This window comes from Streptomyces panaciradicis (assembly GCF_023516615.1).
Classification (GTDB): Bacteria; Actinomycetota; Actinomycetes; order Streptomycetales; family Streptomycetaceae; genus Streptomyces; species Streptomyces panaciradicis.
In genome coordinates this window covers 114,066-164,944 of sequence record NZ_JAMGBF010000020.1, presented here as the reverse complement: position 1 = coordinate 164,944, position 50,879 = coordinate 114,066, and the positions used below count along the sequence as shown (strand labels likewise).

Annotated in this window: 47 protein-coding genes and 8 tRNA genes (1 of these 55 only partly in view); 38 read left to right on the top strand and 17 right to left on the bottom strand. The window is 71.2% G+C overall.

What is annotated here, in order from left to right; all coding sequences use genetic code 11:
- Positions 1 to 133: 133 nt before the first annotated feature.
- Positions 134 to 1,552: a serine/threonine-protein kinase gene (locus M8J74_RS09540; RefSeq protein ID WP_249835958.1), complete on the bottom strand. Its 1,419-nt coding sequence runs from the start codon at positions 1,550 to 1,552 to the stop codon at positions 134 to 136.
- A 196-nt stretch (positions 1,553 to 1,748) separates the two neighbouring features.
- Here M8J74_RS09540 and M8J74_RS09535 point away from each other — a divergent pair, with 196 nt between their 5' ends.
- The 4 genes from M8J74_RS09535 (at position 1,749) to M8J74_RS09520 (ending at position 4,095) form a co-directional block, all read left to right on the top strand.
- Positions 1,749 to 2,024, top strand: coding sequence for a DUF8836 family protein (locus M8J74_RS09535; RefSeq protein ID WP_058926447.1), 276 nt, complete (start codon positions 1,749 to 1,751; stop codon positions 2,022 to 2,024).
- Positions 2,025 to 2,221: 197 nt separating this feature from the next.
- Complete coding sequence (locus tag M8J74_RS09530; RefSeq protein WP_249835952.1) at positions 2,222 to 2,419, top strand: hypothetical protein; 198 nt, start codon at positions 2,222 to 2,224, stop codon at positions 2,417 to 2,419.
- A gap of 324 nt (positions 2,420 to 2,743) precedes the next feature.
- A complete protein-coding gene (locus M8J74_RS09525; protein ID WP_249835951.1) occupies positions 2,744 to 3,715 on the top strand; it encodes a phosphotransferase family protein in 972 nt (323 codons plus the stop codon).
- An 80-nt stretch (positions 3,716 to 3,795) separates the two neighbouring features.
- Positions 3,796 to 4,095, top strand: a complete 300-nt coding sequence (locus M8J74_RS09520; protein WP_079078205.1) for a TFIIB-type zinc ribbon-containing protein — start codon at positions 3,796 to 3,798, stop codon at positions 4,093 to 4,095.
- Between the two features lie 54 nt (positions 4,096 to 4,149).
- Here the strand turns inward: M8J74_RS09520 and M8J74_RS09515 are convergent.
- The 6 genes from M8J74_RS09515 to M8J74_RS09490 form a co-directional block, all read right to left on the bottom strand.
- A tRNA-Val gene (locus M8J74_RS09515) sits at positions 4,150 to 4,221 on the bottom strand.
- 31 nt (positions 4,222 to 4,252) lie between these two features.
- Positions 4,253 to 4,324, bottom strand: a tRNA-Val gene (locus tag M8J74_RS09510).
- Positions 4,325 to 4,353: 29 nt separating this feature from the next.
- Positions 4,354 to 4,422, bottom strand: a tRNA-Val gene (locus tag M8J74_RS09505).
- Positions 4,423 to 4,454: 32 nt separating this feature from the next.
- Positions 4,455 to 4,526, bottom strand: a tRNA-Val gene (locus M8J74_RS09500).
- Position 4,527: 1 nt separating this feature from the next.
- A tRNA-Cys gene (locus tag M8J74_RS09495) sits at positions 4,528 to 4,601 on the bottom strand.
- Positions 4,602 to 4,640: 39 nt separating this feature from the next.
- Positions 4,641 to 4,713 (bottom strand) — tRNA-Gly (locus M8J74_RS09490).
- A 177-nt stretch (positions 4,714 to 4,890) separates the two neighbouring features.
- On the opposite strand from M8J74_RS09490, the gene M8J74_RS09485 reads away from it, so the two are divergent.
- The 3 genes from M8J74_RS09485 to M8J74_RS09475 are packed head-to-tail and all read left to right on the top strand — an operon-like array spanning position 4,891 to position 7,642.
- Positions 4,891 to 5,946, top strand: a complete 1,056-nt coding sequence (locus M8J74_RS09485; RefSeq protein WP_249835950.1) for a chorismate-binding protein — start codon at positions 4,891 to 4,893, stop codon at positions 5,944 to 5,946.
- Complete coding sequence (locus M8J74_RS09480) at positions 5,943 to 6,764, top strand: aminotransferase class IV (RefSeq protein ID WP_249835949.1); 822 nt, start codon at positions 5,943 to 5,945, stop codon at positions 6,762 to 6,764. The genes M8J74_RS09485 and M8J74_RS09480 overlap by 4 nt, the downstream gene beginning before the upstream one ends.
- Before the next feature lie 53 nt (positions 6,765 to 6,817).
- The gene (locus M8J74_RS09475; protein ID WP_249835948.1) at positions 6,818 to 7,642 is read left to right on the top strand and encodes a GNAT family N-acetyltransferase; all 825 of its coding nucleotides are present in this window, start codon (positions 6,818 to 6,820) and stop codon (positions 7,640 to 7,642) included.
- A 22-nt stretch (positions 7,643 to 7,664) separates the two neighbouring features.
- On the opposite strand, the gene M8J74_RS09470 is transcribed toward M8J74_RS09475, so the two are convergent.
- Positions 7,665 to 8,174: a DsbA family protein gene (locus M8J74_RS09470; protein WP_249835947.1), complete on the bottom strand. Its 510-nt coding sequence runs from the start codon at positions 8,172 to 8,174 to the stop codon at positions 7,665 to 7,667.
- Between the two features lie 238 nt (positions 8,175 to 8,412).
- Between M8J74_RS09470 and M8J74_RS09465 the strand changes: the two genes are divergently transcribed.
- A complete protein-coding gene (locus tag M8J74_RS09465; protein ID WP_249835946.1) occupies positions 8,413 to 8,871 on the top strand; it encodes a hypothetical protein in 459 nt (152 codons plus the stop codon).
- Positions 8,872 to 9,025: 154 nt separating this feature from the next.
- On the top strand, positions 9,026 to 9,178 hold the full coding sequence (locus M8J74_RS09460; protein ID WP_203237754.1) for a hypothetical protein: 153 nt from the start codon (positions 9,026 to 9,028) through the stop codon (positions 9,176 to 9,178).
- A 71-nt stretch (positions 9,179 to 9,249) separates the two neighbouring features.
- Here the strand turns inward: M8J74_RS09460 and M8J74_RS09455 are convergent, their stop codons facing one another.
- Together M8J74_RS09455 and M8J74_RS09450 are read right to left on the bottom strand one after the other, a co-directional pair.
- Positions 9,250 to 9,810, bottom strand: coding sequence for a CGNR zinc finger domain-containing protein (locus tag M8J74_RS09455; protein ID WP_142150554.1), 561 nt, complete (start codon positions 9,808 to 9,810; stop codon positions 9,250 to 9,252).
- A gap of 282 nt (positions 9,811 to 10,092) precedes the next feature.
- A complete protein-coding gene (locus M8J74_RS09450; RefSeq protein WP_004002642.1) occupies positions 10,093 to 10,506 on the bottom strand; it encodes an SsgA family sporulation/cell division regulator in 414 nt (137 codons plus the stop codon).
- A gap of 201 nt (positions 10,507 to 10,707) precedes the next feature.
- Between M8J74_RS09450 and M8J74_RS09445 the strand changes: the two genes are divergently transcribed.
- The 7 genes from M8J74_RS09445 (at position 10,708) to M8J74_RS09415 (ending at position 18,631) form a co-directional block, all read left to right on the top strand.
- Positions 10,708 to 11,187, top strand: a complete 480-nt coding sequence (locus M8J74_RS09445; protein ID WP_249835945.1) for a TIGR02611 family protein — start codon at positions 10,708 to 10,710, stop codon at positions 11,185 to 11,187.
- 57 nt (positions 11,188 to 11,244) lie between these two features.
- Positions 11,245 to 11,316 (top strand) — tRNA-Val (locus tag M8J74_RS09440).
- A 683-nt stretch (positions 11,317 to 11,999) separates the two neighbouring features.
- Positions 12,000 to 13,289 carry an ABC transporter substrate-binding protein gene (locus M8J74_RS09435; RefSeq protein WP_249835944.1) on the top strand — a complete coding sequence of 430 codons (1,290 nt, stop codon included), beginning with the start codon at positions 12,000 to 12,002 and terminating at the stop codon, positions 13,287 to 13,289.
- A 32-nt stretch (positions 13,290 to 13,321) separates the two neighbouring features.
- The gene (locus M8J74_RS09430) at positions 13,322 to 14,278 is read left to right on the top strand and encodes a carbohydrate ABC transporter permease (RefSeq protein ID WP_249835943.1); all 957 of its coding nucleotides are present in this window, start codon (positions 13,322 to 13,324) and stop codon (positions 14,276 to 14,278) included.
- Positions 14,275 to 15,162, top strand: a complete 888-nt coding sequence (locus M8J74_RS09425) for a carbohydrate ABC transporter permease (RefSeq protein ID WP_249835942.1) — start codon at positions 14,275 to 14,277, stop codon at positions 15,160 to 15,162. The genes M8J74_RS09430 and M8J74_RS09425 overlap by 4 nt, the downstream gene beginning before the upstream one ends.
- Positions 15,163 to 15,172: 10 nt before the next feature.
- Positions 15,173 to 15,763 carry a hypothetical protein gene (locus M8J74_RS09420; protein WP_249835941.1) on the top strand — a complete coding sequence of 197 codons (591 nt, stop codon included), beginning with the start codon at positions 15,173 to 15,175 and terminating at the stop codon, positions 15,761 to 15,763.
- 132 nt (positions 15,764 to 15,895) lie between these two features.
- Positions 15,896 to 18,631 (top strand): exo-rhamnogalacturonan lyase family protein, encoded by a 2,736-nt coding sequence (locus tag M8J74_RS09415; RefSeq protein ID WP_249835940.1) that lies wholly within the window; start codon positions 15,896 to 15,898, stop codon positions 18,629 to 18,631.
- 82 nt (positions 18,632 to 18,713) lie between these two features.
- Here the strand turns inward: M8J74_RS09415 and M8J74_RS09410 are convergent, their stop codons facing one another.
- Positions 18,714 to 21,116, bottom strand: a complete 2,403-nt coding sequence (locus tag M8J74_RS09410) for an SCO7613 C-terminal domain-containing membrane protein (protein ID WP_249835939.1) — start codon at positions 21,114 to 21,116, stop codon at positions 18,714 to 18,716.
- Between the two features lie 102 nt (positions 21,117 to 21,218).
- Here M8J74_RS09410 and M8J74_RS09405 point away from each other — a divergent pair, with 102 nt between their 5' ends.
- Entirely contained in the window at positions 21,219 to 21,665 is a 447-nt protein-coding gene (locus M8J74_RS09405) for an SRPBCC family protein (protein ID WP_249835938.1), read from the top strand.
- 39 nt (positions 21,666 to 21,704) lie between these two features.
- Positions 21,705 to 21,776, top strand: a tRNA-Val gene (locus M8J74_RS09400).
- A gap of 38 nt (positions 21,777 to 21,814) precedes the next feature.
- Here M8J74_RS09400 and M8J74_RS09395 read toward each other — a convergent pair.
- Entirely contained in the window at positions 21,815 to 22,540 is a 726-nt protein-coding gene (locus M8J74_RS09395; RefSeq protein WP_058926465.1) for a 3'-5' exonuclease, read from the bottom strand.
- Positions 22,541 to 22,709: 169 nt separating this feature from the next.
- On the opposite strand from M8J74_RS09395, the gene M8J74_RS09390 reads away from it, so the two are divergent.
- From M8J74_RS09390 to thrS, 3 genes are all read left to right on the top strand, one after another.
- Positions 22,710 to 23,276 (top strand): DUF4365 domain-containing protein, encoded by a 567-nt coding sequence (locus M8J74_RS09390; RefSeq protein ID WP_058926466.1) that lies wholly within the window; start codon positions 22,710 to 22,712, stop codon positions 23,274 to 23,276.
- The gene (locus M8J74_RS09385; protein ID WP_249835937.1) at positions 23,273 to 24,508 is read left to right on the top strand and encodes a hypothetical protein; all 1,236 of its coding nucleotides are present in this window, start codon (positions 23,273 to 23,275) and stop codon (positions 24,506 to 24,508) included. Before M8J74_RS09390 ends, M8J74_RS09385 begins: the two co-directional genes overlap by 4 nt.
- Before the next feature lie 110 nt (positions 24,509 to 24,618).
- Positions 24,619 to 26,598 (top strand): threonine--tRNA ligase, encoded by a 1,980-nt coding sequence (gene thrS / locus M8J74_RS09380; RefSeq protein ID WP_249835936.1) that lies wholly within the window; start codon positions 24,619 to 24,621, stop codon positions 26,596 to 26,598.
- Positions 26,599 to 26,628: 30 nt separating this feature from the next.
- On the opposite strand, the gene M8J74_RS09375 is transcribed toward thrS, so the two are convergent.
- Positions 26,629 to 27,285 (bottom strand): potassium channel family protein, encoded by a 657-nt coding sequence (locus M8J74_RS09375; protein ID WP_058926469.1) that lies wholly within the window; start codon positions 27,283 to 27,285, stop codon positions 26,629 to 26,631.
- A gap of 67 nt (positions 27,286 to 27,352) precedes the next feature.
- Here M8J74_RS09375 and M8J74_RS09370 point away from each other — a divergent pair, with 67 nt between their 5' ends.
- Positions 27,353 to 27,928 (top strand): HIT family protein, encoded by a 576-nt coding sequence (locus M8J74_RS09370; protein WP_249835935.1) that lies wholly within the window; start codon positions 27,353 to 27,355, stop codon positions 27,926 to 27,928.
- A 95-nt stretch (positions 27,929 to 28,023) separates the two neighbouring features.
- On the opposite strand, the gene M8J74_RS09365 is transcribed toward M8J74_RS09370, so the two are convergent.
- A complete protein-coding gene (locus tag M8J74_RS09365) occupies positions 28,024 to 29,679 on the bottom strand; it encodes an AbeC-like domain-containing protein (protein ID WP_249835934.1) in 1,656 nt (551 codons plus the stop codon).
- 295 nt (positions 29,680 to 29,974) lie between these two features.
- The gene (locus tag M8J74_RS09360) at positions 29,975 to 32,173 is read right to left on the bottom strand and encodes an elongation factor G-like protein EF-G2 (protein WP_249835933.1); all 2,199 of its coding nucleotides are present in this window, start codon (positions 32,171 to 32,173) and stop codon (positions 29,975 to 29,977) included.
- Between the two features lie 218 nt (positions 32,174 to 32,391).
- Between M8J74_RS09360 and pgsA the strand changes: the two genes are divergently transcribed.
- The 15 genes from pgsA to M8J74_RS09285 all read left to right on the top strand — a co-directional run bounded on the left by pgsA (position 32,392) and on the right by M8J74_RS09285 (position 47,951).
- The gene (pgsA, locus tag M8J74_RS09355) at positions 32,392 to 33,135 is read left to right on the top strand and encodes a phosphatidylinositol phosphate synthase (RefSeq protein ID WP_249835957.1); all 744 of its coding nucleotides are present in this window, start codon (positions 32,392 to 32,394) and stop codon (positions 33,133 to 33,135) included.
- Positions 33,132 to 34,052, top strand: coding sequence for a phosphatidylinositol mannoside acyltransferase (locus M8J74_RS09350; protein WP_249835932.1), 921 nt, complete (start codon positions 33,132 to 33,134; stop codon positions 34,050 to 34,052). The genes pgsA and M8J74_RS09350 overlap by 4 nt, the downstream gene beginning before the upstream one ends.
- Entirely contained in the window at positions 34,049 to 35,218 is a 1,170-nt protein-coding gene (locus tag M8J74_RS09345) for a glycosyltransferase family 4 protein (protein WP_249835931.1), read from the top strand. The genes M8J74_RS09350 and M8J74_RS09345 overlap by 4 nt, the downstream gene beginning before the upstream one ends.
- A gap of 239 nt (positions 35,219 to 35,457) precedes the next feature.
- Positions 35,458 to 36,000 (top strand): LemA family protein, encoded by a 543-nt coding sequence (locus M8J74_RS09340; RefSeq protein WP_249835930.1) that lies wholly within the window; start codon positions 35,458 to 35,460, stop codon positions 35,998 to 36,000.
- 163 nt (positions 36,001 to 36,163) lie between these two features.
- Positions 36,164 to 37,075, top strand: coding sequence for a pyridoxal 5'-phosphate synthase lyase subunit PdxS (gene pdxS / locus M8J74_RS09335; RefSeq protein WP_058926477.1), 912 nt, complete (start codon positions 36,164 to 36,166; stop codon positions 37,073 to 37,075).
- A 13-nt stretch (positions 37,076 to 37,088) separates the two neighbouring features.
- Positions 37,089 to 37,691, top strand: a complete 603-nt coding sequence (pdxT, locus tag M8J74_RS09330; protein WP_249835929.1) for a pyridoxal 5'-phosphate synthase glutaminase subunit PdxT — start codon at positions 37,089 to 37,091, stop codon at positions 37,689 to 37,691.
- Positions 37,692 to 37,742: 51 nt separating this feature from the next.
- Positions 37,743 to 38,495 carry a YebC/PmpR family DNA-binding transcriptional regulator gene (locus M8J74_RS09325; protein WP_142150513.1) on the top strand — a complete coding sequence of 251 codons (753 nt, stop codon included), beginning with the start codon at positions 37,743 to 37,745 and terminating at the stop codon, positions 38,493 to 38,495.
- A 125-nt stretch (positions 38,496 to 38,620) separates the two neighbouring features.
- On the top strand, positions 38,621 to 39,181 hold the full coding sequence (ruvC, locus tag M8J74_RS09320; RefSeq protein WP_058926480.1) for a crossover junction endodeoxyribonuclease RuvC: 561 nt from the start codon (positions 38,621 to 38,623) through the stop codon (positions 39,179 to 39,181).
- The gene (gene ruvA, locus M8J74_RS09315) at positions 39,178 to 39,783 is read left to right on the top strand and encodes a Holliday junction branch migration protein RuvA (RefSeq protein ID WP_249835928.1); all 606 of its coding nucleotides are present in this window, start codon (positions 39,178 to 39,180) and stop codon (positions 39,781 to 39,783) included. Before ruvC ends, ruvA begins: the two co-directional genes overlap by 4 nt.
- Positions 39,784 to 39,809: 26 nt before the next feature.
- On the top strand, positions 39,810 to 40,877 hold the full coding sequence (gene ruvB, locus M8J74_RS09310) for a Holliday junction branch migration DNA helicase RuvB (RefSeq protein WP_058926482.1): 1,068 nt from the start codon (positions 39,810 to 39,812) through the stop codon (positions 40,875 to 40,877).
- Between the two features lie 187 nt (positions 40,878 to 41,064).
- Positions 41,065 to 41,556, top strand: coding sequence for a preprotein translocase subunit YajC (gene yajC, locus M8J74_RS09305; RefSeq protein ID WP_283947964.1), 492 nt, complete (start codon positions 41,065 to 41,067; stop codon positions 41,554 to 41,556).
- A 133-nt stretch (positions 41,557 to 41,689) separates the two neighbouring features.
- Complete coding sequence (gene secD, locus M8J74_RS09300; RefSeq protein ID WP_249835926.1) at positions 41,690 to 43,456, top strand: protein translocase subunit SecD; 1,767 nt, start codon at positions 41,690 to 41,692, stop codon at positions 43,454 to 43,456.
- 1 nt (position 43,457) lies between these two features.
- Positions 43,458 to 44,576: a protein translocase subunit SecF gene (gene secF, locus M8J74_RS09295; protein WP_058926485.1), complete on the top strand. Its 1,119-nt coding sequence runs from the start codon at positions 43,458 to 43,460 to the stop codon at positions 44,574 to 44,576.
- Positions 44,573 to 45,112 (top strand): adenine phosphoribosyltransferase, encoded by a 540-nt coding sequence (locus M8J74_RS09290; protein ID WP_249835925.1) that lies wholly within the window; start codon positions 44,573 to 44,575, stop codon positions 45,110 to 45,112. Before secF ends, M8J74_RS09290 begins: the two co-directional genes overlap by 4 nt.
- Positions 45,113 to 45,422: 310 nt before the next feature.
- Complete coding sequence (locus tag M8J74_RS09285) at positions 45,423 to 47,951, top strand: RelA/SpoT family protein (RefSeq protein ID WP_249835924.1); 2,529 nt, start codon at positions 45,423 to 45,425, stop codon at positions 47,949 to 47,951.
- Between the two features lie 67 nt (positions 47,952 to 48,018).
- On the opposite strand, the gene M8J74_RS09280 is transcribed toward M8J74_RS09285, so the two are convergent.
- Together M8J74_RS09280 and M8J74_RS09275 are read right to left on the bottom strand one after the other, a co-directional pair.
- Positions 48,019 to 49,248 carry a DUF349 domain-containing protein gene (locus M8J74_RS09280; protein WP_249835923.1) on the bottom strand — a complete coding sequence of 410 codons (1,230 nt, stop codon included), beginning with the start codon at positions 49,246 to 49,248 and terminating at the stop codon, positions 48,019 to 48,021.
- Positions 49,249 to 49,405: 157 nt separating this feature from the next.
- On the bottom strand, positions 49,406 to 50,224 hold the full coding sequence (locus M8J74_RS09275; protein ID WP_249835922.1) for a peptidylprolyl isomerase: 819 nt from the start codon (positions 50,222 to 50,224) through the stop codon (positions 49,406 to 49,408).
- A 190-nt stretch (positions 50,225 to 50,414) separates the two neighbouring features.
- Here M8J74_RS09275 and M8J74_RS09270 point away from each other — a divergent pair, with 190 nt between their 5' ends.
- A protein-coding gene (locus tag M8J74_RS09270) for an MBL fold metallo-hydrolase (RefSeq protein WP_249835921.1) crosses the window boundary here: on the top strand, positions 50,415 to 50,879 show its 5' portion. It continues 243 nt past the right edge of the window; the window shows 465 of its 708 coding nt (coding positions 1-465); it begins with the start codon at positions 50,415 to 50,417; its stop codon lies off the right edge, out of view.

Below are 50,879 nucleotides of genomic sequence, written 5' to 3'. Positions count from 1 at the left end.
TTCACCCACGTCCTGCCGAACCTGGAGCCCTAGGGCCTGTCGTTCGGATCAGCTCGACGTCGCGGGGTCTGGCACGCGCGGGTCGGCCGTGACGGACCGTCCTCTGCAGCCGACCTGATCCGAGCGACAGGCCCTAGCTCGACCGGTTCGGCCCCGGCTCCCCCTGCTGCTGGTGCTGTCGTACGACGGGGCCGTCGTCGCCGAGGCCGCGCGACGGCCCCTGGCAGCCCTGGGCCGCGGCGATGCCGAGCGCGACCAGCAGCGTCACGACCACGAACACGAACAGCCGCTGCCGCAGCAGCCGCGGATTGGCCGGCCGCCGTCCCGTCCCGGTGGTCCGGGGCCCCGGACGTCCGGCCCCGCTGCGCGGCGCGGGCCGGCTTCCGCTGCCGGAACGGCTGCCGCCACGCGAGGCGGGCGCGGGCCGGGACCCCGAACGCGAGGACCCTGCCCCACCTGCCCGCGAGGAGGGACCGCCGCCGCGTGAGGACGAGCCGCCGCGCGACTGGCCGCCGGTCGCCGCACCACCGCCCCGGGACGAGACCCCGCCCTGCGACGGGGCGGCCCCGCGTGACGAGGGGGACGTGCCGCGCGGCGGGGGAGTCCCCTGCGGACGCCTGCGCTGCGGCTCGCGCAGCGTCTCCGGGTAGGTGTCGGAGAGCCGGCCGGTGGGCCGGTCCGCCTCGCCCGTCCGCGGCGCCGGCGGGCGCACCTCGGAGAGACCCTGCGCCTCACGGGCGGCGATCTCCTTCAGGCGCAGCGACAGCTGGAGCGTGCTGGGCCGCTCCTCGGGGTCCTTCGCCAGGCACGCCCGCACCAGCGGAGCCAGCGCGTCCGGGACGCCGTGCAGCTGCGGCTCCTCGTGCACCACCCGGTACAGCATGACCTCCGAACTGCCGTGTCCGAAGGGCGAGTCGGCCATCGACGCGTACGCCAGGGTCGCCCCCAGCGCGAACACGTCCGTCGCCGGCGTCACGGCGGCACCCCGCACCTGCTCCGGGGCGAGGAACCCGGGGGAGCCGACGGCCGTGCCGACGTGGGTGAGCGTCGAGGCACCCGTCGCCCAGGCGATGCCGAAATCGATGATCCGCGGCCCCTTGGGGGACAGCAGGATGTTGGACGGCTTGAGATCCCGGTGCACCACACCGGCCTCGTGCACCGCGACCAGCCCCTCCGACAGGGCGGCCCCCACGGCCGCGACGTCGGCCGCGGCCAGCGCCCCCTCGTCGGCGACCTTGTCGTGCAGCGAGGGTCCGGGCACGTACTGCGTGGCGAACCAGGGCCGGTCCGCGTCCAGGTCGGCGGCGACCAGCCGGGCCGTGCACCCGCCCCTGATCCGCCGCGCCGCCGAGACCTCACGCGCGAACCGCGACCGGAACTCCTGGTCCTCCGCCAGATCGGGCCGGATGACCTTCAGTGCCACCCGCTGCCCCTTCTTGTCGGAGCCCAGGTACACCACGCCCATCCCGCCCGCGCCGAGCCGTCTGTGAAGCCTGAACGAGCCGACGACGCGCGGGTCCTCGCGCCTCAGGCGCATCATCGCCATGTTCATCCCCGCTGCCCGGTCCGTGTGACGTGGCACAGCTTACGTTTCCGCGGCCGCCCGCGCGCAGAGGCCGCGCCCTCTCGCCCAGATCGATTGTCAGTGCCGGGTGGGAGACTTGAGGGGTGGTCAGGGAGCACGGCGGCAGGCGGACTTGCCGCTGGCCGTGCTGCCAACCACCCATCACAGAAGGGGGATTGAACCCGTGAAGGGTGACCGTGTGGAGATAGTGGTGGACGCGGGGGACACGACCCGCACCTACGAGGTGGTGGCGAGCCGGGCGGGCCGCAGGGTGGAGACGGCGGTACGCCGAGGTGTGGTGGAAGTGAGCGAAGTCACCCGAAACGGATCGGTGGTCCGCACCGCCCGTTTCATGGCGAACCGGGTCCTGGCCCTGGTCGAGCAGCCGGTCCCGAGGGAGGACAGCTCGGAAAAGCGCGCACACATCGGGCAGCCCCTCGGGGAAGACCCTGAGACCTAGGTCCTCGTCTCCACCCAGGGGAGTACTCCTCGCCCGGCGGCTCATCCTCCGGGAGGCCCGCCAATCGGTACGAGGGCATGACGACCCGAGCACGCCGGACGCCTAGATTTGAGGTCAAGCGGCGGGTGCAGCACTCGTCCCCCGAGGTCAGACACCCGCCGCTGCCAATGACAACAAGATCGGTCAGGAGAGGGACCATGGCCTTGACGGCACCGCGGACACAGTTCCGCACGCTGGAGCGCAGTACGCTCCGCCCCCGCCGCACGGGCCGCCGCCACCCCCTGGTGGCGACGCTCATGGTCCTTCCCCTGGCGGCCCTGCTCTTCTTCGTCTTCGACGGCTGGGAGACCGTGGCCACACAGGCGTCGTCCGTGGGAGTGATGCTGGGGCGCTGAGCGGCGACCCCAGGCCCGGAAGAGCGGTCCGGGCGGGGACATCCACCCATGAAACCCCGTGGGGACGGGGGTGCGGCGGACGGCACAAAATGCCGGCGCAGCTGGGGAGCTGCGCCGGCATTGCCGTGCCCGGGCACGGCCACCACCATGCGAGGCGGCCACGGCCACCACCACGCGACGCGATCCGGGCGCCACCACGCGACGCCGATCCGGCCGGTACGACCGTGGGATCCGGCCGGCACGATCTGCGTGACCCGGCCCGTAGGACCGCCGCACCCAAGGCCGTACCCTGCGGCAGGCAGCCGCACCGCCCCAGGGAGCCCCGTGACCGCTACCGCCACCCCCTTGCTCGCCGAGCTCACCGTCCGGGCCGAGGCCACGGCCCACACCCGTACCCCGAGCTGCCCCTGCGGCGAGTCCGTCACCCTCGCCGACCGGCCGGACGCCACCGTCGTCCGGCACGCGGACACGGTCGCCAAGGCCCACGCCCCCCACACAGGCTTGCGCGACCTCGCTCCCCGTCTCGCGGTCGCCGCCCACCTCCCCGGCATCCTGCTGCCCCCACTGACCGCCACGCCCGTCGAGCTGCACGGCCGCGTCGTGACCTTCTGGCCCTACGGCACCCCCGTGGACCCGGACATGCCCGACGCCGCCCCCTGGGAGGCCGCCGCCGCGCTCCTCGCGCGGCTCCACCGCACCCCGGTCCCGCCCGCGGCCGCCCCCCTGCCGCCCATGCGCGGCCCGGCGAAGGCGGCCGACGCCGTCGCCCGTCTCGCCGCCGCGTCCGCCGGCTCGGCCGCCGTACCCCATCCCGCCGTGGCGCCCGTCCTGCGGGCGTGGGCCACCCTGCCCGCCTGGGCCCGCGCCGAGGCCCCGATGCCGGACACCACCACCCTCTGCCACGGCGACCTCCACCTCGGCCAGCTCGTCCGCCATCCCGCCCCCGACGGCCCGTGGCTCCTCATCGACGTCGACGACCTCGGCACCGGCGTCCCCGCCTGGGACCTCGCCCGCCCGGCGGCCTGGTACGCCTGCGGGCTGCTCCCGCCCGACGAATGGACCCGCTTCCTCACCGCCTACCGCGCCCGAGGCGGTCCGGCGGTCCCGGCCGACGGCGACCCGTGGCCCGCACTGGACGTCCCGGCCCGCGCCCTGACCGTGCAGACCGCCGCGCGGGCCGTCACCAAGGCGATCACCGGCAACCGCCCCCTCGACGAGATCGAGATGTCCGTGATCGACGCCTGTGCCCGAATGGGTTCGCTCCCGCCGCAGTTGACCCCGACTTCGGCGAAGTAGTGTGCAACCGACCGCAGCCGGACAGTGTCTGTCCTGGCGAAACACGAAGCAGGACCGACCGGCGAGGAGTTGAGCCGACCATGCAGTGTCCGAAGTGCCATGCGCCGATGCACACGTACAACCGCAACGGCGTCCAGATCGAGCAGTGCAGCGGTTGCCGCGGCATCTTTCTCGACTACGGCGAGCTGGAGTCGCTGACCCGGCTGGAGTCCCAGTGGTCCCAGCCCGCCCCGCCGCCTCCGCCCGCGCCGCAGGCCTACCCGGCCCCGCCCGCGCCGGCCTGGGGCGCCCCGCACGGCGGCCACGGCGGTGGTCACTACGGCGGCCACGGCGGTCACCACCGCCACAAGAGCTTCGGCCACATGCTGTTCTCCAGCTGACCGGAACCACGAAGAAGCCCCCGGCCGTCTCGGACGGCCGGGGGCTTCGGTGTGTGCGCGATACTGGGATTGAACCAGTGACCTCTTCCGTGTCAGGGAAGCGCTCTCCCGCTGAGCTAATCGCGCGGGAACCACGATCGGGATCGTGTGTACTGCGTGCGCGATACTGGGATTGAACCAGTGACCTCTTCCGTGTCAGGGAAGCGCTCTCCCGCTGAGCTAATCGCGCGGGTCAGACCTTCGATGCCGAAGATCCAGTGGACGATACTGGGATTGAACCAGTGACCTCTTCCGTGTCAGGGAAGCGCTCTCCCGCTGAGCTAATCGCGCGGGTCAGACCTTCGATGCCGAAGATCCAGTGGACGATACTGGGATTGAACCAGTGACCTCTTCCGTGTCAGGGAAGCGCTCTCCCGCTGAGCTAATCGTCCTTGGAGGTGGAGACGGGATTTGAACCCGTGTAGACGGCTTTGCAGGCCGTTGCCTCGCCTCTCGGCCACTCCACCAGGAGTGCAGGGGTTCGGGAAGATCCCCTTGTTCCTTCGAGCGGACGACGAGGCTCGAACTCGCGACCTCAACCTTGGCAAGGTTGCGCTCTACCAACTGAGCTACGTCCGCTTGTCGTTTCGTTCCGCTCTCGCGGCCCGGCGACGTGTTGAACTCTAGCGGATACCGCGGCCAGTACAAAAACGCGTTTGCGCAGCGTGCTGCGCTGCGCCTGCTCAGGGGCGTGGCCAGGGCCTCCGGCGGGACACGCCGAGGTCACCTTTCGGACACCCGCCCTAGACTCGACGCGTGCACGACCTCCCTCCCCTCGCCCGCTTCGGCACCCGCGTCGCCACCGGTCTCCGCGACGTCACCGCCGACCCCGCCGCCCTGGACTCCACCGGTTTCTGGGCCGTCGTCGCGGACTTCGAGGGCCGCCTGACCTGCGCCCGCTTCGACGACGTACGCGAGGAGCCGGTGCCCGCGCCGGTGCCGGGCCGCTGGCAGGGGCCGGCCGTGGGCGACTGGTCGTCGTCCCTCGACCGCGCCGCGTACACGGCCGGGGTGCGCCGGATACGTGAGCACATCGCGGCGGGCGAGGTGTACCAGGCGAACCTGTGCCGGGTGCTCGCCGCCCCCGTGGCCCCCGGCGCCGATGTGGACGACCTCACGGCGCTGCTGGCCCGCGGCAACCCGGCGCCGTACGCAGGAACGATCCGGCTGCCGGAGCACGGCGTCGAGACGGCCACCGCCTCGCCGGAGCTCTTCCTCCGCCGCCGCGGCCGGGTCGTGGAGTCGGGGCCGATCAAGGGCACCGGGCGCACGGAGGCGGACCTTCTGGAGAAGGACTACGCCGAGAACGTCATGATCGTCGACCTGGTCCGCAACGACATAGGCCGGGTGTGCGCCACCGGCAGCGTCACCGTCCCCGACCTGTGCGCCGTGGAGAAGCACCCCGGTCTGGTCCATCTCGTCTCCACGGTCCGCGGCGAGCTGCGCGACGGCGCCGGCTGGCCCGAGCTGCTGGACGCCGCCTTCCCGCCCGGCTCCGTCACCGGCGCGCCCAAGTCCAGTGCCCTGCGGATCCTCGACGCCCTGGAGCCCGTGCCCCGGGGGCCGTACTGCGGGGGCATCGGCTGGGTGGACGCCGACCGCGGGACCGGTGAGCTGGCGGTCGGCATCCGCACCTTCTGGATCGACCGGACCGCGGGGGACCAGCCCCTGCTGCGCTTCGGCACCGGCGCCGGCATCACCTGGGGCTCCGACCCGGAGGCGGAGTGGCGGGAGACCGAGCTCAAGGCGTCTCGACTGCTCGCGGTAGCGTCGGGGACGTACGAGGTGAGTGGAGAGGGAATCACGACGTGAAGATCTGGCTCGACGGCGCGCTGCGGGACCTCGAGTCCGCCCGCGTCTCCGTCTTCGACCACGGCCTGACCGTGGGCGACGGCATCTTCGAGACGGTGAAGGCGGTCGACGGCAAGCCGTTCGCGCTGACCCGCCATCTCGACCGGCTGACCCGCTCGGCGCGCGGTCTGGGTCTGCCCGATCCTGACCACGACGAGGTGCGGCGCGCCTGCGCCGCCGTCCTCGAGGCCAACCCGATGCCGCTCGGCCGGCTGCGCATCACCTACACCGGCGGCCACGGCCCCCTCGGCTCCGACCGGGGAGAGCACGGCCCCACCCTCGTGGTCGCGCTGGGCGAGACCGCCCGCCGCCCCGACTCCACGGCCGTGATCACCGTGCCCTGGACGCGCAACGAACGCAGCGCGCTGACCGGCCTGAAGACGACCTCGTACGCCGAGAACGTGGTCGCGCTCGCCCGCGCCCACGAACACGGCGCCTCCGAGGCCCTGTTCGCCAACACGGTCGGGCGGCTCTGCGAGGGCACCGGCTCGAACGTCTTCGTCGTCCTCGACGGAGAGATCCACACCCCGCCGCTCGCCTCCGGCTGCCTCGCGGGCATCACGCGCGCGCTGGCGATCGAGTGGACCGGCGCCGTGGAGACCGAGCTGCCCCTGGACGTGCTGGAGCGGGCCGACGAGGTCTTCCTCACCTCCACCCTGCGCGACATCCAGGCCGTCCACCGCGTCGACGACCGCGAACTGCCCGGCGCGCCGGGCCCGGTGACCGCCAAGGCCATGCGCGTCTTCGACGAGCAGGCGGGCGCCGACCAAGATCCGTGACAGACACGGAAAATGGGCTGACGCATGGCCTCCCGGCGGGTAGAACTCCCCTGATGACGACGACCCTGCGGCCGACCGAGCCGCTCCAGCGTGCCGACGACGGGGTGCTGTCGCGCCACTACCAGGTGTGCGTGAACGGCCGCCCCGTGGGCACGGTGCACCTCGCCACGAGTCCCGCCTTCGGCGAGTCGGTGGCCCAGATCCTGGACCTGACCATCGAGGAACCCGACCGCCGGCGCGGCCGGGGCACGGTGGCCGCACTCGCCGCCGAGGAGGTGCTGCGCGGCTGGGGCTGCAAGAGGATCGAGGCGTCGGTTCCGGCAGGCGCCGAGGCGGCGCTCCGGCTGGCGAAGACCCTCGGGTACGTCGTCCGCAACCGTCACATGGAGAAGCCGCTCGGCGCGATCGCACCCGAGCTGCCCGCCGGGAGCCGCGGCCGGCCCATGACCCAGGAGGAGTTCGGGCCCTGGGAGGAGCAGGACAAGGAGAGCTACGCGCAGAGCTGGATCGAGCGCGGGGTGCCCGAGGCGGAGGCGCGGGCCAAGGCCGAGCGGGACCACGCCCTCGCGCTGCCGGACGGACCGGACACCCCGGGAATGGATCTGAGCGTCCTGGAGCACGAGGGGGAGAAGGTCGGCATCCTCTGGATGGGCACCCGCGACGGCAAGGGCTTCGTCTTCAAGGTGGAGTCCGACCCGAACCACCGGGGCCGGGGCCACGGCCGCGCGCTGATGCTCCTGGCGGAGGCCCAGAGCGTGGCCGCCGGCCGCCCCGCGATCCAGCTGAACGTCTTCGCAGGCAACACCCCCGCCGAGCGCCTGTACGAGTCGCTCGGCTACGAGACGATCACCTACCACCTGTACAAGGAACTGCTCTAGACGCCGGTGACGGCCGGCACGCTCACGGGTTCTGGGCGAGCAGCCGGTCCGCGATCTCCTCGATCCGTTCGCGCAGGCCCTCCTGGCCCTTGCCGGCGTCCAGGCGCTCGCCGTCGATGACGTACGTCGGCGTGCCGGTGACGCCGATCGCCTTGCCCTCCGCCTGGTCGGCGTCGACGATCAGGATGTGCCGGCCGTCGATCAGCGCGGTGTCGAACTCCTCGGCGTCCAGGCCGAGTTCGCGGGCGACCTCGACGAGGAAGGACTCGCCCGCGCGGTCCAGCTCCTCCACCCGGCCCAGCACGGCCTCCACGTACTCCCAGCCCTTGCCCTGCTCCAGCGCCTCCTCGGCGGCCTGCGCGGCGGCGAAGGCGTGCTTGTGCTTCTCCAGCGGGAAGTGGCGCAGGCGCAGCTCCAGCCGGTCGCCGTAGCGGGCGCGCAGGGCACGCAGGTCGTCCAGGGCGGTGCGGCAGTCCGGGCACTGGAGTTCGCACCAGACGTCGAGGACGGGGGCGGGGGAGGAGTCGCTCATGGGGACAGTCTTCCAGTCCGGCCCCGCCGGTCCCAATCGGCCGGTACGCCGGTGACCTGCGGGCCCTGCCCCGAACCCCTCCCGGGGAGGCGCCCGGTGACGGCACCTGCGGAGGAGCCGACCCGGAGATCTCCCTGATGTCCGCCGGAGGCATGGCCCGGCGGGGGCCGGTCGGTGCAGGATGGAAGGGAAGGGACGAACCGCCCCTGCCCGATCGAACCGCGCCCTGGAGGACCGGATGATCGCCGAGACAGTCTGTTCCGCCGTGGCCGCGGCCGGCCTGGGCATCGCGGCGGTCACCGCATACCGCAAGCGTTTCCTCTCGGCCGCCCGCATCGCCGCCTACTCGCTGGTGCCCCTCGGCCTGGTGATGACCGGCGTCGTCCAGTGGCTGGCGGACACCGCCTTCAGCGTCACGGCCTGGGCCGGCTTCGCCGTGCTCGGCCTCTCCTGGCTGCTGTTCGCGACGACCCGCGCGGTGGAGCGCCGCCGGGGCGGCACCCGCAAGGAGCGCAGGGAGGCCAGGGCGGCCGAACGGCGCGCGGCGGCCCCCGCGGCCCCCGCGGCTCCCACCGCCTCCGCTCCCTCCCTCGGTCCGGGCACGCGCGCCTCGACCCGGCCGGCGACCGCGCCGCGCGGCGACTCCGCGGACGACTTCAGCGACATCGAGGCCATCTTGAAGAAGCACGGCATATGACCTGCGGACGACGCCTGAAACGTCACAGTGGACCAAGGTGTCGTCCGGAAGTGATCACGCCCGAAACGGGACGTCACGGGATTCGGTGAACTCCCGGTCATTTCGGGTGCCTTGATCGCGCCGAGGGTGCTGTTTGCGCCATCATCGCCGCGAGATGCTGGACACGACACCAAGGGATGCCGCGCCGCCGAAGGACGAGCCGCGCGGGTGCCTCTTCGCCCTTTCCCAGCCACCGCTGATGATCTTCCTTGCGGTGATCGGGTGTCTGCTGCTCATGGCTGCGCTGCACGATCTGCTGCTGCTCTGAGCCGTACCCGTGGTCCCCGGCGTCACCCGTCGGGGACCACGTCGACATCGTCGGACGGGCGCCGGCCGGCCTCAGCCCGCCGCCTCCTTGCGGCGCGCCCGGTACGCGGCCACGTGCAGGCGGTTGCCGCAGGTGCGGCTGTCGCAGTACCGCCGTGACCGGTTGCGGGAGAGGTCGACGAAGGCGCGCCGGCAGTCGGGCGCCTCGCAGCGGCGCAGCCGTTCCTGCTCCCCGGCCACCACGAAGAAGGCGAGAGCCATCCCGCAGTCGGCCGCCAGATGGTCGGCGACGGAGGCACCGGGGGCGAAGTAGTGCACATGCCAGTCGTAGCCGTCGTGGTCCGTGAGCCGGGGAGTGGTGCCCGCGGCGGCGACCAGTTCGTTGATCAGTCCGGCCGCGCTCCGGGCGTCGGGCGAGGCGAACACCGAGGCGAACCGGCCGCGGATCTTGCGCACCGCCGAGAGGTCGAACTCCGACAGCACTCCGACGTCGCTGATCTCGTGGTTTCGTACGAACTCCTCGAGAGCCGGGACGTCCGGCAGCGCGTCCGGCGTCGTGTCGTCCTCCGGCGCGGTGTTCACCAGATCGACCACGGTGTCGAGGGCGCACCGGGTGTCGTGGGTGATCAGCACGTTTCGCTCCCTGGCCTGGGGGGTCGGGCACAAGCCCGCCGATGCTGGCCGATGGTAATGCGTCCCACGGCATGCGGACCGGTGCCGATGGTCACGCGCGGCCGTCAGGCGGGCGGGAAGGGGCGGACGCAGCCCTCTGAGGCGCGGGAGGCGTGGAAGCGGACACGCCGACGCCGTCCCGTGACGAACACGGGACGGCGTCGGCGTGAGCCCTATGCGATTGTTCCGGCCCGAGCCGTCTCCCCGAGTCGACGGCGACGGGCGGCTTGGTGCGCTCTCGGCCTAGCTCTCCGCCAGGATGTGCGAGAGCTCCTGATCGAGATCGAAGTGCCGGTGTTCCGTGCCGGGAGGCACGGCGGCATCCGTCCGCTTCAGGAAGGACTCCAGAGCCCGCGCCGGAGCTTCCAGCAGGGCTTCGCCCTCCGGGGAGCTCAGGGCGATGCACACGACGCCCTGACCGTGACTGCGTGACGGCCAGACACGGACGTCGCCTGTGCCGGTCGGGCGGTGCAGGCCTTCCGCGAGGAGGTCGCGGGCGAACACCCACTCGACGGTCTCCTCGGCTCCGGTGTGGAAGGTGGCGTGCACGGCGTAGGGGTCGGCCGTGTCGTACCGCAGTCCTGCGGGGACAGGCAGGGAGGACTCGCTCGACACAACGAGGCGCAGGTGCAGCTCGCAGCTGACCGTGGTGTTCATAAGCGCCAGGGCCTTTCGCTCAGTGTGCGCTCGGGGATTCGCACGTCGGCGAAATCGACATGCCACCTACGGTGCCGTTGTAAACCCCTCTGAGTGTTTTGCGTGCGTTTACGTAACTCTTCCGGCCGAGAGCTCCTTCGTACGGTACGGCCATTCCGGTGACTGGTTTCCGGTCAGTAAAGTAAGGTAAAGTTTGGCCGTATGGATACGGGGAGTAACCGGACGGGCCGGGCCGGCGGGGAAATCGCCATGGCGCCGGGGGAGTCCGAAGCGGCCGGGATCGAGGCGAGCGAGGTGCGGGACGCGCAGGGGCTCGGCTCCAGGGCGCCGACGTTCATCAAGCGCCGCCGCGCGCTGCATCTGAGCTGGCAGGTCGGCGTCTTCGTCGTCGGGCTCGCGGTCGTCGCCGCCGGCATCGTCATGCTGCCGCTGCCCGGTCCGGGCTGGGTCGTGATCTTCGGCGGCATGGCCATCTGGGCGACCGAGTTCGTCTGGGCCCAGCTGGTGCTCCGCTGGACCAAGCGCAAGGTCACGGAGGCGGCCCAGCGGGCCCTCGACCCCAGGGTGCGGCGGCGCAACATCACGCTGACCGTCATCGGGCTCGTGATCGTCGGCGTCCTGGTCGGCATCTACCTGTGGAAGTTCGGCGTCGTGATGCCCTGGAAGATCGAGGACCAGTGATCTTCACGCGAGGGTGCGGGGCACCGCCTGACATGGGGTAATGTTCTTCCTGTGCCCGGGCGATTAGCTCAGTGGGAGAGCGCTTCGTTCACACCGAAGAGGTCACTGGTTCGAACCCAGTATCGCCCACCCGGAACCGGCGGCCCATCTGCTTCAGTGCAGGTGGGCCGCCGTTGTGTTGTGCGGGCGGCGGGGTGCGGCGCGGGTGTGGTGACCCGCAGGAGTGGGGTGTTCCGGCGGCTGTAGGTCGTTTGTAGGTCGCTGGGGTTGCGGTCTCGCGAGGGGCGGTCGGCGGGGGTGGCGGGGTCGGTCCCCCGGCAATCCGCCGTCGCGGCGCGCGGCCGCCCTCCGCGATGCGCGCCCCCTCGGCGCCGCCACGATGCCCGCGCTCTCGGCACCACCGCGATCCGCGCCCCCTCGGCGCCACCGCGCTGCGTGCCCCCTCGGCACCCCGCGATGCGCGCCCCCTCCGTGCCCCGCCCCACCTCCACCCCCACCCGTTCGACCACGCCTCGTCACCCGTCGCCGGACGCCCCGTCAACCCGCGTTCGCGCGGGCCTTTTTCGGCCGGGCCGCTTTCTCCCTCCCTGGCCCGCCGACCGTTCGGCCACCCGGCCGCACGCCCCTCACCTGCGGAATCGCCCCGCCGCCCGCGTCGGCCGGCCTCCCTCTGTCACCCGGCCTCCCACGAGTCGCCCGAGAAATTCCTGTCCGAATCATTGACGCACCCCGAGCCCCTCCGTAACTTGTGCCAGCAAGCGCTTACTTGAAACGATTCATGCATGCGGCGACGATGCCGGGGAGGCCCGACTGTGGGAACCAGCAGGAATGTTGAGAGGCGTACGATCCTCAAGGCCGCGGGGGCCACGGCGGCGACGCTGGGGCTGGCCGCGACGACCGGGTGCGGAGGAGACAGCGGCACGTCGGCCGACGGGACGGTGACGATCCGTTACTCGTGGTGGGGTGCCGACGAGCGGGCCAAGAAGATCAACCAGACCATCAAGCTCTTCGAGAAGAAGTATCCGAAGATCAAGGTGAAGACGGACTTCCAGGACTACGTCTCATTCTGGGAGAAGTTCCAGACGCAGGCTTCCGGCGGAAATCCCCCGGACGTTTTCCAAAACGCCGTCACATTCCTTCGGAAGTACGACAAGAGAAGTGTTCTGCTCGACCTGAAGTCGCAGATCGACGCGGGCAATCTCAGCCTCGACAACTTCCGCGCGGGCGTCACCAAGGTGGGCGAGGTCGACGGCAAGCAGCTCGGCGTCCCCGTCGGCTCCAACACCATGGCGCTGGTCATCGACAAGAAGGTCTTCCGGAAGGCGGGCGTCGAGCCGGCGGCGGGCTGGACCTGGGACGACTACTTCAAGGCCCTGAAGACCGTCTACGACAAGACCAAGGTCCCCGGCGACACCGGCTACTTCAGCATCATGTACCTGTACGACCTGTACCTGCGCCAGAACGGCAAGGCCTTCTACACCAAGGACGGACTCGGCTTCGACAAGGCCGACCTGACGGAGTGGTGGCAGGACGGCTACAACCGGACGAAGGCCGGCATCATCACCAGCCCGAAGATCGTCGCCCAGGACCGGCCGAAGTCGTCCCTCTCCGCCGGGCACGGCGCCTCGGAGTTCACCTGGGACAACTTCACCGTCCGCTACACGGCCGAGGGCGACAGCGAGTACGGCCTGGCCCCGATCCCGACGACGGACGGCAAGCACACCGGGCAGTACCTCGCCTCCCTGATGCTGAGCGCGTCCGCGCGCACGCAGCACCCCAAGGAGGTCGCCCAGTTCATCGACTTCATGGTCCACGACCCCGAGGTCGGCAAGATCATGGGCTACGACCGGGGCATCCTCGCCTCCACCGAGCAGTACGACGCGTTCAAGCCGACGGACCCCGTCAACAAGGAGATCGCGCAGTACGAGGCCGACACCGCCAAGGCGGGCGTACTCGGCACGATCACCCCGCACCCCTCCGGCGCCGACACCATCGAGGCGGCCTTCCTCCGCATCGGCGGCGACCTCGCCCTCGGCAAGTCGTCGGTCTCCGCGGCGGTGAAGCAGTTCTTCGACGAGTCGCAGGCCGCCTTCCAGGCCTGACCGCACCGCACCGGAACCGATGGGGAAGCACCGTGACGCTCGTCAAGGACTCACCGCCCACCGCCCGCAAGGTCCGCTCCACCGCCCCCGCCGCCGAGAAGCGGCGGGGGCGCCGGGAGAACCTGGCCGGCTACCTCTTCATGTCCCCGTGGATCGCGGGCTTCCTGCTCCTGACCGCGGGCCCCATGGTCGCCTCGCTCTACTTCGCGTTCACCGACTACAACCTCTTCAACACCCCGAAGTGGGTGGGTCTCGACAACTTCACCAAGATGTTCGACGACCCGCGATGGCAGAAGTCGGTCGAGGTGACCGCCAAGTACGTCGTCATCGGCACTCCGCTGAAGCTGCTGCTCGCGCTCGGTGTCGCCCTGCTGCTCGCGCAGAGCCGCCGCGGCCAGGCCTTCTACCGGGCCGCCTTCTACGCCCCCTCGCTCATCGGCGCGAGCGTCTCCGTGGCCTTCGTCTGGCGGTCGATCTTCTCCGACAACGCGATCGTGGACCGCGCCCTGTCCGCCGTCGGCATCCACGCCGGCGGTTGGGTCGGCAACCCCGACTGGATCCTGTACTGCCTGGTCGCGCTGACCGTGTGGCAGTTCGGCGCGCCCATGGTCATCTTCCTCGCCGGCCTCAAGCAGGTGCCGAGGGAGCTCTACGAGGCCGCCGAGCTGGACGGAGCGGGGGCCCTGCGCAAGTTCTGGAGCATCACGCTCCCGATGATTTCCCCGGTGCTGTTCTTCAACGTGCTGCTGGAGACCATCCACTCCTTCCAGATCTTCGGCTCGGCCTACGTCGTCTCCAACACCTACTGCGGTCCGGCCGACGCCACGCTCGTCTACACCTGCTACCTCTACCAGCAGGGCTTCAAGAACGCCCAGATGGGCTTCGCCTCCGCGATGGCGTGGATGCTGCTGATCGCCGTCGCCCTGGTGACCGCCGTCCTGTTCTGGTCGCAGAAGAAGTGGGTGCACTACGAGGAGGACGCCCGATGAGCGCGACCACGACCGAGCCCGCCGCCACCAAACCCGTGGCCCTCGGCCGCCGCCGGACCGGCTCCCTGGCCTGGCACATCGGCGCTCTGCTGATCCTCGCGGTCATCCTGTACCCCGTGCTGTGGGTCATCGGCGCGTCGTTCAAGCCGAGCAAGGACATCATCAACAGCCTCCAGCTGTTTCCCTCCCACCCGGTTCTCGGCAACTTCAAGGGCCTGGCCGACGGCATAGCCGACATCTCCATCTGGACCTTCTTCCAGAACTCCCTGTTCTACGCGGGCGGGGCCGTCGTCGGCATCCTCGTCTCCTGCTCGCTCACCGCCTACGCCTTCGCCAAGATCCGGTTCGCCGGCCGGAACCTGCTGTTCTCCCTGATGATCGGCACGCTCCTGCTGCCGTACCACGTGCTGCTCATCCCGCAGTACGTGATGTTCCAGAAGCTGGAGCTGATCAACACCTACGTGCCGCTGCTGCTGGGCAAGTACCTGGCCACCGAGGCGTTCTTCGTCTTCCTGATGGTGCAGTTCATGCGCAACCTGCCACGGGAGCTGGACGAGGCGGCGCGCATCGACGGCTGCGGGCACCTGCGCATCTACTGGTCGATCGTGCTGCCGCTGTGCCGGCCGGCGCTCATCACCAGCGCCATCTTCACCTTCATCAACGCCTGGAACGACTTCATGGGCCCGCTGATCTACCTCAACGAGCCCGGCAAGTACACCGTCTCCCTCGGCATGATGATGTTCCGCGACTCCGACGGCGTCGCCGCCAACTACGGCGGCCTCATCGCCATGTCGCTGGTGGCGCTCCTGCCCGTCCTGCTGTTCTTCCTCGCCTTCCAGCGTTATCTGATCGACGGCATGGCGACCTCCGGACTGAAGGGCTGAGGCGGTCACCATGGCCCAGGGGCGCCTGAAGGCACGCAAGGAGTCCGTGCTCGCCGAGCGGTTCGCCGTGTTCGCCGAGTGCCTGCTCACCGGGGTGTGGATCGCGGTGGCCTCGCTCGGCGTGGTCACCTACCCTGCGGCGTTCGCGGCCGGCGCACGGCATCTGCGGCGGCGCACCGCCCACCAGGGCGGCGGCTGGCGGGAGTTCGCGGACGACTTCCGTGCGGCCCTGCGCGGCGGCTGGGGAGTGGGGCTCGGCGGGTGGGCCGCGGCGGCGGTGGTCTGGGTGGACGTCCAGGCCGTACGCGCCGGGCTTCCCGGCGGGCCGCTGGTCGGGGCCGTCGGGCTGTTCGCGCTGATCGGCGCCGCGGTCGCCGGGTTGCGGGCGGCGGCGATCTGGGCACCGGGCGAGCGCTGGCGGGTCCTGCTCCGCGCCGCCGGCCGCCGTACCGTCCTCGACCCCGCCGGTTCCTTCCTGCTCATCGGCGGGCTGGCGCTGGTCGCCCTGTCCGCCTGGGTCGTCGCGCCGCTGGCGGTCCCCGTCCTGGGGGCCGTCGCGGCGGCCGCCGTCGCCGTGGAGGAGCGCTACCGGCACCGCTGACGGGCGGTGCCCGCGCACAAGGCCGGCGCCATCGGCGCCGTACCTCTCTCTGTCATGCCCCTGACCAGCTACTCCCCTGACCAGCTGCAAGGAACGCACGCTTCCCGCACGGAAAGGAAAGGCTGAACTCTCATGTCTCCCATCCCCCGCAGGTCCCTCCTCAAGGCGGCCGCCGTCGCCGGAGCCGCCGCGCAGTTCAGCTGGGCGCTGGGCGCCAAGGACGCGCAGGCCGCGCCGAGAGCCGAGGCCGCCGACGCCGATCCGGTGACCCTGGACTGGCTGGAGGACGGCGGCCTCGGCGCCGCACCCGGCTCCACGGTCGGCGTCCCCTGGCCCAAGGGCGTGTACGAGGCCGACCAGACCTTCGCGCTCACGGACGCCGACGGCAAGGCCGTCCCCGTGCAGACGTGGCCGCTCGCGTACTGGCCGGACGGGTCCCTCAAGTGGACCGCCCACGCCGTCAGTTCGGGCTCCGGCAAGCTCACCCTCGCCGCCGGTGACGCGGCCGCCCCCGACAAGAAGGTCACCGTCGACCGGAGCGGCGGCACGGTCGACGTCTCCACCGGCGTCATCACCGTGAGGATCGGCAAGGACGGCTCCACCCTGGTCAAGTCGGTCCGGCGCGGCTCGACCGAGATCGCCAGGAACGGCCGGCTCGTGCTCATCCGCCAGCCCGAGATCGAGGACGAGGACCAGGGCACCGTCAAGGCCGAGCGCTTCGACGGCGCCATCGGCGAGGTCACGGTGGAGCAGGACGGGCCGGTCCGCGCGGTCGTCCGCATCGACGGCAAACACCGCAAGGGCAACCGGAGTTGGCTGCCGTTGTCCATCCGCCTGTACTTCTACGCCGGCGCCGACTCCTTCCGCATGGTCCACACCATCACCTACGACGGGACACAGGAACCCGGCAAGGCGAGCGGCGACTTCATCCGCGGCCTGGGCGTCCGCTTCTCCGTCCCCCTGCGCGACGCGGCCTACGACCGGCACATCCGCATCGGCGGCGAGGGCAAGGGCCTGCTGCGCGAGGCCGTCAAGGGCATCACCGGCCTGCGCCGCGACCCGGGCGCCGCCGTGCAGGCCGCCCAGTACGCGGGGCAGAAGCTGCCCGATCCCTCCACCTGGGACCAGCGGGTCACCACCAGGCTGCAGTACATCCCCGAGTGGGGCGACTACACCCTCGCCCAGCTCTCCGCCGACGGCTTCACCCTGCGCAAGCGCACGAAGAAGGGCTACGGCTGGATCGGCGCCGGCGGCGGCAGGCGGGCCTCCGGCTTCGGGTACGTCGGCGGCGCGAGCGGCGGACTCTCCTTCGGCCTCCGGGACTTCTGGGAGAAGCACCCCGCCCAGCTCGACATCCGCGACGCCCACACCGACGAGGCCGAGGTCACCCTCTGGCTCTGGTCGCCCGAGGCACAGCCCATGGACCTGCGCTTCTACCACGACGGCATGGGCCAGGACACCTACGCCGAACAGCTCGAGGGCCTCAACATCACCTACGAGGACTACGAGCCCGAGTTCGGCACCCCCTACGGCATCGCCCGCACCTCCGAACTGCTCTTCTGGGCCAACGAGTCGACGCCCTCCGCGGACGCCCTCGCCCGGCAGGTCGAGGCCGTACGGACGTTGCCGCAGCTCGCCGCCCCGCCGAAGCAGCTCATCAAGGCCAAGGTCTTCGGCCCCGGCCTGTACTCCGAGCCCGACCGCTCCACCCCGGCCAAGGCGAAGATCGAGGACCACCTCGACTTCCTCTTCACCTACTACAAGGACCAGGTGGAGCAACGCCGTTGGTACGGCTTCTGGGACTACGGCGACATCATGCACACGTACGACACCGTGCGGCATGTGTGGCGCTACGACATCGGCGGCTACGCCTGGGACAACTCCGAGCTCTCGCCCGACCTATGGCTCTGGTACGCGTACCTGAGAAGCGGCCGGGCGGACATCTTCCGCTTCGCCGAGGCCATGACCCGGCACACCGGCGAGGTCGACGTCTACCACCTCGGCAAGTGGGCGGGCCTGGGCACCCGGCACGGCGTCCAGCACTACGCCGACAGCGCCAAGCAGCAGCGCATCGCCAACACCACCTACCGGCGCTTCTACTACTTCCTCACCGCCGACGAGCGCGTCGGCGACCTCATGCACGCCAACGTCGACTCCGACGAGACCTTCCTCGTCCTCGACCCGCTGCGCAAGGTGCGCACCGACCCCTACACGCCCGACCGGCACGCCCTGTCCATCGGCTTCGGCACCGACTGGAGCGGGCTGGTGTCGGCCTGGCTGACCGAGTGGGAGCGCCGGGGACCCAAGTGGGAGAAGGCCAAGGCGCGCGTGTTGTCGACGATGGAGGGCATCGCCGCCCAGCCCAACGGATTCGTCCAGGGCAGCGGGCTGTACGACCTCGACACCGGGAAGTTCGCGGTCGCCTCGGCGCCGGTGGTGTCGGTGTCCCACCTGTCCGCGGTCTTCGGCCTCAACGAACTGTGCGCCGAGCTGATCGACCTGGTCGACATGCCGAAGTTCAACGACGCCTACTTCGACTACTGCCGGTACTTCAACGCCACCAAGGCCGAGCAGAAGGCCCGTTACGGCTCCGACTTCGGAACTCTGCTGCTCTTCCAGGGGCATTCGCGGCTGGACGCGTACGCCGCCGTGCAGACGGGGGACGCGGCGCTGGCGAAGCGGGCGTGGACGAAGTTCTACGGCTCCGACGGGTACACCGAGTCCTCGCCGTGGAAGACGGAGGCCGTGAACGGGCCGATGGCGTTGGTGGCCGGAAGTGAGGCGAGTTGGGTGTCCTCCAACGACACGGCGTTGTACGGGCTGGCCGCGATCGAGAACCTGGCGTTGCTGGGTGACAAGATGCCGTAGCGCCGTCGCGGGGATGGCAGTGGGGAACTGCGGGACCGTTGTGGCTGGTCGCGCAGTTCCCCGCGCCCCTTCGGGGCGCGCCTCAGTGCATGCCTCCCAGGAAATCGCGGAGTTGGCGGGCTTGGGCCAGGCGGCGTTCGTAGGTGGCGCCCACCGTGAGCAGGAGGAGGCCGGCCAGGGCGAAGGGGGCCCAGCGGGGGAGGGCGCCGGTCAACTGGACCAGATACGGCGTCAGTTCGTGCAGGGCGTCCAGGACCAGGACCGAGCCGCCGAGGACCAGCGGAGCCTGGAGCCGATGCCGGGCACCCAGCAGGGTGGTCACCAGGGCCGCGGCGGCCAGCAGGAGGGGACGCACCCAGTGCGGGTCGGCCCAGGCCGCGGCGAGGCTCGGCAGGAGCGTGGCGGCCAGGCCGGGGCCGTACGCCGTCCAGGACGAGGCCCGGGGATCGCGGCGCCTGCGCAGCACGCCCACGACCAGCGCCGGGACGGTCACCGGCAGGGTGTACGCCTCCACCGTGCCGACGTCCCAGGCCGCCAGCCGCACCCAGGCGGCCAGGACGAAGAGGACGGCGGCCGCGTAGCCGACGGGGCGGCGGTCCGGACGTACGGCCGTCCCGGCGGCGAGCACCCCGCACAGGGCCAGCACCAGCGCGAGCATCGGCCGGTCCGCCACCGCGAGACCGATGGCGAGCACGGCGGCGGCGACACCGGACGCCTCGACCGGCACGGTGGCGCGGTGATCGCCGAGGCGCGCGGCGAGCAGGGCCGCGGCCGCCGGCACCGCGAGGACCAGCAGCGCCGTGTGCTGCGGGGCCCAGTCCGCCGCCGCGCCCGTCGCGCAGGCCAGCGCGGTGGCGTGGACGAGGGCGGTCGGCGCGGTCACCGGCGTCAGCCACGGGCGCGGGGACGCCGCCGCGAACAGCGCGGTCAGAGCCGACAGCACGGCGAGGGTGGCCGGCTGGGAGGGCAGGGCGAGGAAGGCGAGGGGGACGGAGGTGCCGACGGCGAGCGTGACCCAGGGCTGCGGGCGGGAGGCTGCCGAAGCGAGGGCGGCGGCGATGAGAAGGCCCGGCACCAACAGAGCTACCAGGTAGGGCAGTTCGAAGGCGGACGGGGCGGTCATGGCGGTCACCCACGCGAGGACCGTGGCACCGGTCAGCGCCCTCGGCCGCCATGTCGTGTCGCGCACCAGCAGAGCGAGTACGACGGCCACCACCGCGGGGGCGAGGAGCAACTGGGTCGGGAAGACCGGCCAGGGCGTGTGGACCGTCACCGCCGCCCGCGCGTCGGAGGGAGCCCCGGACCAGGGCTCCCGCGCCCAGCCCAGCGGGCCGAGGAGCGCGACGACGACCAGGGGCAGCGCACTCACGGTGGCGACCGCCTGCACGGCGCCGGAGGCCCACACGAAACCGCGCCGGACGGCCGTCGGCAGCGGCCCCCGCAACGCCGCCAGCAGCGCGACACCGCAGGCCAGGTACGCGGGCACGGTCCACTCTCCGGGCAGCGGCACCCGCAGCAGGCCGCCGCCGGCCAGCACCAGAAGAAGCGCACCGGCCAGCGCATGACCGAAGGCGCCGCCGGCAGCCCCGGCACCTGTCCCGCTGTCGCTCCGGGCCGACTTCGCGAGGCGCCACGAGGCCGCCAGCGCGATCCCCGCCGCGAGGAGGAGGAGCGCCGCCGCACGGGCGGCGGCGCTCGGGCCGGCTGCGGTCCAGGAGAGCAAGCCGGCCGTCAGGACGCCCCAGCCGCCCGTACCGTACGCGCCGACCATGGCCGTGAGGCGTATGGACGCGGGGGCCGAAGGGGCAGGGCGCAGGGCCGTGAGCGTGTCGAGTCCGGCCGTCACCAGCAGCGCGGCCGCGCAGCCGTACGGTCCGGTCTCGGCCGCCAGAGCCCAGAGCAGCAGCGGGAGTTGGCCGGCGGCCACGGCCGCCGGAACCGGCAGCCGCAGGGCCGACGTGCGCGGCAGCAGGCCGTACGCCGCCCACAGGACCGCCAGAGCCGTCGTGGCGGCCGCCGCGTAGGCCGTGCCGTCCGTTCCCGCGAACACGGTCTCGTGCAGGGCGTACGCGTCCAGCGCCGTCAGTGCCAGCCCGAGCCCGGCCATCGACTCGGCCGTCGAGCGCAGGCCGCGTCGCAGCAGCGGCACCGGCGCCGCGAGGACGCCCAGCGTGAGCACACCGAGCACCGCGGCGCGCCCGGCGATACCCAGATGCCCCCAGCTGACCAGCGTGAACACCATGGCGGCGACGGTCAGCAGCACACCGCCGAGAAGGAGCAGCACGTTCTGCACGCGCGGCGCGTCCGTCTCGGGGCGGGGCGGCAGGGTGTGCGGCGCCGGGGCGCCCGGCGGTCGCGGCACCGCCTGCAGGGTCGCGACCAGCCAGGCGCGGCGGGCGAGCAACTGGGCCCGGCGGTTGTCGAGCTGCCACAGCTCGGCGTCGAGGAGCCGCAACTCCTCGGCCGGTGGCGGAACATGCGTCATGCCACGAAGTGTGGTGCCGGTCACGCGGCACGACATGAGCGCGGGTACTCAGTGCCTACTCAGATCCCGCACGAAAGTACCTGGTGCGGGCAGACTCGTCCCATGGACTGGTCCCACTACCGCTTCCGCAGCCTGTGGCGGCTGACCGCGCCGCCCGCCGTCGTGTACGAGACGCTGGAGCGCGCCGAGGACTACCCCCGGTGGTGGCCGCAAGTCCGCGAGGTCACCCGGCTCGACGACACCGCCGGCATCATCCGGATCCGCTCCGTCCTCCCGTACGACCTGCGGTTCACCGCGCGCGAGACGCGCCGCGACCCCGGGGCCGGCGTCCTGGAGATCGCCATGTCCGGCGACCTCGACGGCTGGGCGCGCTGGACGCTCACGGCGGACGGCACCGGCACCCTCGCCCGCTACGAGCAGGTCGTCGACGTGAACAAGCCGCTGCTCAGGCGGTTCGCGGTCCCGGGGCGGCCGGTGTTCCGGGCCAACCACCGGATCATGATGCGCTCCGGGCGGCGCGGCCTGGCCGCGTACCTGGAAGCGGTTTGAAGGAAACCCGCGGAGACCTGTATGGTTCAGTGCGTTCCCGGGCGATTAGCTCAGTGGGAGAGCGCTTCGTTCACACCGAAGAGGTCACTGGTTCGAACCCAGTATCGCCCACCGGGAGAGGCCGGTCCGCAGCAGCGGACCGGCTTTTTTCATGCCGCCGCCGGCAGCTCCGGGCGCAGCGGCCAGGAGGTGTCCACGATCTCGTCGGTGCCGCTGCGCGCGAACCACGCCTGCAGCCCGCGGGCCTGCGCCGCGTGCCAGGTCGCCTGCAGCGAGTGCAGCTCGGCGGGGGAGAGGCGCTCCAGCCGGGCTGCGAAACGCCGCCCGAGCGCCCGTACGACGTCCAGCGCGGCCAGCGCGTCCGCGGCCGCGTCGTGCGCGCCCTCCAGCGACACCTCGTAGTGCGCGCACAGGTCCGTCAGGGTGCGGCGGCCCTTGCGGTAGCGGTCCAGGTGCTTGTCCAGGACCCTCGGGTCCAGGACCCGCAGCGCCGACGCCTGCAGCCAGCGGTCCAGCGACGAGGCGCGATGCCGGCGCAGCTCGCGGTCCAGCAGCGTCAGGTCGAAGGGCGCGTTCATCACGACCAACGGGCGGTTCATCGCCGCCTGTTCGGCCAGCACCTCCGCTATCTCGTACATCACCGGCGCCGGCCAGCGGCCGTTGCGCTGCAGGTGCTCGTCCGTCAGACCGTGCACCGCCGTCGCCGCCTCGGGCACCGGCACACCCGGGTTGACCAGCCAACGGGTCACCCGGGGCCGGCCGCCCGGCGCGTCCTGGACGACGACGGCGGCCGACACGATCCGGTCGGTCTCCACGTCGACGCCCGTGGTCTCCGTGTCGAAGGCCGCGAGGGGCCCCTCGTACCAGCACGTCATGCCTACCCAACTCCTCCATCACGCCTGGCAGCTGACGTCCCGTCTTCTGCCCGTTTGGTGATACCCGGGCTGTTTGCGCACTACGCCGGAAGGACACAACAGGAGTACGGGTCTTTGCAGTTCAGCGGCCCGCCACGGGGAATCACCTGGCTTGGAAGGCTGTTTGGTCATGGCGATAGCGCAGCCCGAGCGGGGCGGGCTGCTGCCCGAACGCACGGGCCCCCTTCGCGGCACACTCGCCACCACCGCGTGCATGGAGACGCTGCAGGTGGGCTATCTGCACGCCGTCGCCGCGGCGGCCGGCTGCTCGCTGTCGCAGCCGTTCCCGGACAACGGCATCGACTGGCACGTCAGTCACGGCTCACCCGGGCACACCGTCGACGACGAGGTGACCATCAAGGTGCAGCTGAAGTGCACCTACCAGGTGCCGCCCAACCCGCCGGGCCGCTTCTTCTCCTTCACGCTCGACAACGACCATCTGCGCAAGCTCGCGCGCACCCCGGTCTCCGTGCACAAGATCCTGGTCGTGATGCTCGTCCCGCGGACCCAGGACGACTGGCTGAGAGCCAGCCACGACCGCCTCGACCTGCGCCACTGCTGCTACTGGGTCAACCTCGCCGGCCACCCGGTCACCGGCCGCACCCGCACCACCGTCCGGATTCCGACCTCACGCATCTTCGACGACCGAGCGCTGTGCGAGATCATGACGCGGGTCGGGACGGGAGGCAGACCATGACGCACCGCCCCCTGGAGGAGACCGTCCGACCGGTGCGGCCGCACCCCGACGACATCGCGGCCGCCGCCTGGCACCGCGCCCCCGAGCCGGGCGAGGTCGACCCCGCCGTACTCGCCGCCCTGCTGCACCGGCACGGCTGGCAGCGCCGCGGCGGCGCCGCCGGACGCTACGGCCGCTGGACCCCGCCCGGCCCCGGCGGCAGCGGCACCAGCCTCCTGGTGCCCGTGAGCCGCGCCTTCCCCGACAGTGACGACCTGCTCGGCGAGGCCCTTCTCGCCCTGACCCGCAGCGGCACCCCCTCCGCCCGGGAGGTCCTGGTCGGCCTCGCCGTGCCCAGCGACGAGATCCGCTGGTGGCGCGACGTACCCGCCGGTCCAGCCGACACCGCGCCCTGGACGGTCGAGGAGCAGCTGCGCTCCGCCGCCCGCCAGATGCTGCTCGCCGCCGCGCTCGCCACCCGCGCTCGGGCCGGCTACTACGGCGCCCGGCACCGCCGCCCCGCCGCCGCCCTGCTGGAGAGCGTCCTGGTCGGCCCCGCGACCGGCGGCGGACGGCTGGCCGCCTTCGTGCCCGTCGGCACCGGCCGGCCCCTCGCGGTCCGCCTCCACCAGGCCCTGTACGCGGCCCGGGAGGCCATCGACTACCGGCGGGCCACCGGCGGCATGGACGCCTTCGACGGGGCGGTCGAGGCGGGCGTCAGCCGCGAGCTGACCGAAGCGCTCATCGCCCTCGTGCGCGGCACCGAGGGCGCCCGGATCGCCGTCGAGTGGGCGCCCGCCGCCGGGGTGCCCGAGGACTGCGGGGCGGGCGTCGAGCCCGTGGAGTTCTCGCCGGGCGACCTGCCCGTGCTGCGCGAGGCCGGCGCCCGCTTCCTGCGCGACGAACCGTCCGTGCCGGTCCACGTCACCGGAGCCGTGATCCGGATGCGCAGGTCCGGGCCGCGTGGCGAGGGCAGCGTACGGCTGCGGGTGCTCGCCGGCGCCGACATACCGCACGTCCGGATCACCCTGGACGAGGAGGACTACCGCATCGCCGGGCACGCCCACCTCGTGGGACTGCCGGTGCGGGTGCGCGGCCGGCTGGAGAGCCGGGGCGGCTTCCGGCGGCTGACCGGCGCCGAGGGCGTCGTACCGGTGCAGGTGGACGACGCGGAGCGGGACCGGCTGATGAAGGCGCTGCACGAGAACCTCGACTTCTTCGAGGAGGCGTGCGGCGGCGAGGAGTGCGGCTGAGCGGCTGCGCCGATGACCGTTTCGCGGTCGGCGGGTCGGGGTCGGTACGATCCCCCTCATGCGCGCGCTCCTGGTATGGCGCCGCACCCACCTTCAGTCAGGAGAGACCGGTGTCAGACGTCCGTGTGATCATCCAACGCGATTCCGAGCGGGAAGAGCGCGTGGTGACGACGGGCACTACGGCCGCCGAGCTCTTCGCCGGCGAGCGCTCGATCATCGCCGCACGCGTGGGCGGGGAGCTGAAGGACCTCGCCTACGAGGTCCGCGACGGGGAGACCGTCGAGGGCGTCGAGCTCTCCTCCGAGGACGGCCTGAACATCCTGCGCCACTCCACCGCGCACGTCATGGCGCAGGCCGTGCAGGAGCTCTTCCCCGAGGCCAAGCTGGGCATCGGCCCGCCGGTCAAGGACGGCTTCTACTACGACTTCGACGTGGACAGGCCCTTCCACCCCGATGACCTCAAGGCCATCGAGAAGAAGATGCAGGAGATCCAGAAGCGGGGACAGAAGTTCTCCCGCCGCGTGGTCACCGACGAGCAGGCCCGCGAGGAGCTGGCGAACGAGCCGTACAAGCTCGAACTCATCGGTCTCAAGGGCTCCGCCGCCTCCAGCGACGACGGCGCGGACGTCGAGGTCGGCGCCGGCGAGCTGACGATCTACGACAACCTGGACGCCAAGACCGGCGAGCTGTGCTGGAAGGACCTCTGCCGCGGTCCGCACCTGCCCTCCACCCGCCTCATCCCGGCGTTCAAGCTGATGCGCAACGCGGCCGCCTACTGGCGCGGCAGCGAGAAGAACCCCATGCTCCAGCGCATCTACGGCACCGCCTGGCCGTCCAAGGACGAGCTGAAGGGCTACCTCGACTTCCTCGCCGAGGCCGAGAAGCGCGACCACCGCAAGCTCGGCAGCGAGCTCGACCTGTTCTCCATCCCGGAGCAGATCGGCTCCGGCCTCGCCGTCTTCCACCCCAAGGGCGGCATCGTCCGCCGGGTCATGGAGGACTACTCGCGCCGTCGGCACGAGGAGGAGGGCTACGAGTTCGTCTACACCCCGCACGCGACCAAGGGGAAGCTCTTCGAGACGTCCGGGCACCTGGACTGGTACGCCGACGGCATGTACCCGCCCATGCAGCTCGACGAGGGCGTGGACTACTACCTCAAGCCCATGAACTGCCCGATGCACAACCTGATCTTCGACGCGCGCGGCCGCTCCTACCGTGAACTGCCGCTGCGCCTGTTCGAGTTCGGCACCGTGTACCGGTACGAGAAGTCGGGCGTCGTGCACGGCCTCACCCGCGCGCGCGGCTTCACCCAGGACGACGCGCACATCTACTGCACCCGTGAGCAGATGTCGGAGGAGCTCGACAAGACGCTCACCTTCGTCCTCGGCCTGCTGCGCGACTACGGCCTGACCGACTTCTACCTGGAGCTGTCCACCAAGGACCCGGAGAAGTTCGTCGGCTCCGACGAGGTGTGGGAGGAGGCCACGGAGACGCTGCGCCAGGTCGCCGAGAAGCAGGGCCTGCCCCTGGTCCCGGACCCGGGCGGCGCCGCCTTCTACGGCCCGAAGATCTCCGTCCAGACCAAGGACGCCATCGGCCGCACCTGGCAGATGTCGACGATCCAGCTGGACTTCAACCTCCCCGAGCGCTTCGACCTGGAGTACACCGGCCCCGACGGTTCCAAGCAGCGCCCGGTCATGATCCACCGCGCCCTGTTCGGTTCGATCGAGCGGTTCTTCGCGGTGCTCCTGGAGCACTACGCGGGCGCCTTCCCGGCCTGGCTGGCCCCGGTGCAGGTGGTCGGCATCCCGATCGGCGACGCGCACGTGGAGTACCTGCAGAAGTTCGCCGCCGAGGCCAAGAAGAAGGGCCTGCGCGTCGAGGTGGACTCCTCCTCCGACCGGATGCAGAAGAAGATCCGCAACGCCCAGAAGCAGAAGGTGCCCTTCATGGTCATCGCGGGCGACGAGGACATGGCGGGCGGCTCGGTGTCCTTCCGCTACCGCGACGGCTCGCAGGAGAACGGCATCCCGTTCGACGAGGCCATCGCGAAGATCGTGAAGGTCGTCGAGGAGCGGGTGCAGGTCTGACGACCGACCGGCACGAAGGCCCCCGGGAGCTCAGCTTCCCGGGGGCCTCTCGTCGTCCTCCCGCGCGAAGACCTGGAGCAGCCAGGAGGCGAACGTGCCGGTCACCGCGCCCAGCAGGGCCAGGCCGACGGCCATCATGCCGACCGCGATCACCCGGCCCATCGGTGTCACCGGGACGACGTCGCCGTAGCCGACGGTGCTGAGGGTGGCGCAGGCCCACCAGACCGCGTCCCCGAACGACTTCATGGTCGTGCCCGGAGCCCCGCGTTCCTGCTGGTAGACGGCGAGCGCGCCGGCGAAGCCGAGCAGCACCGTGGAGAGCCCCGAGTAAAGGATCACGCGCGCGTGCAGCGCCAGCCGCGGCTTGCCGTGCCGGCGCTGGACGGCCTCGTAGACCTTGACGACCCGCAGGGGGCGCAGCAGCGGCAGGACCACCACCACCCCGTCCAGGGGGTGCTTGCGTACGAAGCTCAGCCCCTGTCCGCTCAGGTGCCACAGCACCGCGTAGTTGACGGCGAACAGGACCCAGGAGGCCAGCAGCACCGCGAGGGCCACAGCCTGCAGCAGGTCCGTCAGGCCGGGCGCGAGGACGCGGACGGCATAGGCCGCGAGAAAGGCCAGCGAGGCGACGGCGAGCGGCAGCTCGGTGCGCTGCTCCCAGCGTTCTTGGCGAGTGTCATCGTCCACGAGCCCAGCTTGGCGCGGCGGGCTTTTCCCACAACCCCGCCGACACGCCGCGAACGGGCGACGCCATATGCTGCACTGCATGACGAGTGAGCCGGAGCAGCAGTGGGGAGTGGGCACCCAGGACGCCTTCCAGCGTCTGTGGACGCCCCATCGGATGGCCTACATCCAGGGCGAGAACAAGCCGACCGGCCCCGGGGCCGACGACGGCTGTCCCTTCTGCTCCATCCCGGCGAAGTCCGACGAGGACGGGCTGGTGGTCCGGCGCGGCGATCAGGTCTACGCCGTCCTCAACCTCTACCCATACAACGGCGGCCACCTCATGGTCGTCCCCTACCGTCACGTCGCCGACTACACCGACCTCACGGACGCCGAGACGGCCGAGCTCGCCGCCCTCACCAAGCAGGCGATGACGGCTCTGCGCACGGCCTCGGGCGCCCACGGCTTCAACATCGGCATGAACCAGGGCTCGGTGGCGGGCGCCGGCATCGCGGCCCACCTCCACCAGCACATCGTGCCCCGCTGGGGCGGCGACACGAACTTCATGCCGGTGGTCGGCCACACCCGCGTCCTGCCCCAGCTCCTGGCGGACACCAGGAAGATGCTGGCGGACGCCTGGCCGGAATCCAGCCCGTCCGGCGCTTGAGGACGAGGCCGAAGGCCGAAAGGGGGGTCTGGGGGCGCAGCCCCCAGAGACGCGCACCCCCACCCGCACCGAGACCCGGCCGAACCGCCGGAGGCTCACGCGTCGTACACGTCGGCCTTCCGCGGCGTCGGATCCTGCACCTGCGTGCTCAGGAACGCCGACCTCGTACCGAACTTCTCCGTGTCCACGCCGTTCTCCTGCAGCACCCGTATCGCCGCCGAGTGCACCACCCGCAGCACCGGCGTGGCAGCGCGCAGCGCGTCGTCGGCCATGAAGCGGTGCCGCCAGGGCTGATCCGCCCACGCGTGCCGCAGGCCGAACGGCTCGGGCAGGGCTATCGTGCCGCCGAGCCAGTTCAGCAGCGGCGGGTACCAGGAGAGCGGGGCGCGCACGGCCAGCCGGACGACCTCGTCGGTGTTGACCAGCGGGAGCGACACCTTGCGGGTCTCCCACGGCTTGAGCGACTTCTGGACCTCCTTGGACGGCGCCTCGGGCTTGCTGGTGAACAGGCCGTTGACGGGGCCCAGCGCATGGCCGGTGACCTCGATGCGCAGCGTCTGGTGCAGCACGGTCACCGTGATCATCATCGTGATGACCAGCTGGCCGTCCCAGAGGGTCCACTGCACGCCCAGGTAGTGCCGGTCGCCGGCGCCGAACTGCTGCTTGTTGCAGATGTCCTGTATGGCGTGCGACTTGACCTGGAAGGCCTCCACGTCCGTGCCCTCGGGCCGGGAGACGGCCTTCGCGCCCTCCGCGATCGGCGTGACGATCCAGTGCCGTACGGACGGGGCGGGGAAGCCGCCGGTGTTGATGGTGTTGCGCTCCAGCATGCGCAGGTCGTCGTGGATCGCCCTGATCACGTCCCAGCTGCGGAACGGGTGGATCTCCCGGCTCGGGTCGGCCGCCACCAGGTCCTCGGCGAGCTGCCAGCTGCCCCAGCGCGTGCCCATGCCGAGGATGCCCTTCGGCCCCGCGTAGAACACGGAGTTGGACTGCTGCTCGGCGGCGAGCCGGGCCAGCGACTGGCGCAGCGCGTCCGCCTTCGTCTCACCGGGGCTGGTGGGCACCGCCTCGGGCACCTTGGCGCCGATGCTGCTGCCGGCGAGCAGGCTGTCCCAGCGTCCGCGCAGATCCTTCGCCGTGCGCTCGCAGATCTGCTTGGCCCAGAACCAGCCGATGACGGGCATGACGACGCACGCGCGCGCGTACAAGGCCCAGAAACCGGTGAACGGCATACGGATCAGGAAGATCACCGCGAGGGCGCCCACGGCCACCAGGAGCGTCGTGCCCAGCGCGCCGGCCCGCCGGTCCGCACTCCGGGCGACCGCCATGCGGATCTGGAAGACCAGCAGCCAGACGAGCAGGCCCGGCAGGAACAGCACGCCGCACAGCACCATCACGATGGACAGCATCTGGTCGCGGGCCTTGCGGATGTTGTTCGCCGCGAGGGCGTGCTCCACGGCGACCTGCGGCTCGGAGCCGAAGGACTGGATGAGCGGCTTGCGGCCCGGCCCCAGCATGCGGTCGACGATCGCCCGGGAGAAGGCCTCGCCGAGGTTGGGCCGGAACAGCCGCGCCCGCCCCGGCTTCACGTCGGTCTGGTGCCACTCGTTGTCGGCCTTCTTGATGTCCGCCACCGGGTTGTCCCGGTAGGCCGCCGAGGCCAGCGCGAACGTCGCCGTCTGGCTCTCGTCCCCCGTGCGCGGCACCTGCGGACCGAAGATGTCCCCATAACCGCTCTCAACGGTCATTCCCGCCCCCGATCGCCGCCGCATACCGCCTCTGCGGCTCTTCCCGACTTCCGTGCTCCGCACACCTGTTGATCAGGTCATCTCGCAGATGCGTTGATTCGACCACGAGTTGATTCGACGACGCGTCGATCCGACGAACGCTCCCACGAGAACTTGATCAGCTTGTCATCAGCGTATCCGCAGCCACCGACAATCGTCGGCGGACGGCCGAAGCCGCCCGCCGACGCGGAGGGGAGCCTTCCGCGTGAGCCGTCCGCGTGCCCCCGTACGCCACTTGTGGGGCACCCGGCGGCAACTACGAGGCCTGCCGGGCCTCTTCGCGAATCCTTTCCGCGATCTGCGGCGGCATCGGCTCGTGCCGCGCGTAGGAACGGTTGAAGCGCGCGGTGCCGTGCGAGAGGGAGCGCAGGTCCACGGCGTACCGCCCGATCTCGATCTCGGGCACCTCGGCCCGTACGACGGTACGGCCGCCGCTGGTCTGCTCCGTGCCCAGCACCCGGCCCCGCCGCCCGGACAGGTCGCTCATCACGGCGCCCACGTAGTCGTCGCCGACCAGCACGCTCACCTCGGCGACCGGCTCCAGCAGGTGGATCTTCACCTCGGCCGCGGCCTCCCGCAGCGCCAGCGCGCCCGCCGTCTGGAAGGCGGCGTCGGAGGAGTCCACGGAGTGCGCCTTGCCGTCGAGCAGCGTCACCCGGACGTCGATCAGCGGATAGCCGGCCGCGACTCCCTTGGCCGCCTGGGCCCGCACGCCCTTCTCGACCGACGGGATGAACTGCCGCGGCACCGCGCCGCCGATCACCTTGTCCACGAACTCGATGCCCGAGCCGCCGGGCAGCGGTTCCACCTCGATCTCGCAGATGGCGTACTGCCCGTGCCCGCCGGACTGCTTCACATGACGCCCGCGCCCGCCCGACTTGCCGGCGAACGTCTCCCGCAGGGAGACCTTGTGCGGTACGACGTCCACCTGGACGCCGTAGCGGCTGCGCAGCCTCTCCAGCGCCACGTCCGCGTGCGCCTCGCCCAGGCACCACAGCACCACCTGGTGGGTGTCCTGGTTCTGTTCGAGCCGCATCGTCGGGTCCTCGGCGACCAGCCGGGACAGGCCCTGCGAGAGCTTGTCCTCGTCGGCCTTGCTGTGCGCCTCGATGGCGAGCGGCAGCAGCGGGTCGGGCATCTGCCAGGGCTCCATCAGCAGCGGGTCGTCCTTGGCCGAGAGCGTGTCGCCGGTCTCGGCGCGGCTCAGCTTGGCCACGCACACCAGGTCGCCCGCGATGGCGTGGGTCACGGGCCGCTGCTGCTTGCCGAACGGCGTGGACAGCGCGCCGACGCGCTCGTCGACGTCGTGGTCCTCGTGCCCGCGGTCGGCGAGCCCGTGCCCGGAGACGTGCACCGTCTCGTCGGGGCGCAGGGTGCCGGAGAAGACGCGGACCAGGGAGACCCGGCCGACGTAGGGGTCGGACGCGGTCTTGACGACCTCGGCGACCAGCGGCCCCTGCGTGTCGCAGGCCTCGATCTCGCGCGGCTTGCCGTCGATGGTCGTGACCCCGGGCGTCGGGTGCTCGAACGGCGTCGGGAAGCCGCCCGTCACCAGTTCCAGCAGCTCGACCGTGCCGAGCCCCTGCCTGGCGCCCTCCGCCGCGGGGGCGGCGGCCAGCACCGGGAAGAACACCCCGCGCGCCACGGCCCGCTCCAGGTCCTCGACGAGCGTCTTGACGTCGATCTCCTCGCCGCCCAGATAGCGGTCCATGAGGGTCTCGTCCTCGCTCTCCGAGATGATCCCCTCGATCAGCCGGTTGCGGGCCTCCTCGATCTCCGGCAGCTGGTCCTCGCCCGGCTCGGACTCCTTGCGCTCCCCGGTGGAGTAGTCGAACAGCTTCTGCGACAGCAGCCCGACCAGGCCCGTCACGGGCGCGTGCCCGTCCGGGCCCTGGGGGCCGTGCAGCGGCGTGTAGAGCGGGAGCACGGCGTCCGGGTCGTCGCCGCCGAAGGCCTCCGCGCAGGTGCGCGTCATCTCCTCGAAGTTCGAGCGGGCGGCCTCCAGGTGCGTGATCACGATCGCCCGGGGCATGCCGACGGCCGCGCACTCCTCCCACACCATGCGCGTCGAGCCGTCCACGCCGTCGGAGGCGGAGACGACGAAAAGGGCCGCGTCCGCCGCTCGCAGACCGGCCCTGAGCTCACCGACGAAGTCGGCGTATCCGGGGGTGTCCAGAAGGTTGATCTTGATGCCGTCCCATTCGACCGGCACCAGGGAGAGCTGCACCGAACGGTTCTGCCGGTGCTCGATCTCGTCGTAGTCGGAGACGGTGCCGCCGTCCTCCACGCGGCCCGCCCGGTTCACCGCCCCCGCCGTCAGCGCGAGGGCCTCCACCAACGTCGTCTTGCCCGATCCGGAGTGGCCGACCAGCACCACATTCCGTACGGACGCGGGGTGGTCGGCCGCTGTTGCCCTGCCGGCGGCTCCGGGGTGTGCGTTCGCCTTGTCGCCCATGATCCTGCCTCCCGTGCACGGTGAGGTCACTGTGGGCGCGGGCGTGCCGGGCCGCGTGCGGTGACGGCTCCGATGACGCCCGCGGTTCTTCGAGCTTTCCACTCCCGTCACGGTGCGTCCATACGGAGGACGTGATCGTGCCCGTAGGTCCCCGCGCGACGGCCACAGGTCCTGCTCCGCGAGTGCCCGGCGGTCGCACACACGCGCGCGTGGCTACGATGGGCCAGCCGGTGGCCACAGGGGCCGAGCCGGTCACACCGACCGTCGGGAAGGCCATGCTGAACAAGTACGCGCGTGCATTCTTCACGCGTGTCCTCACGCCGTTCGCCGCGTTTCTCATCCGCCGGGGCGTCAGCCCGGACACGGTCACGCTGCTGGGCACCGCGGGCGTGGTCGCCGGAGCCCTGGTCTTCTACCCCATGGGCGAGTTCTTCTGGGGCACGGTCGTCATCACGCTGTTCGTCTTCTCCGACCTGGTCGACGGCAACATGGCCCGCCAGCTCGGACGCAGCAGCCGCTGGGGCGCGTTCCTCGACTCCACGCTCGACCGCGTCGCCGACGGCGCCATCTTCGGCGGATTCGCCCTCTGGTACGCGGGCCACGGCAACGACAACGTCCTGTGCGCCGTCTCCATCTTCTGCCTGGCCAGCGGCCAGGTGGTGTCGTACACGAAGGCCCGGGGCGAGTCGATCGGCCTGCCGGTCGCCGTCAACGGCCTCGTGGAGCGCGCCGAGCGCCTGGTCATCTCGCTCGTCGCGGCCGGACTAGCGGGCATGCACAAGTTCGGCGTGCCCGGGATCCAGTACCTGCTGCCCGTCGCCCTGTGGATCGTCGCCGTCGGCAGCCTCGTCACCCTCGTCCAGCGCGTCGTGACGGTCCGCCGCGAATCGGCCGAGGCCGAGGCGGCGGCCGGCGCCCAGGAGAGCGAGAATGCCTCCCAGGGGAGTGAGGCGGCGAAGTGACGTTCCGGGATCAGCTGACCGACGGGCTGTACGGCCTGGGCTGGAGCACGGTCAAGAAGCTTCCCGAGCCGGCCGCCGTGCGGCTCGGCCGGAGCATCGCCGACCTCGCCTGGAAGCGGCGCGGCAAGGGCGTGCAGCGCCTGGAGGCCAACTACGCGCGCGTGGTGCCGGGCGCGAGCCCCGAGCGCCTCGCCGAGCTCTCGCGCGCGGGCATGCGCTCCTACCTGCGCTACTGGATGGAGTCCTTCCGGCTGCCCACGTGGAGCGCCGAGCGGGTCAGGACGGGCTTCGAGCCCAAGGACCTGCACTACCTGACCGACGGGATCGCCGCCGGCAACGGCGTGATTCTCGCCCTGCCCCACATGGCCAACTGGGACCTGGCCGGCGCCTGGGTCACCACCGCGCTGGAGACGCCGTTCACCACGGTCGCCGAACGCCTCAAGCCCGAGAGCCTCTACGACCGTTTCGTCGCCTACCGCGAGGGCCTCGGCATGGAGGTCCTGCCGCACAGCGGCGGCACCGCCTTCGGCACCCTGGCCCGCCGGCTGCGCGACGGCGGCCTGGTCTGCCTGGTCGCCGAACGCGACCTGTCCTCCTCGGGCGTGGAGGTCCGCTTCTTCGGCGAGGCCACCCGGATGCCGGCCGGTCCGGCCCTGCTGGCCCAGCAGACCGGCGCGCTCCTGCTGCCGGTCACCCTCTGGTACGACGAGTCGCCCGTCATGCAGGGACGGGTGCATCCACCGGTCGAGGTCCCCGAGACAGGCAGCCGGGCCGAGAAGACGTCCTTCATGACACAGGCGCTGGCCGACGCCTTCGCCACCGGCATCGCCGACCATCCGGAGGACTGGCACATGCTGCAGCGGTTGTGGCTCAAGGACCTCGACCCCGCGCGTGATCCCGCCAAGGGGGCCTCGTGAGGATCGGCATCGTCTGCCCGTACTCCTGGGACGTACCGGGCGGCGTCCAGTTCCACATCCGCGACCTGGCGGAGTACTTCATCCGGCTCGGCCACGAGGTGTCCGTCCTGGCGCCCGCCGACGACGACACCCCGCTGCCGCCGTACGTCGTCTCGGCCGGCCGCGCGGTCCCGGTGCCCTACAACGGCTCGGTGGCCCGCCTGAACTTCGGTTTCCTCTCGGCGGCCCGGGTGCGCCGCTGGCTGCACGACGGCCACTTCGACGTCGTGCACATCCACGAGCCGACCTCCCCGTCGCTGGGCCTGCTGACCTGCTGGGCGGCGTCGGGCCCGATCGTGGCCACCTTCCACACCTCCAACCCGCGCTCCAAGGCGATGATCGCCGCGTACGCGATCCTCCAGGCCGCCCTGGAGAAGATCAGCGCGCGGATCGCGGTGAGCGAGTACGCCCGCCGCACCCTGGTCGAGCACCTCGGCGGCGACGCGGTCGTCATCCCGAACGGCGTGGACGTCGACTTCTTCGCCAAGGCCGAGCCCAACCCCGACTGGCAGGGCGACACGATCGGCTTCATCGGCCGCATCGACGAGCCGCGCAAGGGCCTGCCGGTGCTGATGCGGGCCCTGCCGAGGATCCTCGCGGCCCGGCCGCAGACCCGGCTGCTGGTCGCGGGCCGGGGCGACGAGGAGGAGGCGGTCGAGTCGCTGCCCGCCGAGCTGCGCTCCCGCGTCGAGTTCCTGGGCATGGTCAGCGACGAGGACAAGGCCCGCTTCCTGCGCAGTGTCGACCTCTACGTCGCCCCGAACACCGGCGGCGAGAGCTTCGGCATCATCCTGGTCGAGGCGATGTCGGCGGGCGCGCCGGTCCTCGCCTCCGACCTGGACGCCTTCGCGCAGGTCCTGGACCAGGGAGCGGCCGGCGAGCTGTTCCCCAACGAGGACTCCGACGCGCTGGCGGACGCGGCGGTACGGCTCCTCGGGGACCCCGAGCGCCGCGCCGAGCTGCGCGAGCGGGGCAGCGCGCACGTACGGCGGTTCGACTGGTCGACGGTCGGGGCGGACATCCTGTCCGTCTACGAGACGGTGACGGACGGCACGACGGCGGTCGCGGCGGCGGAGGACGGGCGGGCACCGGGGCTGCGGGCGCGGTTCGGGCTGGCCCGGGACTGATGCCCCTCGGGTGCGGTTCGGGCCGGCGCGGGACCGACGCCCGCCGCGGGCGCGGTGCGGATCGGCTCGGGTCTGGCGCCTCCGCCCGGCGCGGTGCGGGTCGGCCCGGGTCTGGCGCCTCCTCCGGGCGCGGTGCGGATCGGCGCGGGAGTGAGGCGCCGGTCGTGGGCGGTTCGGGCCGGCGCACGGGACCGATGCCCCCTCCGGGCGCCGTGACGTGCCCGGTAACGTGAGCGCCCGTGACCGCAACCCTGATCTGGATTTTCGTCGCCCTCGTCGCGATCGGCCTGTACCTGAGCTGGACCGCGGGCCGCCTGGACCGGCTGCACACCCGGATCGACGCCGCCCGCGCCGCCCTCGACGCCCAGTTGCTGCGCAGGGCGTCGGTGGCCCAGGAACTGGCCACCTCCGGCGTTCTCGACCCGGCCGCCTCGATCGTCCTGTACGAGGCCGCGCACGCAGCCCGGCAGGCCGAGGAGGAGCAGCGGGAGGTCGCCGAGAGCGAGCTGAGCCAGGCGCTGCGGGCCGTCTTCGCCGAGCACGCGCAGGTCGAGGTGGTGCGCGAGGTGCCCGGCGGTGAGGCGGCCACCCACGAGCTCACGGAGGCCGTGCGCCGGGTGCCGATGGCCCGCCGCTTCCACAACGACGCGGTCGGCGCGGCCCGGCGGCTGCGCGAGCACCGCAAGGTCCGCTGGTTCCGCCTGGCCGGTCACGCCCCCGTCCCGTCGTCCTTCGAGATGGACGACGAACCCCCGGCGGCCCTGGCGGACCGGACGGGGTGAGCCGGCGACCCGGCGGCGGGCGGTCCCGCTTCGGGCGGCCCCGCATCGGGCGGCTCGGAGACAAAACGATCCACCGGGTTGCCATTGGCCCTTGCCGTGGACTGGTGTGCTCGCGTTTCCTCGGGGATTGCAGAAACCCTCTTTCCCTTCAGTGAGGTCATCCGTGTCCAGCACGCTCTCCGAAAACCAGGCCCCCGAGACCGGCACCGCGCGCGTGAAGCGCGGTATGGCCGAGCAGCTCAAGGGCGGCGTGATCATGGACGTCGTCACGCCGGAGCAGGCGAAGATCGCCGAGGACGCGGGCGCCGTCGCCGTCATGGCCCTGGAGCGGGTCCCGGCCGACATCCGCAAGGACGGCGGCGTGGCCCGCATGTCCGACCCGGACATGATCGAGGGCATCATCGAGGCCGTCTCCATCCCGGTCATGGCCAAGTCCCGCATCGGCCACTTCGTCGAGGCCCAGGTCCTGCAGTCCCTCGGCGTCGACTACATCGACGAGTCCGAGGTCCTCACCCCGGCCGACGAGGTCAACCACTCCGACAAGTGGGCCTTCACCACCCCCTTCGTCTGCGGCGCCACCAACCTGGGCGAGGCCCTGCGCCGCATCGCCGAGGGCGCGGCCATGATCCGCTCCAAGGGCGAGGCCGGCACCGGCAACGTCGTCGAGGCCGTCCGCCACCTGCGCCAGATCAAGAACGAGATCGCCCGCCTGCGCGGCTACGACAACCACGAGCTGTACGCCGCCGCCAAGGAGCTGCGCGCCCCGTACGAGCTGGTCAAGGAGGTCGCCGAGCTCGGCAAGCTCCCCGTGGTGCTGTTCTCCGCCGGTGGCGTCGCCACCCCGGCCGACGCGGCCCTGATGCGCCAGCTCGGCGCCGAGGGCGTGTTCGTCGGCTCCGGCATCTTCAAGTCCGGCGACCCGGCCAAGCGCGCCGCCGCCATCGTCAAGGCCACCACCTTCTACGACGACCCGAAGATCATCGCGGACGCGTCCCGCAACCTCGGCGAGGCCATGGTCGGCATCAACTGCGACACCCTGCCCGAGGCCGAGCGCTACGCCAACCGCGGCTGGTAAGGCACCGGATCACATGAACACCCCCGTCATAGGCGTCCTGGCCCTCCAGGGCGACGTACGGGAGCACCTCATCGCCCTGGCCGCGGCCGACGCCGTGGCCAGGCCGGTCAGGCGCCCCGAAGAACTCGCCGAGGTGGACGGCCTCGTCATCCCCGGCGGCGAGTCCACCACCATCTCCAAGCTGGCCGTCCTCTTCGGCGTGATGGAGCCCCTCCGCGCGCGCGTGCGGACCGGCATGCCCGTCTACGGCACCTGCGCCGGCATGATCATGCTCGCCGACAAGATCCTCGACCCGCGCTCGGGCCAGGAGACCTTCGGCGGCATCGACATGATCGTGCGCCGCAACGCCTTCGGCCGGCAGAACGAGTCCTTCGAGGCGGCGGTCGACGTCAGAGGCGTCGAGGGCGATCCTGTAGAGGGCGTCTTCATCCGCGCCCCCTGGGTGGAGTCCGTCGGTGCCGAGACCGAGGTGCTCGCCGAGCACGAGGGCCACATCGTCGCGGTCCGCCAGGGCAACGCGCTCGCCACGTCGTTCCACCCGGAACTGACCGGCGACCACCGCGTGCACTCCCTGTTCGTCGACATGGTGCACGCGAACCGGGCGACGGAGTCCTAGTAGGATTCCTGCGTTCGTTGCAGAGATGGGTTACGCGAAGGAGACAGGCAGATGTCCGGCCACTCTAAATGGGCCACGACGAAGCACAAGAAGGCCGTGATCGACGCCAAGCGCGGCAAGCTCTTCGCGAAGCTGATCAAGAACATCGAGGTCGCGGCGCGCATGGGCGGCGTGGACCTCGACGGCAACCCGACGCTCTACGACGCCGTCCAGAAGGCCAAGAAGTCGTCGGTCCCGAACAAGAACATCGACTCCGCGATCAAGCGCGGCGGTGGTCTCGAGGCCGGCGGCGCCGACTACGAGACGATCATGTACGAGGGCTACGGCCCGAACGGCGTCGCGGTGCTCATCGAGTGCCTCACCGACAACCGCAACCGCGCCGCCTCCGACGTCCGCGTCGCCATGACCCGCAACGGCGGCTCCATGGCCGACCCCGGCTCGGTGTCGTACCTGTTCAACCGCAAGGGCGTCGTCATCGTCCCCAAGGGCGAGCTGTCCGAGGACGACGTCCTCGCCGCCGTCCTGGACGCGGGCGCCGAGGAGGTCAACGACCTGGGCGAGTCCTTCGAGGTGCTCAGCGAGGCCACCGACCTGGTCGCGGTCCGCACCGCCCTGCAGGACGCCGGGATCGACTACGACTCCGCCGAGGCCAACTTCGTCCCGACCATGCAGGTCGAGCTGGACGAGGAGGGCGCCAAGAAGATCTTCAAGCTGATCGACGCGCTCGAGGACAGCGACGACGTGCAGAACGTCTTCGCCAACTTCGACGTCAGCGACGAGGTCATGGAGAAGGTCGACGCGTAGCGCTGCCGCGGGCTGAGCGGTTTCCGGCGGGCCGATGGGACACGTCCCACCGGCCCGCCGCTGTTGTCAGTGGCAGCGGATAGCCTGACGGCAGTCAGTGATCACCGCACAGAGGGGAGGGGCGCGTGCGCGTACTCGGGGTGGACCCCGGGCTGACCCGGTGCGGGGTCGGCGTCGTCGAGGGGGTGGCGGGCCGGCCGCTGACCATGGTCGGCGTGGGTGTCGTACGGACGCCCGCGGACGCCGAACTGGGACACCGTCTCGTCGCGATCGAGCAGGGCATCGAGGCCTGGCTGGACGAGCACCGCCCCGAATTCGTCGCCGTGGAGCGGGTGTTCAGCCAGCACAACGTCCGGACCGTGATGGGCACCGCCCAGGCCAGCGCCGTCGCCATGCTCTGCGCCGCCCGCCGTGGCATCCCCGTGGCCCTGCACACCCCCAGCGAGGTCAAGGCGGCCGTCACCGGCAGCGGACGCGCCGACAAGGCCCAGGTCGGCGCCATGGTCACCCGCCTCCTGCGGCTCGACGCGCCCCCGAAGCCCGCCGACGCCGCCGACGCCCTCGCGCTCGCCATCTGCCACATCTGGCGCGCCCCCGCCCAGAACCGTCTCCAGCAGGCCGTGGCCCTGCACGCAGCCCAGGCGGCCAAGGCGGCCCAGGCATCATCGAAAGGCCGTATCGCATGATCGCGTTCGTCAGCGGCCCGGTCGCCGCCCTCGCACCCGACTCCGCGGTGGTCGAGGTGGGCGGGATCGGCATCGCCGTCCAGTGCACGCCCAACACCCTCTCCGGGCTGCGCATGGGCCAGCAGGCCAAGCTCGCCACCTCCCTGGTCGTACGGGAGGACTCGCTCACCCTGTACGGCTTCGTGGACGACGACGAACGCCAGGTCTTCGAGCTGCTGCAGACGGCGAGCGGAGTCGGCCCCCGCCTGGCCCAGGCGATGCTGGCCGTGCACAGCCCCGACGCCCTGCGCCGCGCGATCGCCACCAATGACGAGAGGGCCCTGACCGCCGTGCCCGGCATCGGCAAGAAGGGCGCCCAGAAACTGCTGCTGGAGCTGAAGGACCGGCTCGGCGAACCGGTCGGCGCCCCCGCGGTCGGCGCCCCCGTCACCCAGGGCTGGCGCGACCAGCTGCACGCCGCGCTCATCGGCCTGGGCTACGCCACCCGCGAGGCCGACGAGGCGGTGACCGCCGTGGCACCGCAGGCCGAGGCGGCCGAGGGCACCCCGCAGGTCGGCCAGCTGCTCAAGGCGGCCCTGCAGACCCTCAACCGCGCCCGCTGACCCCCTTCGAACCCGAGGCACACCACATGAACTGGGACGACACCACCGACACCTCCGCCGAGCGGCTCGTCGGTGCGTCCGCCGACCGTGAGGACCAGGCCGTCGAGGCCGCCCTGCGCCCCAAGGACCTGGGCGAGTTCATCGGCCAGGAGAAGGTCCGCGAGCAGCTCGACCTGGTGCTGCGCGCCGCCCGCGCGCGCGGCGCCACCGCCGACCACGTGCTCCTCTCCGGCGCCCCCGGCCTCGGCAAGACCACCCTCTCCATGATCATCGCGGCGGAGATGGGCGCCCCCATCCGCATCACCAGCGGACCCGCCATCCAGCACGCCGGCGACCTGGCCGCGATCCTGTCCTCCCTGCAGGAGGGCGAGGTCCTCTTCCTGGACGAGATCCACCGCATGTCCCGGCCCGCCGAGGAGATGCTCTACATGGCGATGGAGGACTTCCGCGTCGACGTCATCGTCGGCAAGGGCCCCGGCGCCACCGCGATCCCGCTCGAACTGCCCCCCTTCACCCTGGTCGGCGCCACCACCCGCGCGGGTCTGCTGCCGCCCCCGCTGCGCGACCGCTTCGGCTTCACCGCGCACATGGAGTTCTACGAGCCCGCCGAGCTGGAGCGCGTCATCCACCGCTCCGCCAACCTGCTCGACGTGGAGATCCAGGCCGACGGCGCCGCCGAGATCGCCGGCCGCTCCCGCGGCACGCCCCGCATCGCCAACCGCCTGCTGCGCCGCGTACGGGACTACGCCCAGGTCAAGGCCGACGGACTCATCACGCGCGACATCGCGGCCGCGGCCCTCGCGGTGTACGAGGTGGACGCCCGGGGCCTGGACCGCCTCGACCGCGGGGTGCTGGAGGCGCTGCTGAAGCTGTTCGGCGGCGGACCCGTCGGCCTGTCCACCCTCGCCGTCGCGGTGGGGGAGGAGCGCGAGACCGTCGAAGAGGTCGCCGAACCCTTCCTCGTACGGGAGGGACTGCTGGCCCGCACCCCGCGCGGACGGGTCGCCACGCCCGCCGCATGGGCGCATCTCGGCCTCACTCCGCCCCGGTCCGCTACTGCGGGAAACGGACAACAGGACCTGTTCGGGACGTGATGCCATTGTGACGGCGCAGGCATTGGCCGGGGCAGGAACCCAGGTGCCATGCTGAGCGTTGTTCCATGCGCGCGGACTCGCTTAGACTCCGCCGATGCCGCCTTTGTCGGCGGTATACATACCCCCATCCATGAGGCCGCTCTCCATCGCGGTCGTGCGAAGGAAATTCCGTCCCGTGAATATCACCATGCTCCTCCCGTTCATCGTGCTCATCGGGGCCATGTTCCTCATGACCCGTTCGGCCAAGCGCAAGCAGCAGCAGGCCCAGACGATGCGGAACGAGATGCAGCCCGGCAGCGGCGTCCGCACGATCGGGGGCATGTACGCGACGGTCAAGGAGGTCAACGAGGACACGGTCCTCCTGGACGCCGGCCCGGGCGTCGACCTCCTCTTCGCGAAGAACGCCATCGGTTCCGTGCTCAGCGATGACGAGTACAACCGCATCGTGCACGGCATCGAGCACGACCTGAAGTCCGACACCGACGTCGTCCCCGACGACGCCTCCTCCCTCACCGAGACCGACGACTCCGCCGACGAAGCTGCCGCCGCCTCCGACGACAAGTCCGTCGACCTCGGCAAGAAGGACGCGACCGAGGAGCCGGCCGACGAGACGGCCGCCACGGAGACGAAGTCGGACGAGGAGCCGAAGAAGACCGACGGCGACTCCGACGCGAAGTAGTCACGTCCCGGGGCGCGCGGCCGACCTCGCGCGCCCCGGGACGTGTCGTCTCGCACACGGGGATCCCGACACCATGTCATGGCCGACACCGCGCTGACCCGGCACGGAGCGGCCCGAGAGGGAGTACGAGAAGGTGGCAGCACCTAAAAAGGGCCGAAGCGCGAGCGCCCAGAGCAAGCCAGGGCGCTCGCTGGCCCTCATTCTGATCGCCATCGTGGCGCTCACCGCCGGCATGTTCGCCTCCGGCAACACCACTCCGCGCCTCGGCATCGACCTTGCGGGCGGTACGAGCATCACGCTGCGGGCGGTTCCGGAAAAGGGCCAGGAATCCGCGATCAACAAGACCAACATGAACACCGCGGTCGACATCATGAACCGCCGTGTCAATGGTCTCGGTGTCTCGGAGGCGGAGGTTCAGACCCAGGGCGACCGCAACATCATCGTCAACATCCCCAAGGGCACGAACTCCAAGGAAGCCCGCCAGCAGGTCGGCACCACCGCCAAGCTGTACTTCCGCCCGGTGCTCGCCACCGAGGTCTCCGGCGGCAGCGCGACGGCCAGCCCGTCCCCGAGCGCCACGGGCGGAGCGTCCGCCAAGCCGTCGGCCGGGGCGTCCGAGAAGGCCACCGGCAAGTCGACCGCGTCGCCCTCCGCGAGCGCCACCTCCCAGGGCCGCGCCGTCACCGACGGCCTCAAGGCGGACGCGACGCCGAGCGCCACCGCGTCCTCCGGCAGCAAGGCGTCCGCCAGCCCCACCCCGTCGGCGAGCGCCAGCTCCGCCGCCAGTGAAGCGGCCGCCAAGCTGCAGGCGCAGTACGCCGCTCTCGACTGCACCAAGAAGACGGTGCAGAACACCGCCGGCAAGAGCGCCAAGGCCACCGAGCCCACCGTCGCCTGCGGCAAGAACTCCTCCGGCCAGTGGCAGAAGTACGTCCTCGGCCCCGCCGCCGTCGACGGCACGGACGTGAAGAAGGCCCAGGCCGTCTTCAACACCCAGACCGCCGCCGGCTGGACCGTCACCATGGAGTTCACCTCCAAGGGCACCAAGAAGTTCGCCGACATCACCGGTCAGCTCGCCCAGAAGCAGACGCCGCAGAACCAGTTCGCGATCGTCCTCGACGGCAACGTGGTCTCCGACCCGTACGTCAAGGAGGCCCTCACCGGCGGCAGCGCGGAGATCTCCGGCAGCTTCAACCAGACGGAGGCCCAGGGCCTGGCGAACATGCTGTCGTACGGCGCCCTGCCGCTGACCTTCAAGGAGGACAGCGTCACCACGGTGACCGCCGCGCTCGGCGGCGAGCAGCTGCACGCCGGTCTGATCGCGGGCGCGATCGGCCTCGGCCTGGTCGTGATCTACCTGCTGATCTTCTACCGCGGCCTGTCGATGATCGCGATCCCCTCGCTGCTGGTCTCCGCGGCCCTCACCTACGCGATCATGTCGCTGCTCGGCGAGGCCATCGGCTTCGCGCTGAATCTGCCGGCGGTCTGCGGCGCCATCGTCGCCATCGGCATCACCGCGGACTCGTTCATCGTGTTCTTCGAACGCATCCGGGACGAGATCCGCGAGGGCCGCTCGCTGCGCCCCGCCGTCGAGCGGGCCTGGCCGCGCGCCCGGCGCACCATCCTGGTCTCCGACTTCGTGTCGTTCCTCGCCGCGGCGGTGCTGTTCATCGTCACCGTCGGCAAGGTCCAGGGCTTCGCGTTCACGCTGGGTCTGACCACGGTGCTGGACGTGGTCGTCGTCTTCCTCTTCACCAAGCCGCTGATGACGATCCTCGCCCGCCGGAAGTTCTTCGCCACCGGCCACAAGTGGTCCGGCCTGGACCCGAAGGCGCTGGGCGCGAAGCCACCGCTGCGCCGCACTCGTCGTCCCGCCCCCGTCGACCCGAAGGAGGCGTGAGATGTCGAAACTCGGCAGCCTCGGCGCCCGTCTGCACCGCGGCGAGGTCGGTTACGACTTCGTCGGCAACCGCAAGATCTGGTACGGCATCTCGATCCTGATCACCATCACGGCCATCGTCGGCCTGGCGGTGCGCGGCCTGAACATGGGCATCGAGTTCCAGGGCGGCGCCGTCTTCACCACGCCGCAGCACACCGCCGCCTCGGTGGCCCAGGCCGAGCGGTACGCGAAGGAGGCCTCGGGCCACGACGCGGTCGTCCAGAAGCTCGGCAACGGCAGCCTGCGCATCCAGGTCGCGGGCATCGACACCGGCAAGGCCGACAGCGTCTCGGCGCAGCTCGCGAAGGACATGAACTTCGCGGAGAAGGACGTCACCGCCGACCTGGTCGGCCCCAGCTGGGGCGAGCAGATCGCCGCCAAGGCCTGGCAGGGCCTGGCGATCTTCATGATCCTCGTGGTGATCTACCTGGCGATCGCGTTCGAGTGGCGCATGGCCGTCGCCGCGCTCGTCGCCCTGATCCACGACATCACGATCACCACCGGCATCTACGCCCTCGTCGGCTTCGAGGTCACGCCGGGCACGGTGATCGGTCTGCTCACGATCCTCGGTTACTCGCTCTACGACACGGTCGTCGTCTTCGACAGCCTCAAGGAGCAGACGAAGGACATCACCAAGCAGACCCGCTGGACCTACAGCGACGTCGCCAACCGCTCGATCAACAGCACCCTGATGCGGTCCATCAACACGACCGTGGTCGCGCTGCTGCCGGTCGCGGGCCTGCTGTTCATCGGTGGCGGGTTCCTGGGCGCCGGTGTCCTCAACGACATCTCGCTGTCGCTGTTCGTCGGCCTCGCGGCCGGTGCGTACTCCTCGATCTTCATCGCCACGCCGCTCGTCGCCGACCTCAAGGAGCGCGAGCCGCAGATGAAGGCGCTCAGGAAGCGCGTCCTCGCCAAGCGCGCCCAGACCGCCGCCGAGGGCGGGCAGCCCCAGCAGGAGACCGTGGACGACGGCTACGCCGACGAGCCCGAGGACGCCGCAGCGGCGGTCGTCGGCCCGCGCAACCAGCCCGCGTCCCGCAACCGCGGCCGCGGCCGTCCGTCGGGGAAGCGCCGATGACCGACATCCAGGAGCTGCTGCTCAGCCGTATCCGCGACGTCGCGGACTACCCGGAGCCGGGCGTGATGTTCAAGGACATCACCCCGCTCCTGGCGGACCCGGCGGCGTTCACGGCGCTCACCGACGCCCTCGCGGAGATCGCGGCGAGCACGGGCGCCACCAAGGTCGTCGGCCTGGAGGCCCGCGGCTTCATCCTCGGCGCCCCGGTCGCCGTCCGCGCCGGCCTCGGCTTCATCCCCGTTCGCAAGGCGGGCAAGCTCCCCGGAGCCACCCTCGCCCAGGCCTACGACCTGGAGTACGGCTCGGCGGAGATCGAGGTCCACGCCGAGGACCTGTCGGCCGACGACCGCGTCCTCATCGTCGACGACGTCCTCGCCACCGGCGGCACCGCCGAGGCCTCGATCCAGCTGATCCGCCGGGCGGGCGCCGAGGTGGCGGGCCTCGCGGTCCTGATGGAGCTGGGCTTCCTCGGCGGCCGAGCCCGCCTGGAGCCGGCCCTCGGGCTCTCCCCGCTGGAAGCACTGCTGGCGCTCTGATCCCGAGCCCGACGAGAACGGCCGTCCCGCCACCCGGGGACGGCCGTTCCGTTGTGACACGGGGTGCCGTCCGCGCCCCAGAGCGGCGCGGGGAACTGCGCGACAAGCCATATCCGATCCGCACCCGCCCACGCGCCTCAAGGCCCCCGCACCGGAGCCGCACCCGCCCCAGGAATCCCGCGGACGGGCCCCGTGTTTGTGGGGTAGACGGTCCTCACATCGGCCTGAAGGCGATCCTGAGGCCCAGGATCGCTACCATGGGTGCTCCGGAGCCTGACCGGGGGACCCGGATCGCGCACGAGGAGTCCTCTTGCCAGACGAGGCCCAGCACCTGACCGCCGCCAAGCCCGAGTCCGCCTCGGCAGCCGCGGCCAAGCCCGCGCCGACCGAACCGGTCGCCAAGAACGACACCCGCGGGCCGGTCGAGCACGCCCAGTCCGCGCCCGTCGACAAGTCGGCCGAGCAGGCCCGCCCCAAACCGGCCCCGTCCGACAGCCCGACGGCACCCGCGGTGCGCCCGAACACCGGTCAGCCCGCCCGCTCCGGCTCCTCCAACCGTGTACGCGCCCGCCTCGCGCGCCTCGGCGTACAGCGCTCCAACCCGTACAACCCGGTGCTGGAGCCGTTGCTGCGGATAGTGCGCAGCAACGACCCGAAGATCGAGACGGCCACGCTCCGCAAGATCGAGACGGCCTACCAGGTCGCCGAGCGCTGGCACCGCGGCCAGAAGCGCAAGAGCGGCGACCCGTACATCACGCACCCCCTCGCGGTGACCACGATCCTCGCCGAGCTGGGCATGGATCCGGCCACGCTGATGGCGGGCCTGCTGCACGACACCGTCGAGGACACCGAGTACGGCCTCGACCAGCTGCGCCGCGACTTCGGCGACTCCGTCGCCCTGCTCGTCGACGGCGTCACCAAGCTGGACAAGGTCAAGTTCGGCGAGGCCGCGCAGGCCGAGACCGTGCGCAAGATGGTCGTGGCCATGGCCAAGGACCCGCGCGTCCTGGTCATCAAGCTCGCCGACCGTCTGCACAACATGCGCACCATGCGCTATCTCAAGCGCGAGAAGCAGGAGAAGAAGGCGCGCGAGACGCTGGAGATCTACGCGCCGCTCGCCCACCGCCTGGGCATGAACACCATCAAGTGGGAGCTGGAGGACCTCGCCTTCGCGATCCTCTACCCCAAGATGTACGACGAGATCGTACGGCTGGTGGCGGAGCGGGCGCCGAAGCGCGACGAGTACCTGGCCATAGTGACCGACGAGGTGCAGCAGGACCTGCGCGCGGCCCGGATCAAGGCGACCGTCACCGGACGCCCGAAGCACTACTACAGCGTCTACCAGAAGATGATCGTCCGCGGCCGGGACTTCGCGGAGATCTACGACCTGGTCGGCATCCGCGTCCTCGTGGACACCGTCCGCGACTGCTACGCGGCCCTCGGCACCGTGCACGCCCGCTGGAACCCGGTTCCGGGGCGGTTCAAGGACTACATCGCGATGCCGAAGTTCAACATGTACCAGTCGCTGCACACGACGGTCATCGGCCCCAACGGCAAGCCCGTCGAGCTGCAGATCCGCACCTTCGACATGCACCGCCGCGCCGAGTACGGCATCGCCGCGCACTGGAAGTACAAGCAGGAGGCCGTCGCCGGTGCCTCCAAGGTGCGCACCGACGTGCCCAAGGCCGGCAAGAAGGACGACCACCTCAACGACATGGCGTGGCTGCGCCAGCTGCTGGACTGGCAGAAGGAGACCGAGGACCCGGGCGAGTTCCTGGAGTCCCTGCGCTTCGACCTGTCCCGCAACGAGGTCTTCGTCTTCACCCCGAAGGGCGACGTCATCGCGCTCCCGGCCGGTGCCACGCCGGTGGACTTCGCGTACGCGGTCCACACCGAGGTCGGCCACCGCACGATAGGAGCACGGGTCAACGGCCGCCTCGTACCGCTGGAGTCGACGCTCGACAACGGCGACCTGGTGGAGGTCTTCACCTCCAAGGCGGCCGGCGCCGGCCCCTCCCGTGACTGGCTGGGCTTCGTCAAGTCGCCGCGCGCCCGCAACAAGATCCGGGCGTGGTTCTCCAAGGAGCGCCGCGACGAGGCGATCGAGCAGGGCAAGGACGCCATCGTCCGCGCCATGCGCAAGCAGAACCTGCCGATCCAGCGCATCCTCACCGGCGACTCGCTGGTCACGCTCGCCCACGAGATGCGCTACTCCGACATCTCCGCCCTGTACGCGGCGATCGGCGAGGGCCATGTCTCCGCGCAGAACATCGTGCAGAAGCTCGTCTCCGCGCTCGGCGGCGAGGAGGCGGCCACCGAGGAGATCGATGAGACGGTCCCGCCCACCCGCAGCCGCCGCAAGCGGCGCTCCAGCTCCGACCCGGGCGTCATCGTCAAGGGCGTCGAGGACGTGTGGGTCAAGCTGGCCCGCTGCTGCACGCCCGTCCCCGGCGACCCGATCATCGGTTTCGTCACGCGGGGTAGTGGCGTATCGGTTCACCGCAGCGACTGCGTCAACGTCGAGTCACTGTCCCGCGAACCCGAACGCATCCTCGACGTCGAGTGGGCGCCCACCCAGTCCTCGGTCTTCCTGGTCGCCATCCAGGTCGAGGCCCTGGACCGCTCCCGGCTGCTGTCCGACGTCACCCGGGTCCTGTCCGACCAGCACGTCAACATCCTCTCGGCGGCCGTCCAGACCTCCCGCGACCGCGTCGCCACCTCGCGCTTCACCTTCGAGATGGGCGACCCCAAGCACCTGGGCCACGTCCTGAAGGCCGTACGCGGCGTCGAGGGCGTCTACGACGTCTACCGGGTCACATCGGCCCGCAACCGCACCTAGAGAGCACGAGAGGGGCCCCGTACGCGATGTACGGGGCCCCTCTCGTCGTATCCGCCGGGGGAGCGGACTAGCCGCCGAACTCCTGCAGGCCCTTCAGCGCCTGGTCCAGCAGGGCCTGGCGGCCCTCCAGCTCACGCTCGAGCTTGTCGGCCCTGGCGGTGTTGCCCTGGGCGCGCGCCTGCTCGATCTGGCCCTTGAGCTTGTCCACCGCGGCCTGGAGCTGGCCGGTCAGACCCTCGGCACGCGCGCGTGCCTCCGGGTTCGTCCGGCGCCACTCGGCCTCCTCGGCCTCCTGGATGGCCCGCTCCACCGCGTGCATCCGCCCCTCGACCTTCGGGCGGGCGTCGCGCGGCACATGGCCGATGGCCTCCCAGCGCTCGTTCACCGAGCGGAAGGCGGCCCGCGCGGTCCGCAGGTCCGTCACCGGGAGGATCTTCTCGGCCTCCTCGGCCAGCTCCTCCTTCAGCTTCAGGTTCTCCGACTGCTCCGCGTCCCGCTCGGCGAAGACCGAGCTGCGGGCGGCGAAGAACACGTCCTGGGCGCCGCGGAAGCGGTTCCACAGGTCGTCCTCGTGCTCTCGCTGCGCACGGCCCGCGGCCTTCCACTCGGCCATCAGCTCGCGGTAGCGGGCCGCCGTCGGACCCCAGTCCGTCGAGCCCGACAGCGCCTCGGCCTCGGAGACCAGCCGCTCCTTGGTCCGGCGGGCCTCCTCGCGCTGCGCGTCGAGCGCCGCGAAGTGCGCCTTGCGCCGCTTGGAGAACGCCGAGCGGGCGTGGGAGAAGCGGTGCCACAGCTCGTCGTCCGACTTGCGGTCCAGCCGCGGCAGGCCCTTCCAGGTGTCCACCAGCGCCCGCAGCCGCTCACCGGCGGCCCGCCACTGGTCGGACTGCGCCAGCTGCTCCGCCTCGGCGACCAGCTCCTCCTTGGCGTGCCGCGCCTCGTCGGACTGCTTGGCCCGCTGCTGCTTGCGCTCCTCCCGGCGGGCCTCGACGGTCTGGACGAGCTTGTCCAGCCGCTGCCGCAGCGCGTCCAGGTCGCCCACCGCGTGGTGGGCGTCGACCTGCTCGCGGATGTGGTCGATGGCCGCCTGGGCGTCCTTCGCGGACAGGTCGGTGGTCTTCACTCGCTTCTCGAGGAGGCCGATCTCCACAACCAGGCCCTCGTACTTGCGCTCGAAGTAGGCCAGCGCCTCCTCGGGGGAGCCGGCCTGCCAGGAGCCGACGACCTGCTCGCCGTCGGCCGTACGCACGTACACGGTCCCCGTCTCGTCGACGCGGCCCCACGGGTCGCTGCTCACAGCGCCTCCTCCACATGATGCCTGCGAGGGGCCTCACTGCCCCCGGGCATCGTCCACAGTTTCGTCACGGCCAACATAGGCGACGTGCGGGCGGCCTGTCCGCATCCCGCACGACCGAAATTTCGCACCTCGGGGTCGGTATGCGGTCCTCAGAGGATCAGGACTTCGTGACCGTGGCCTTGTTGATCACGACCGTCGCGTTCGGCGCGCCGTCGCCCTGCCCCGTGCTCTCGCCCGCGGCGGCGATCTTCTTGAGGACCTTCATGCCCGACGCGGACACGGTACCGAACGGTGTGTAGCTGGGCGGCAGCTGACTGTCCTGGTAGACGAGGAAGAACTGGCTGCCGCCGGTGTGCTTCTGCCCGGTGTTGGCCATCGCGATCGTGCCCGCCGGGTAGACACCGCCCTTCAGGCTTTTGTCCTTCAGGTTCTCGTCCGGGATCGTGTACCCGGGACCGCCGCTGCCGGAGCCCGTCGGGTCGCCGCACTGGAGCACGTAGATGCCGTTGGTGGTGAGCCGGTGGCACTTCGTGTGGTCGAAGAAGCCCTTCGAGGCGAGGAAGTCGAAGGAGTTCACGGTGTGCGGGGCCGCCGACGTCTTCAGCGCGATGTCTATGTCACCGCACGTCGTGGCGAGCTTCATCGTGTACTTCGCCGACTTGTCGATCGTGACCGCCGGCTCCTTCTTCCAGCTGAGCTTCTTCACCGAGCCCGCCGCCGGCTTGGCGCACGGGTCCGGAGCCTTGCTGGTGGGCGTGGCGCTGGGCGTCGTCTGGGAGCTGGCGTTGGCCTTGTCGTCGCCCTTCATCACCCCGGTCGTGTACAGGGCGACGCTGCCGATCAGGATCACGCCGAGCACCGACGCGATCACCGAGTTGCGCATGCGTGCCTTGCGCCGCGCCTCCGTACGCCGTTGCTGCTGCCGCAGAAACTTCTCCCGCGCGAGCTGCCGCTTCCGCTGTTCCTGGCTGACCACCGGGTTTTCTCCTCATGCGTCTCGTACGCCGACTGGGACGCGTGCGTCTTGTGAGCCGACCGCCTGCGTGTGCCCCGTACCGTATATGGGTTCGCTGAGGATTCGGCAGCGCCGGTAGGCTCTGGCAGTGGCTGTGGTCGCTCGTTCACGGCCACCGCAGCCGCCCGTACCGACACAACGAAGGACGATCGTGCTCATTGCCGGGTTCCCCGCCGGGGCCTGGGGGACGAACTGTTATCTCGTCGCCCCCGCCGCCGGTGAGGAGTGCGTGATCATCGACCCGGGCCACCAGGCCGCCGAAGGAGTCGAGGAAGCGCTGAAGAAGCATCGGCTCAAGCCCGTCGCCGTCGTCCTCACCCATGGCCACATCGACCATGTGGCCTCGGTCGTCCCGGTGTGCGGCGCGCACGACGTGCCCGCCTGGATCCACCCCGAGGACCGCTACATGATGGCGGACCCCGAGAAGGCGCTCGGCCGTTCCATCGGGATGCCGCTCATGGGCGAGCTGACCGTGGGGGAGCCGGACGACGTCAGGGAGCTGGCCGACGGCGCGCAACTGAAGCTGGCGGGACTGGAGTTCTCCGTCGCGCACGCGCCGGGCCATACCAAGGGGTCGGTGACCTTCCGGATGCCCGAGACGACCGACGTCCCGTCG

Excerpts from the sequence above, each read along its gene's own strand:
- M8J74_RS09540 (WP_249835958.1), bottom strand. The coding sequence starts at position 1,552 with ATGAACATGGCGATGATGCGCCTGAGGCGCGAGGACCCGCGCGTCGTC.
- M8J74_RS09530 (WP_249835952.1), top strand. The coding sequence starts at position 2,222 with ATGGCCTTGACGGCACCGCGGACACAGTTCCGCACGCTGGAGCGCAGT.
- M8J74_RS09520 (WP_079078205.1), top strand. The coding sequence starts at position 3,796 with ATGCAGTGTCCGAAGTGCCATGCGCCGATGCACACGTACAACCGCAAC.
- M8J74_RS09475 (WP_249835948.1), top strand. The coding sequence starts at position 6,818 with ATGACGACGACCCTGCGGCCGACCGAGCCGCTCCAGCGTGCCGACGAC.
- M8J74_RS09470 (WP_249835947.1), bottom strand. The coding sequence starts at position 8,174 with ATGAGCGACTCCTCCCCCGCCCCCGTCCTCGACGTCTGGTGCGAACTC.
- M8J74_RS09465 (WP_249835946.1), top strand. The coding sequence starts at position 8,413 with ATGATCGCCGAGACAGTCTGTTCCGCCGTGGCCGCGGCCGGCCTGGGC.
- M8J74_RS09460 (WP_203237754.1), top strand. The coding sequence starts at position 9,026 with ATGCTGGACACGACACCAAGGGATGCCGCGCCGCCGAAGGACGAGCCG.
- M8J74_RS09450 (WP_004002642.1), bottom strand. The coding sequence starts at position 10,506 with ATGAACACCACGGTCAGCTGCGAGCTGCACCTGCGCCTCGTTGTGTCG.
- M8J74_RS09445 (WP_249835945.1), top strand. The coding sequence starts at position 10,708 with ATGGATACGGGGAGTAACCGGACGGGCCGGGCCGGCGGGGAAATCGCC.
- M8J74_RS09425 (WP_249835942.1), top strand. The coding sequence starts at position 14,275 with ATGAGCGCGACCACGACCGAGCCCGCCGCCACCAAACCCGTGGCCCTC.
- M8J74_RS09420 (WP_249835941.1), top strand. The coding sequence starts at position 15,173 with ATGGCCCAGGGGCGCCTGAAGGCACGCAAGGAGTCCGTGCTCGCCGAG.
- M8J74_RS09415 (WP_249835940.1), top strand. The coding sequence starts at position 15,896 with ATGTCTCCCATCCCCCGCAGGTCCCTCCTCAAGGCGGCCGCCGTCGCC.
- M8J74_RS09410 (WP_249835939.1), bottom strand. The coding sequence starts at position 21,116 with ATGACGCATGTTCCGCCACCGGCCGAGGAGTTGCGGCTCCTCGACGCC.
- M8J74_RS09405 (WP_249835938.1), top strand. The coding sequence starts at position 21,219 with ATGGACTGGTCCCACTACCGCTTCCGCAGCCTGTGGCGGCTGACCGCG.
- M8J74_RS09395 (WP_058926465.1), bottom strand. The coding sequence starts at position 22,540 with ATGACGTGCTGGTACGAGGGGCCCCTCGCGGCCTTCGACACGGAGACC.
- M8J74_RS09390 (WP_058926466.1), top strand. The coding sequence starts at position 22,710 with ATGGCGATAGCGCAGCCCGAGCGGGGCGGGCTGCTGCCCGAACGCACG.
- M8J74_RS09385 (WP_249835937.1), top strand. The coding sequence starts at position 23,273 with ATGACGCACCGCCCCCTGGAGGAGACCGTCCGACCGGTGCGGCCGCAC.
- M8J74_RS09370 (WP_249835935.1), top strand. The coding sequence starts at position 27,353 with ATGCTGCACTGCATGACGAGTGAGCCGGAGCAGCAGTGGGGAGTGGGC.
- M8J74_RS09365 (WP_249835934.1), bottom strand. The coding sequence starts at position 29,679 with ATGACCGTTGAGAGCGGTTATGGGGACATCTTCGGTCCGCAGGTGCCG.
- M8J74_RS09360 (WP_249835933.1), bottom strand. The coding sequence starts at position 32,173 with ATGGGCGACAAGGCGAACGCACACCCCGGAGCCGCCGGCAGGGCAACA.
- pgsA (WP_249835957.1), top strand. The coding sequence starts at position 32,392 with ATGGGCCAGCCGGTGGCCACAGGGGCCGAGCCGGTCACACCGACCGTC.
- pdxT (WP_249835929.1), top strand. The coding sequence starts at position 37,089 with ATGAACACCCCCGTCATAGGCGTCCTGGCCCTCCAGGGCGACGTACGG.
- M8J74_RS09325 (WP_142150513.1), top strand. The coding sequence starts at position 37,743 with ATGTCCGGCCACTCTAAATGGGCCACGACGAAGCACAAGAAGGCCGTG.
- ruvA (WP_249835928.1), top strand. The coding sequence starts at position 39,178 with ATGATCGCGTTCGTCAGCGGCCCGGTCGCCGCCCTCGCACCCGACTCC.
- ruvB (WP_058926482.1), top strand. The coding sequence starts at position 39,810 with ATGAACTGGGACGACACCACCGACACCTCCGCCGAGCGGCTCGTCGGT.
- yajC (WP_283947964.1), top strand. The coding sequence starts at position 41,065 with ATGCTCCTCCCGTTCATCGTGCTCATCGGGGCCATGTTCCTCATGACC.
- secF (WP_058926485.1), top strand. The coding sequence starts at position 43,458 with ATGTCGAAACTCGGCAGCCTCGGCGCCCGTCTGCACCGCGGCGAGGTC.
- M8J74_RS09290 (WP_249835925.1), top strand. The coding sequence starts at position 44,573 with ATGACCGACATCCAGGAGCTGCTGCTCAGCCGTATCCGCGACGTCGCG.